Here is a 55281-nt window from a genome sequence, read left to right on the forward strand (position 1 = left end):
CTAGCGTTATCGCTTAGCAAGCATTTAATCTTTGGTTCATAAGGCGCGTGCTTAAATCGCCGCCCTTATGTTATGGCCTTTTTATCGGCCCGGGTGTGTGCTCAACACCCTTAATAGGACAGTGAAACAATGAAAACGTGGATAAGTTCAGCCTTTTTATCATTCATTATTTTGTGCAGTACCGCCTGTTTGGCTCGCCCTTATGACCCACAGAAGGTCGAGCAAGTGCTCAATACTGCTCATGCTTTATACAAAGATACCAATGCAGGAGCCAATGCCGATTATATTCCGGCTTTGGCCAAAGTGGACTCCAGTTTATTTGCCATTGCTATCGTCACCGCTGATGGTCAAGTATTCACTCAAGGGGATATTGACGCCAAATTTTCAATTCAGTCCATTTCTAAGGTATTTACGCTCGCCTTAGCCATGGAGCAGCAAGGCAGCGCAGCAATAGTCGATAAAATCGGCGTCAACGCCACAGGATTGCCATTTAATTCTGTTGCTGCCATCGAGCTGAACCAAGACCGCTCAGTCAATCCACTGGTCAATGCCGGGGCCATGGCCACAGTGAGTCTGCTAGAGGGTGATAAGACACAGCAAAAATGGCAGTCGATTGCTACTTGGTATGATCAATTTGCTGGCCGAGAGCTGGCGGTGATGAACGAGGTATATAAATCGGAGTCGGCAACCAATGGCCACAACCTCGCTATCGCTGAACTGCTTAAGTCTTATGACCGCTTCTACGGTGATGTGGATATGAATTTAGATATCTATACACGTCAATGCTCAGTGGGAGTGACGACCAAAGATCTCGCGATGATGGCTTCCGTACTCGCGAATGGTGGCACGCACCCAGTCACTGGCGAAGCGCTAATGACAGCAGAAAATGTTCAACGTGTGCTGGCGGTGATGGCTACCGCAGGGCTTTATGAAACCAGTGGCGACTGGGCGTTTCAAGTAGGCTTACCGGCCAAAAGTGGTGTCGGTGGTGGCATTATCGCGGTGATGCCAGGCAAGTTTGCTATTGCTGCTTTTTCACCAAAACTTGATGAGGCTGGCAACAGTGTTCGCGCTCAGCGGGCGATAGATTATATCGCCGATAAGGCCAACGCCAATGTATTTAGTCATCTTGATTAATTGTCCCTATCCGCATTGACTTCGTTATCAACGATGCAACGAAAAACGCACCTTTTTCAAGGTGCGTTTTGATATCCAACTTGTGGAAAATGACTGAGCGAGCTCAATCACTCATTAGATTGCAGCATTACGGTAACGCTTAACAAATTCTTTAACCGGCTGGCCGTTACAACGAAGGTTAGATAGACGCTTGTTCTGTAGGCTTAGTGTGCTTAAACCTTTTTGCGCAGCTTCCAAACATAGTTGTGTCTCTCGCTGATTATTTTTAGCATAAAGGCTCACTGCGGTGTCGCTATTTGCGTTTTCAACCGTCACATTTTTAGCGATATCACGAATATCTTGACCGTTGCAGTACAAGCTAGAAGACACGCGGCTTACACGAATACCATGTTTTGCGCCTAGCTCTTTTGCTGCCGCTAAACCTTGGTTCGCAGCTGCTACGCAGACCTGAGACTCAATACTGTCGTTTTTAGCAAAATAAACACGCTCTGTGCTGGCAAAAGCTGAAGTAGCGAATAAACAAGGGATAACAAGGGCAGTAAGTTTGGTCATGTAAGACTCCACAAAAATGAACGGGTGATCAAAATTTGAACTGAATTTTATATCTACAAAATACGATGTCAACTGCATTAGCTATGCAATTAAAAATATTTTAAAGAATTAACAATTCATATACGTAATCACATTTATCATGTAACAAATGCTTAATAGCTGTACTTTTTGCTCACAATTCAATCATCTTAAAAATGTCGACTCGTTCAGTAAGGCTGCATTTTTAATCGAAACAAAAGCGTAGCCATTTTTACTTGTCGACGGGCTTGGTATACTGCCAACAACGCCGTTATTTAGTGCAAAAGGATCTCCGGACATGAAACTTATCTCATTTAATATCAATGGCATTCGCGCAAGGTTACACCAACTGCAGGCGCTATTGGAAAAACACAACCCTGATGTCGTTGGCCTTCAGGAGATTAAAGTACATGACGACTTATTCCCTGTCGCCGATGTTGAAGCCATGGGCTACCACGTGTATTTTCACGGGCAGAAAGGTCATTACGGCGTGGCAATGCTAACCAAAAACCCCGCTAAGCAGGTGAAAAAAGGCTTCTCTACCGATACCGATGATCATCAAAAACGGATGATTGCCGTTACTGTGGAAGATAGCCATGGTGATGATGTTACGGTGCTAAATGGCTATTTCCCGCAAGGCGATAACATCAATCATGAAACCAAGTTCCCTTATAAACGACAGTTTTATGCTGATTTGATGACTGAATTGGATAGCCATTACCACGCTGACAGTAAATTAGCCGTTATGGGGGATATCAACATTTCCCCAACCGACCTAGACATCGGTATTGGTGAAGCGAATAAAAAGCGTTGGCTAAAAACCGGAAAATGCTCATTTCAACCACAAGAACGCGAGTGGCTGGATACACTGCTGGCCTGGGGCTTGGTCGATACCTATCGCCAATGCTACCCAGATACGGACGACCAATTTTCTTGGTTTGACTATCGTTCGAAAGGCTTCGATGATAACCGAGGACTGCGAATTGATGTAATTTTGGCGACCAAGGCATTGGCGAGCACCCTGAGTGACAGCGGCATTGATTATGAGTTAAGAGGCATTGAAAAGCCTTCTGATCACGCCCCAATTTGGAGCACTTTTTAAACGCAGCCATGAGCTATATCATACTTGCAATTATCCTTGCCCTGAGCATCGATAAAGCCAGTTTAACCGGGTTGATAGCGCATCCTGCTCGGCAAAAAGGCTTATTTGCCTGCGCCTTAGTACTGGCACTACTTTGGCGTATCAAGGCAGGTATATTCCCGGGCCTAGATATCCATATTCTTGGCGTCACTGCGGTCACTCTGATCTTAGGCTGGCGCCTAGCGACACTGGCCAGTGTATTAGCAACGATCTTATTGCTGGCGTTTTCCGTGGTCAGTATTGAAAGTGCAGCAACCTTCATCATACTGACGGCGCTGATCCCTATTTATTTTAGCTATTTATTATTTATTGTGGTGTATCACGTCCTTCCCCGGCATCTGTTCATCTATATTTTTGTTTGTAGCTTTTTGTGTGCAGCATTGGCTAATTGCCTGAAAATTTTTGTCGGTGCCGGCTATTTTTGGTTTATCGGTAGTTATGATTGGGTAACGCTCACTGAAAACTACCTATTTTTAAGCGCCCTGATCTGGTTTCCCGAAGCGATGCTAAATGGCATGGCCATGACGTTGATGGTGATTTATCGGCCACACTGGGTGCGCACCTTTTATGATAAGGAATACCTCTCTCAATGAGTGCTTACTGTTGTCCTCTTTGCCAGCAACCGCTGCAACGTCAAAACCAAGCATTGGTGTGCGCCAAGGGCCATCAATTTGACTATGCCAAAGAGGGATACGTCAACTTGCTCCCGGTACAGTTTAAAAAATCCAAACAACCTGGAGATAATCAGGACATGGTGCAGGCACGAAGACGATTTTTAAATGCGGGCCACTACCAATTTATGCGCGATGCGCTGGCACGAGAAGTCTCGGCGTGTTATTCGGGAACAGGTTATGTTGTCGATATGGGCTGCGGTGAAGGCTACTATAGCGCAGCGATGGCAGCACAATTCCAAGACCCAGAGCTTGTTCATGGCATTGACATTGCAAAACCTGCCGTGCGTTATGGAGCCAAGCGCTACCCTGGTTGTCAGTTTGCCGTGGCGTCAACCAAACAAATGCCCATGGCCAGTGGCTGCGCCAGTGTGGTGAGCAGCGTATTTGCCCCTATTTTCGCCGATGAAAGCGCACGCTTGTTACAGGACAACGGCCACCTTATTGTTGTTTCGCCAGGGCCAAGACACTTAGCGCAGTTAAAAGCGCTCATATATCAACAAGTGCGCGAGCACACTGCTCCTGACACACCGCCCGGATTCAATCGGCAACGGCAACAGTTGTTACAACAGCAGATTTCATTAGCTGGAGAAGATGCCAAGGATTTAGCCCTGATGACACCCTTTGCATGGAAGTTCAGTGAAATTCAAATGGCAGATTTGGCAAGCGCCGATGAGGTGACTATCGACGCCGAGTTTTTCATTACGGTGTATCAGAAAATATCCTGACGAAAGGCTTTGTCCATTTTTTCAAACATATCACGGAGCAACTTAGCCAACTCCATATAGCAAGGTTTAGTTTTTGCTGGTGCTCCTTGATATCCTTGTGCAGCCATCTTCTCGTGAAGTTCACGATACCACAGTGCCATACTTGGTGGCAGCGGTGTCTCAGCACGTTTTCCAAGCCATAATAAACCTTGCACCGGTAAAGACAAGATCAGTAAGGCGCATGCAAGAGCGGGCCCCAAAAACTGTTGCCCCAACACCTGAAGCTGAATCACTAAACTTGTCAGTGCCACCGCAGGCATGATTTTGATAGCGAAGGCCGTGGCATTCACCACCCTGTTTTCTATAAACAGCGGCGCTAGCTCACGCCGTAGCGGCCACACTTTAGTGTACTGGTGACCTTGCTGTATTTGCGAAATAAGACTTTTTTGCATTTGCGCCTCTAACAACTAACGCTATGTCTGAAATTAAGGTAAAATATATATCACCTATCAATTATACCTTAGTCTAGTTTTGCACTAGGTTCACCTAAGGATTATAGCTAATCTTTTGGCGCCCGACTAAGTTCATTGATGGGTTCACGTTCCTACATTCAACCACAGGTCTATTTAATGTCTGTACAACACGTCCTCGTACTCAATTGTGGCAGCTCAAGTTTGAAGTTCGCTGTTATGGATGCCAACTCTGGCGATGAACTACTCACTGGATTAGCAGAACGTCTGCACAGTGACGACGCCACCTTAAAGTATAAATTTGCTGGCGACAAGCATACTAACGCCTTACCTAAGGGCGCCGATCACCAAACAGCGATCGATACCCTGGTCACGCTTATTGGTAATTTCTCTTTGAGCCAACATTTAATCGCCGTAGGTCATCGTGTGGTGCATGGCGGCGAACAATTCACTGGCTCGCAGATTATCACTCCCCATATTATTGATGCCATTACTCAAACGGCACAATTGGCGCCATTGCATAACCCGGCAAACCTAACGGGCATTCGGGCTGCACAGGCGGCATTTCCTGAGCTCGTTCAGGTTGCCGTATTTGATACCGCCTTCCATCAAACGATGCCTAAGCATGCTTATTTGTATGCCTTGCCTTACTCATTATATGAGCGCCATGGTGTGCGACGTTACGGCTTTCATGGTACCAGTCATGCGTATGTGAGTTTAATGGCTATTAAAGAGCTTGGATTAGATGCAGATAATAGCCGCATCATTAGTGCCCACCTCGGCAATGGCTGCTCGGTGTGTGCGATAAAAAATGGCCGCAGTGTTGACACTAGCATGGGGCTCACTCCTTTAGAGGGCGTGGTGATGGGCACTCGCAGTGGTGATATCGACCCGGGACTGTTTGACTTTCTGACTAACCAACTAGGTTATGCCAGTGCAGAAGTCAGCGACATACTCAACAAGCAAAGTGGCTTGTTGGGGATCAGCGAATTATCCAATGACTGTCGCACCATAGAAGAGGCGCATGTCGCTGGCAATGCCAAGGCTACCCTGGCCCTGGATATTTTCTGTTACCGACTGGCTAAGCAGATTGCTGCTTATTTAGTACCGCTTGCTGGTCTCGATGCACTTATCTTTACCGGTGGCATTGGCGAAAATTCAGACATTATTCGTGCTAAAGTGCTCGCCCATTTAAGCTTTTTAGATATCCATGTTGATCCAGAGAGTAACCTTGCGGCCCGCTTTGGCAACCTAGGCGTTATTACCACGGCAACCAGCCGTGCTCAGGCGGTGGTGATCCCCACCAATGAGGAGTGGATGATTTGCCAAGATGCCGCTCGCCTAGCAAAAGGAGTGTCATAATGTCACGTCGTATTATGCTAATTCCCGTCTCCACGGGTGTCGGCCTTACCTCTGTATCCGTGGGCTTAGTGAGGGCCTTGGAACAAAAAGCCATCAAAGTAAACTTCTTTAAGCCCATTGCCCAACCCCGTCGTGGCGAGTGTGGACCTGAGAAATCGACTGCGATCGTGAAAATCGGCTCTAGCATCAATCCACCGGAGCCATTTTCTTTGACCTACGCTGAAAATATGATTGGCGATGGCAAAGGAAATACATTGCTTGAAGAGATCGTTGAGCGTTTTGAAAGTGCAATTCATGATGATGAAATTGCCATCATTGAGGGCATGGTACCAACCAGAAACCAACCTTATGCGGGGCGTGTGAACCGAGAAATAGCCCAGACTCTTGGCGCTGATATTGTGTTTGTAGTGACTCCCAGTAATGACTCTTTAGAGGAGTTAGAAGACAAAATTGAGATAGCCGCTGGCAATTACGGTGGCATCAGTCACCCGCGTGTGCTTGGTTGTATCTTTAACAAAGTGAATGCGCCGCTTGATGAGCAAGGCCGAGCACGGGCCGACTTGGTTGAGCAATTCAACCCGGAGCAACTAGAAAATGAGCTGCACCGTTTAGCCTCGATGCCGCTATTTCGCCGGCAACCCTTTCGCTTGCTCGGTAGTATCCCGTGGGATTTCGAGCTGGTCGCTCCAAGAGCCATCGATTTAGCACAGTATCTTGATGCTAAAGTGATTCATCAAGGCGATTTATTACATCGGCGCTTACGTCGCGTAACCTTTTGTGCGCGCACCGTGTCTAACTTACTTAACCATATCTCTCCCGGAGTGTTACTGGTTACACCGGGGGACCGTTCAGATGTGTTAGTTGCAGGTTGCTTATCGGCGATGAACGGCACCAAGATAGGAGCCATTTTGCTCACCGGTGATATTGAACCTGAACCTCGTATTATGGCGCTGTGCCAACAGGCTATGGAACAAACCGGCCTGCCTATTTTGGCTACCGAGCACGATACGTGGCGCACGTCATTATTGCTGCATAACTTTAACCTTGAAGTGCCCTGCGATGATGAGCAGCGCGTTGATAAAGTTAAGGCGCATCAAGCCACCTATATCGATAGTCAGTGGCTCGATAGCTTGGCGCAAAGTTCGCAGAAAACACGTAAACTCTCGCCGCCAGCATTCCGTTACTTGCTTACCGGTAAGGCTCGTAGAGCCAACAAAACCGTCGTCCTGCCAGAGGGCGAAGAGCCACGCACCATCAAGGCTGCGGCTATTTGTGGTGAGCGCGGCATTGCCCGGACTGTGCTATTGGGCGACCCTCAAGAGATCGCGCGTATCGCTGAGCAACAGGGCGTGGAACTCAATGACTATGTTCAACTTGTTGACCCTGACAGCATCCGCGCTAACTACGTTGCACCTATGGTTGAGCTTCGTAAGAACAAGGGTCTTACCCATGTTGTCGCCGAGGAATTGCTGCAAGATAACGTTGTGCTGGGTACCATGATGTTAGCCGAAGGCGAAGTCGATGGGCTAGTGTCTGGGGCTGTCAATACCACGGCCAACACCATTCGCCCACCGCTGCAGTTGATCAAAACGGCGCCAGGCTCATCTCTGGTATCATCGGTCTTTTTCATGTTGCTGCCAGATCAAGTGCTGGTTTATGGCGATTGTGCTATTAACCCAGACCCAACGGCGGAGCAATTGGCAGATATTGCTATCCAGTCGGCAGATTCAGCGGCCGCTTTTGGCATTGAACCTAGGGTGGCGATGATCAGCTACAGCACCGGTAGCTCGGGCGCGGGCGCCGACGTCGAAAAAGTACGGACCGCCACTGAATTAGCGCAACAAAAACGTCCCGATCTTATCATTGATGGGCCCCTGCAATATGACGCCGCGATCATGGAAAATGTAGCGCGCAAAAAGGCCCCAAATAGCCCAGTAGCCGGACAGGCAACGGTGTTTATATTTCCTGACTTGAATACCGGCAATACCACCTATAAAGCTGTACAACGAAGCGCCGAGTTAGTGAGTATAGGCCCGATGCTTCAAGGCATGCGTAAACCGGTGAATGACTTAAGCCGTGGTGCCTTAGTGGATGACATCGTCTACACCATCGCACTGACAGCAATTCAAGCACAACAAGCGGCTGAGCAACTGAGCGACGCCTGAACAATAATCAGGCAGCATAAATAAGTGCTGCCTTTTCATAAAGTTACAGACTATTAACCACGCTACCCCCAAACTTATCCACAGCTTTTGTTAGCAACTTATTTTGTCACCATGGCCCTTACCTCACCCCACTCTTAATACCCATTTATGTTGGATTTGCTTATAATCTAACTAAGCAAAAGCAAAGTCCCTAGACCCGTCGAGTTATTTTCGGTATAAGTTAACTTTAACCTCAAAGGGGATCGTTATGGCTAAACAAACGCTACAATTGCTTGCGAACGACTTTACGATTCATAGCTTTGAGAGCACCAGCGAGATCCCCAAAGCCATTACCCAAAGCGAGTTTTATTTCGTTGCCAAAACAGCCGAAGAGCTTTCCGTTGTATGCAACAGCGATATTGAGCTTGATAGTTTAGAGCAAGAACCAGGCTGGGTGGCCTTTGAAGTACTCGGTCCCCTTGGCTTTTCGCTTACAGGTATATTGTCTAATATTTCTGGCGTGTTGGCACAAGCGAACATTTCCATTTTTGCTGTATCTACCTTTGATACAGACTATATTTTGGTTAAACGCGTACAGGCAAAAAATGCCATGTCGACACTTAAAAAAGAAGGTTACACCGTTCGTTCATGAGCCAAGTTAGTCAATTTTGCTTGCCAGCTGAGTTACCCCCTTCACCCACCCTAACACTGTGTGCTCCTGTGAGCGGCCAGGTGCACCCTATAAATTGCCTGCCCAGTGCACTTATGGCACATGGGTTACTTGGCGCTGGGGTGTGTATCGAGATGCATTCACATAAGTTGGTAGCCCCTTGCGACGGTCAGCTACTCAGCGTTGATATGGGTGCCAAACAATGGCGCTTTAAAAGCAATAACGGCGTGCATATATTAGTGCATTTACACAGCGATGAGCCCACGCTAACGAACAAGGCAAAACTATCGGCGCTTAACTGCACCCCTGTACGCAAAGGGATGCAACTCGCTTACTTTGACCTACGCCAGTTTAAATCGGCAGCTCGGGTCGCTATGATAGTGACCCACACACGTTTTAGCGCAGAGGTATTATTTAGCCACAAGCAGGCACATTGCGCTGAGCCTTTGTTATTCATTTATCACAAGAAGTAGATTTCATGAGCATCATTCTTTACGGCATTAGTAATTGCGACACCATTAAAAAAGCGAAAAAGCACTTAGATAATTTGGGCGTCGATTATTCATTTCACGATTATCGCAAACACGGTCTCGACAGTGACCTGGTGGCACAACTCGAAGCCCTGTTTGGTTGGCAAACCATGGTCAATAAACGAGGCACCACCTATCGCCAACTCAGTGACGAGCAAAAACAGCAGCTTGATAAAGACAGCGCCATGGCATTAATGGTTGAACATCCAGCGTTAATCAAACGCCCTATTCTACGCACTGACGATCAGGCATTAATTGGCTATAAAGCGGCCGATTACGACAACATGTTCGCTAAGAGCTAATTATGAGTGATGTCATAAACCTAGCTAAAGAGCTGATGCGCCGGCGCTCGGTGACCCCTGATGACGCCGGTTGCCAGCATGTGATCAGTGAACGTTTAGCCAAGGTGGGCTTTAACAATGAGCCGATGTTTTTTGTTGATACCCTAAACACCTGGTCACGACGTAATAATCAGCCGCCCAATGTCTGCTTTGCCGGGCACACCGATGTGGTACCTACCGGCGATGAGAGCCAATGGCAATTCCCACCCTTTGCCGCCACAGAGCACGATGGTTATTTACACGGGCGCGGTGCCGCTGATATGAAAGGGTCATTGGCGGCGATGGTGGTAGCAACCGAGCGTTTCGTAAAAAAACACCCTAATCATAAAGGTTCAATCTCATTTCTTATCACCTCTGATGAGGAAGGACCCTTTATTAATGGCACCACTCGGGTTATAGACACACTGCAAGCACGTAATGAGCACATAGACATGTGTATTGTCGGAGAGCCTTCATCCACAGATAAGTTAGCTGATGTCGTTAAAAATGGCCGCCGTGGCTCATTAACTGCGTTTTTAACCGTGAAAGGTAAACAAGGGCACGTAGCTTACCCCCATTTAGCCGATAACCCCGTCCATCGCGCCACTGGTTTTCTAGACGCTTTGTGCGCTGAAAAGTGGGATGAGGGAAACGCATACTTCCCTGCCACCAGCATGCAAATCTCCAATATAAATGCAGGAACCGGAGCGGGAAATATAATTCCAGGGGATTTAGAGGTGCAATTTAACTTTCGCTACAGCACCGAAGTAACGGCACCACAACTACAGCAACGCGTTGTGCAATTGTTACAACAACACCAGCTCCCCTATGAGCTCAGTTGGGTGCACAATGGTGAACCCTTTATCACTGAGCCGGGTGAGCTGATTGACGCTGTCCAACAGGCAATTCATAGCCAATTGGGTTATCAAGCCGAGTTGCAAACCAGCGGCGGTACCTCTGATGGCCGCTTTATCGCCCCCACAGGGGCAAAAGTCGTCGAGCTTGGGCCGCGTAATGCGACTATTCACCAAGTGAACGAATGCGTCAGTTGTGCTGATTTAGACAACCTTGCGCTCATTTATGAGGGAATTTTGGAACGTTTACTCACATGAATCTAGCGATGTGTGCCACAGGGCGAAGTGACGAGCACTTAGTCAGTTATCAACAGCAATCTGTCCACCATGAGGCGCTACACGATTTGAAGCGGTTGCAGCGCGGGGCTGCAAAGGACGGTATTGATTTACGCGTAGCCTCGGCGTTTCGTTCGTTCTCACGCCAAGCTGCGATTTGGAATGCAAAATTTAATGGCCACCGCAGTGTATTAGATATCAATGAGCAGGTAGTCGAGTTGTCGCACCTCAATACTTTGCAACGATGCCAAGCTATTATGTTATTTTCAGCTCTCCCCGGTGCCAGTCGGCATCATTTTGGTACTGACTTTGATGTCTGGGACAATAGCGCTGTCAGCGACGACTATGCGCTGGCATTAACGCAGCAAGAATATGCACCCACAGGGCCTTTTGCACAGTTATCTCAATGGTTGGATGAGCACATGGCCGAGTACGGCTTTTACCGACCTTACGATTGTTATCGCGGAGGCGTAGCGCCAGAGCCGTGGCACATTAGCCATATAACCAGCGCCAGTATCTTGCTGCCATGGCAAAATCCGAGCACCATCGCCGATGCCCTGCGCGACAGTGACGTGGCTGGCAATGAGACAATCATGGCGCACCTCGATACCCTGTGTACGCAGTTTGTTACTAATGTTGGCCCTGTTTTTGCCGCGCGATAATAAACACGCCGATTGCAGCCACTAATACGGCGGCACTGATCATGGCAGTGCCGTCAATGCGCTCACCGAGCAAGACAGCCCCACCTACCATAGCCAGCGGCGGTACGCTGAGTTGCATCACCGCCGCTTGACTGGCTTTAATGCGCTGGATAACCCGATACCACAAGGCATACCCGAGCGCTGACGTTATAGCGCCCGAGACGAAAGCAAGCACAAGCCCTTTGGGGTGAGCAAATAAGGTTTGTTGTGATACCAATACTCCAACCATAATTAGCACTGAAAGCATTGCCGCTCGTTGAAAATTATCTGCACTTGCCAAAGTCGCGTCTTTGCGGCCTTGCCCGAGTATACTGTAGCTGCCCCACGCGACACCGGCGACTATCATAATTCCGCTATACCCTAAATGCACATCCGTGCCCTGTGGGCTCAGCAAAATGAAAAAGGCTGTCATCGCCACCAGTAGCATCACCCATTGCAAAACGCTGAAGCGCTCTTTGTGTAACAGGGCCCAAGAGATCATGCAAAACTGCACTGCACTGAACAGTAGCAAGGCGCCTAGGCCAGCATCTAAGCTAATGTATGCAATCGAAAAAGCAAACATGTAAACGGTCAAGCTTATTGCCCCGAGCCAACTGCCCCCTGCTGCCCGCACCGACTTCTTTTGGCTTTGCCGACCCGTAGAGCACATCACTAGGAGTGTTAACATTAAAGCGCCGCTAACGGTGCGAATGGCGGCAAAGCTCAACGGATCAATATGCACCATGGCCAAAGCCTCACGATTGAGTAAGGAATTAGCAGCAAATGCGAGCATGCTCAGCAGCGCATACAACCAAGGAGCATACCGAGAGAGTGAGGGCATAGTGGTTTCCATGTGTGCTTAATTATTTAGTAGCAGACAGGCAAAAACGGTAAAATTTTTCACGGCTTAGGGCATTAAAAACCCAATGGTGCTTCACACCAACGATAGGCTGGCGTGATAACCCTCACTAGCTTTGCCGATACCGACTGAAAAAGCGCCCGATGCGCTCCATCGCTGGTCGTAACTCATCTTTGTGCGGCAGGAACACAATGCGGAAGTGATCCGGCTCAGGCCAGTTAAAACCGCGCCCATGCACCAACAGAATTTTCTCTTGCGTAAGCAAATCTAACACCATGGTCTCATCATTGGTGATATTAAAGCGTTTTGTATCGACCTTAGCAAAGCCATACAACGCGCCTTTGGGTTTGACACAACTAATGCCGTCAATATCGTTCAACCCTTGCCAAGCGATAGTACGCTGCTCGTACAAACGACCACCCGGCTCGATTAACGCATCAATGGATTGCACGCCCCCTAACGCTTGTTGAATTGCGTTTTGTGCTGGCACATTGGCACATAAGCGCATCGAAGCAAGCATCTCTAGGCCTTTAATTAAGTCTGCCATCCTTTTGGTGGGCCCGCTTAGTACCATCCACCCCATACGTAAACCCGCTGCGCGATAAGTTTTCGCCAAGCCATTAAAGGTGATCACCGGGACATCGTCACACAACGCTGCAATAGAGCTATGTGGCGTATTATCAAATAGGATTTTCTCGTAAATCTCATCACTCAATAGTAATAAGTTGTGCTCGCGAGCGAGTGCGATAAGTTCATGCAAGAGTGCATTGCTATACACAGCCCCGGTGGGATTATTGGGGTTAATTAATACCAGTGCCTTGGTCTTATGGGTGATTTTACTACGAATATCGTCGATATCAGGAAACCAATCGGCCTGCTCATCACAGCGATAATGGACAGCTTTGCCTCCTGAGAGCGTCACACAGGCACTCCACAAGGGATAGTCAGGGGCAGGAATAAGGATTTCATCGTCATTATTAACCAGCGCTTGAGTCACCATTTGGATGAGCTCGCTGACCCCGTTACCAATAAAGATATTATCAACACTAAGGTTGTGTAGGCCGCGTTGTTGATAATGCTGATATACGGCTACACGCGCCGAGTATAAACCCTTTGAATCGCAATAACCTTGTGCTGAGCTCAGGTTACGGATGATGTCTCGAAGCATGTCCTCTGGCATGTCAAAGCCAAACGCGGCAGGGTTTCCGATATTGAGCTTAAGGACTTTTTGCCCTTCATCTTCCATGGCCTTTGCGGCTTGTAAAACCGGACCACGAATATCGTAACACACACCCTGTAACTTCTGGCTTTTGAGTATCTCGGACATACTTCCCCCTTAATCGAAATGCTCAGTTAGATTATCGGGCCCAAAGGGAAATTACCAGTAGCGACAGGGGGTTATTAATGAATTAATTTCAACTCTGTTGCTGCCACTGCTTCATTTGCACGACGCTACTGGCGATGACCTCATCCAAACTATCAATATCCTGCTGTAGTGACTGGCGCTCACCTTGAGATAACCCCTGCTCAATACGTCGCGCAGTATCTGCTAAGGTGATAGCACCGAATTGCGCCGCATTCGACTTTAAGCTGTGAATGTTACGTATCGCTTCACTATCTTGGCTATCTAAGCTTTGCAAAAAAGCACCATGTAAGCGGGTAAATTCACTAAAGCAAAAGGTCAACGTCGCATCAAATTGATCGGCCAATAAACTTTTCATGGCAACCAGCGCATTCTCATCTATTTTTATTTCCATGATACTAATTCCTAAGGTTATTTCTTAAAGCATAAGCTGAGATTAGCAAATGGACAACTTGGAGCAAGCACTTAAAGCAATTACAATAGCGGTGTTTGCAATTTAATGGGGCATCTATGGCTCGGAATCTGTGCGCTCAGTGTCACTACCCAAGCTCTCACTGCGTGTGTAAATATGTTATTGCGGTTGAAAATACCATCACTGTGTGGATTTTACGCCATCCCCACGAGCTTAGCCAAGCTAAGAGCACCACGCCGCTTCTTCAGCTCGCTTTAAAGCGAATGAATGTCTGTACCGGTGAAAACCCTGAAGATTTTTTGGCTGTGCAAAGTATCCTTGATCAGGGCGTTGCGGTTGTCTACCCCAGTGAGCAAGCAAACGCCATTGAGCAACTTAGCGAGCAGCGCGGTGCCATCAAGCATATTATTCTACTCGATGGCACCTGGAGTAAAGTACATCGGTTGTGGCAGCTGAACCCTTGGCTGCATGCCCTGCCTAGTTTGACTTTCGCGCAACCACCGGCAAGCGAGTACCGGATCCGTAAAGCAAACCGTGACGATAGCCTGTCGACGTTGGAAGCGACGAATTATTGTTTGGCTCAGCTTGAGGGCCTATCAACACAGCCCCTAAAGCAACTATTGGCTGGGTTCGTTCAGGAGCAGCTCAAAAACATGCCTGCGCATGTTCGTCAGCGGTACTCATCATGAGTCAGTTAATGGCAAAAAAGTACCGCCGAGGGCCTGATTATCGCTTTGGCGTTGATGTCGATTTTGCTGAAGTGCGTGCCACGTTTGGCTTTCGAGCCATATCTCTTGGCCGCTGGGTGAGCGCTGAGGAATGTCAGCGCGCCGCTAATCTAGTGTACGATGCGCTTGCGGACCTAACCCAGATTTTAGCCATCCCTCCCGAAGCGATTGGCCTGCGGCAAACCTTAACGCTGGCATTCGGTCAAGGCGGCCAGCTCGGTGTCCAAGCCCATTATCAAAGTACCACCCGGACCTTGGCATTGGCGAAAAACGCAGGCTGTGGTGCATTGGCTCATGAATGGTGGCATGCATTTGATCATTACATTAGTCGCTTCTTGTTCACTTCGCAGGTCAGCCGGCTCGCCTTTGCCAGCAAACTATGGCTGACGCGCGAAGATATCCATACACACCCCATGAACCAAGCGTTAAACTCTTTGTTCCGGCATTTATTTCTTGATGCCAGCGCGCATCATAGCTCCGATTACATGAAGCGCGCCATTGACCTTGATAATTCTGCTGGACGCCTTTACTATGCGATGCCTGAAGAGCTTAGCGCACGCGCTTTTGAGCATTATATTCAAAGCCATACGCTGCAAAACCAGTATTTGGTCAATGGTACTAAACAAGGTGAGTTGGCAAAGCTTGGCGGCTACCCTACTGACGATGAAGCGCGCCTGCTAGCGCCCTATTTCAGCCGTTACTTTGCGATTTTGGGTCAAGCCCTAAGCCGAAGTCATGATGCTGACTAAGCCATTGCATGTACTGAGCAACCGGCATAGGTTTAGCAAAATAATACCCTTGACCGATGTCACAACCATAGCTACGCATGTACTGCGCATCGCTCAGTGACTCAATCCCTTCTGCGACCACCATCGCTTGAAGACTTTGCGCAAGGTCGCAGGTGGCTTGGCATATTGACTGATCTTTTGGAGAGTCAGCAATATTGTGCACAAACTGCTTATCGATTTTGAGTTCGTTAAAGCCTAAGTAACTTAAATATGACAATGATGAGTAGCCGGTGCCAAAGTCATCAATGGCTAATTTCACACCAATGCGTCGGAATTCATCAAACACCGTTTTAGCGTTACGTTGACCGCCTATTGTCGCCGACTCTGTCAGCTCCAACATAATGCTCGATGGTGCGACCCGTTGCTCTTGTAGTGAGGTGAGAATATGCGTCGGCAAACTCTTATTGCTTAAGTCTCGACCAGAGATATTAATCGACATAACATGCTTGGGGGCGAACTCATGGAGTTTAGCCTGCAATGCAATACATTCGCTTAGCACCCATTCGGTTATTTCCATAATTTGCCCTGCCGACTCTGCAATGGGTATAAACTGGTCGGGGGTGATTAAGCCATTGCTAGGGTGTTGCCAACGCAGTAACACCTCGGCACCATAGACACTCTGATCTTGCAGACATATTTGCGGCTGCAAATAAATACGAAATTGGTTATCGCTGATGGCGGTCTTTAAATCTGAGGCTAAGCTTAAGCGCCGCTGCGAGCGAATACTGTCTTCCAAAGAGTACAGGTGCCACAACTGCCCGGGTAACCGGTCACGATATAAAGCTTGCATTGCGTAACGCACCAACTGCTCATGAGATTGGGCATGAAGTGGATAATTCGCAACACCAAAATCAACCTGGTCTATCAAGTGGGTATCATCAATCTCGACGCCCTCATTAAATACCGAATTGATCACGCATACCGCTTGCTCAATAGTGCTGAGCTCCAGTGTGCCACAAATCCCCAAAGCAAAAATATCGTCACTAAAGCGACACACCACAGCAGAATTCTGATGCCCCAGCGCCAATAGCGGTAATCCATCAAGTTGGTGTTCAACATGGTGGATCACCGATTTAATGTAACGATCCGCATGGCTAATACCGAAATTAGCGCGCGACTGCACCAAACCCCGAGGCTTAAACATAACCAGCGTGATGGCCTCGTGACGAGCGCTCTTCAAGGTTTTATTAAGCAATTGCTTATTTGCCAGACCGGTTCCAGAATCTGTATACACTATCTGGCGATGGGCCATCATTTGCCCACGCTCTCGCAGCGTCATCGCAAAGCCTATCAGCAAACAGTTCAATACTAAGGCAAAGGCAAACGCGGCGTACAAATAAATGCCCACTTCATAAGGTCGCAGATAAAATAACGCTAACGCCAGGACCACTGTGGCCAAAGGTAGCCAACTAAACGCCAATAACCTGCCCCAGCGCTGCATCGGACTGTATTTGACACTAGCAATAATGGCTAACACTAGGGTTGCGGCAAACAACACCTCCATGATTACTCCTTGGTGAGCCAACGTCATAAAGGGACTCACACTGGCGGCAATACAGCCAACCCACAACGCGGCTATAAACACTTTATGCAGGGTTTTCGCACGCTCATCTAGCCTGAGTAATCGCGATAAGAAAAGTAATAAAGAGATGCATATAATCACACCGTTAAGCGCCGTGTAGTGAACCAAAAAGCTGTGCACACTCTGGGGAGTTAAAAATCTAGTAATGCCAACTTGGGCCAGTAGAAATATGCTGCTACTGGCGATGTACAAGGCAAAAAATCCATAGTAACCAGCGCGATAGGCAAGCCACACAGCGACGCAGTAGATCACGAAGCCAAGCATCAACCCTGAAAAGGACGACCACCCAAGCCAATGCTGCTGTTGCTCTTTATTAAATGCGAGTTCTGTTTGATGCTCGAGGGCAAAAAGCGCATGACGCTGCGCCCGCACGTGCACATACACAATACGGTCTTGTGCACCACTAATGGCCATTGAGGCGCCAACATCACGCCCCGGTGGCCAAGCCAATGACCCTGCGGCACTGTGGCTCAGCAACCGGCCATTATCAAAAAGATAAAAGTCGATATTAAAAATGGCGGGGTTTTGCGCGCGCAAGTAACAGCTTGAACTGGGACAGCTATCAGCAGGCAGAGCAATCTTGAACCAATAATCCCCTCCCGCATTAAGCAGCATTGCTTCGCCCATCGCTACCATGCGACTTCCTACAAAGGGCTGTTGAGTTACCTGAGCTAATGACAGGGGCTGCTCGCTTTGCATCATCTCGACGCTGACATGCTGTTGGTCATCAGCCAGCGCACCACTATGCTCTGGAGCCAAAAATCCCAGCATAACGATAACCATGACCCACAAATGTGCGCTCAGTTTATGCTGCTTTACCATTAAGCCCCCGTGCAACTTCTTCCTTGTACAGTATGGAAGAGGTGCACGATTTTTCCATGAAATTTAAATACTTTGTATTACAGCATAGGGTTATTGCTGACCATCATCACCAATACGACTGGCGATGGCACCGTCTTGTCCTTTGTATTTTGCATCTTCACGGGCATTATATGGCTTCTCAGCGGGGCTGGTGAGTGTTTCAAAGCTCATGGCACCAATTTTCATATTCGGGCGCAGCGCCAGCGGCAGCTTGCCTGAATTATAAAACTCAAGAACAATATTGCCCGACCATCCCGGATCAATACGGTGAGCAGTCACATGAACCATTAAGCCCAAACGTGCGAGCGATGACCGTCCATCGAGCCAGCCAACAATATCAGCCGGTAAGGTCACTGATTCGTAAGTGATTGCCAAGGCGAGTTCCCCTGGGTGAAGGAAGAAGGCTTCTCCTTCACCAAGCACGATTTCATCACTCATAATAGATTCCATAGCCGCGTTTAGCTGCGCTTTGGGGCCACTGAGATCAACATACGGGGCGGCATGATCTTGAAATACTCTAAATTTATTACCCAATCGCAAATCAACGCTGACGCCAGAGATGGCTTGCTCACCTGGCGTCGGGGTAATTTGAATTCGCTGCTCGGCCAAGTACTGTTTTATATGGGTATCTGATAAACGCATGGTTAGTCGTCCGTAAAAATAATCTCAACGCGCTGCTTAGCGCCCTGTTGGTAATAAAGCTCACTGGCACTGATGCGCGCCGCATGAGCAAAGTAGTGGCCTAACTCAGGATATTCATCACCTAAGTCCGCGCCTTGTTCCGAGCATTGACGAATGCCCATCTCAAGCGGCAGCTGCGCTAATATAGGCACGCCATAACGTTGTGCCAGCTGTTGCGCTCCATCGGCGCCAAAAATGTGGCTGGTTTCGCCACAGTGCGGGCATTGGAACTGACTCATGTTTTCTATCAAACCGAGAATGGGGACGTTCACTTTTTCAAACATTTTCACGCCCTTATGGGCATCGGCAAGGGCTAGGTCTTGTGGTGTTGTGACGATAATGGCAGCGCTGGCCGGTACTTTTTGTGACATAGTCAATTGAATGTCGCCAGTACCTGGAGGCATGTCAACCAACAAGTAGTCAAGCTCGCCCCAGTCTGTTTCCATGAGCAGTTGCGACAGAGCTTGTGAGGCCATCGGCCCGCGCCAGACGGTGGCATCATCGGGGTCTACCAAAAAGCCGATAGACTGCGCTTTGATGCCATGAACTTCAAATGGCAGCAAAGTATTTTCATCCTTAGCCTGAGGTTTTTCACCTTGCAAGCCCAACAACAGCGGGATAGAAGGGCCGTATATATCGGCATCGAGAATACCCACTTTCGCTCCCTCTCGGCGAAGCGCCAACGCCATATTGACAGCACAGGTCGACTTGCCAACCCCACCTTTGCCAGAGGCCACGAGAATAATGTGCTTAATGGCTTTAAGGCGCGGCGATTCTTGCAGTGTTACGTCGATGTCAACACGCACATCACGTTGTAGTTGCTCGGCGATATACTGACGCAACGCTGCTGCCTCTTGAGCACATGCAAAAGGAGCATTGATGTGGCAATGCGTCTCGCTACTGTCACCACTAATAGCTTCTGGGGGAACCCCAACTGGAAATGCGGCGCTACGATACGACGCTAAACACTGTTGATATTGAGACGGCCATTTTGCTGGCTTGTGACTACCGAAAAGTGCGGATTTCACTTTTGAACCAAATCCTAACATGATAACTGCATAAATAATTAACGAAGCGTAATGAAAAGTGCCGCCAAATTATGTAACATTCGGGGCATTAACACCAGTCTATTCACCCCACTGATGCTCGGGAGGCGCTTATGATCATTATAAGCCCCGATATTAGCGGGAGTAACCCTATCTGAGATGGAATGAGCACTTTATGGCAAAGAGAAAAATTCTCATAACAAGCGCCCTGCCTTACGCCAATGGCCCAACACATTTAGGCCATTTGTTAGAGTATATTCAAACTGATATCTGGGCCCGTTTTCAAAAATCCCAAGGCCATGACGCCTACTATGTGTGTGCTGATGACGCGCACGGCACGCCCATTATGCTCAATGCCCAAAAACAAGGCATTACCCCTGAGGAAATGGTCGCCCAAGTCAGTGTTGAGCGCCAGCGTGACTTTGCTGACTTTAACATCGAGTTTGACAACTACCACAGCACGCACTCAGATGAAAATAAAGCGCTGAGTGAGTTGATTTATACCCGTCTTGATAATGCGGGCTATATTAAAAAGCGGACCATCTCACAACTGTTCGATCCCGAAAAAGGTATTTTTCTTCCAGATCGTTTTGTTACCGGTACTTGCCCTAGCTGTGATGCCGAAGATCAAAACGGTGATAGCTGTGATGTCTGTGGGGCGACCTACGCACCCACCGAACTTAAGTCACCACGCTCGGTGATGTCCGGCGCCACTCCTGTGCTAAAAGACTCTGAACACTACTTTTTTGATTTACCCGAATTTGAGGGCATGCTCAAACAATGGCTGCACTCCGGCTCAATTCAACAAGAGATGGCCAATAAGCTGGATGAATGGTTTGCCGATGGTCTACAGCAATGGGATATTAGTCGTGATGCGCCTTACTTTGGTTTTGAAATCCCCGGTGCACCTGGCAAGTATTTCTATGTTTGGTTGGATGCGCCCATAGGCTACATGGCTAGCTTTAAAAATCTTTGTGATAAAAGCGACTTAGATTTCGACGCTTTCTGGAAAGAAGGCGCCGACGCCGAACTCTATCACTTTATCGGTAAGGACATCATTTATTTCCACAGCCTATTTTGGCCAGCTATGCTTGAGGGCGCAGGGTTCAGAAAACCAAGCAATATCTTTGCTCATGGCTTTGTCACCGTCAATGGCGCAAAAATGTCTAAGTCAAAAGGTACTTTTATTAAAGCGCGTACTTATCTAGAGCACTTAGACCCAGAGTATCTGCGTTACTACTTCGCCGCCAAGCTCGGCAGTGGCATCACTGACTTAGATTTAAATCTCGAAGATTTTGCCCAGCGAGTTAATTCTGATTTGGTAGGTAAGGTGGTTAACATAGCGAGCCGCTGCGCCGGGTTTATCACCAAAAAGTTCGACGGTACACTCTCTAGTGATAACGTTGAAGCTGAGCTTATCGCTGAGTTTGCCGCTGCACGCCAAAGCATCGCTGATCACTACGAAGCCAGAGAATATGGCCGCGCTGTGCGCTTGATCATGGCGCTGGCGGATAAAGCCAACCAATACATCGACGCGCAAGCTCCGTGGGTCTTAATCAAAGACGAAAATACCGCGAAGCAAGCTCATGATGTGTGCAGTGTGGGGATCAACTTATTCCGCATACTGATGACGTACTTAAGCCCTATCCTACCTGGTATGGCCGCAAAAGTGAGCAGCTTCCTCAACGATGACTTAGCATGGGATAAGGTAGACACCGTTTTGGTTGATCATAAGATCAATAAGTTCAAAGCCTTAATGCAACGTGTCGATATGGACAAAGTGAATGCCATGCTTGAGCAGTCAAAAGAAAGCCTCGCACCAGCTGCTGCCACACCAGCGCCAGATGCCAATAATGGTGAGATTGATAAAGACCCTATTGCCGATGAAATCGAATTTGATGATTTTGCTAAAGTGGATTTACGCATCGCGAAAATTGCCAACGCAGAGCATGTTGAAGGTGCTGACAAATTACTCAAGCTAACCCTTGATTTAGGGGGCCCACAGCGTCAGGTTTTTGCTGGTATAAAATCAGCGTACGCACCCGAGCAACTTATTGGCAAGCACACGGTCATGGTCGCAAACCTTAAGCCAAGGAAAATGCGCTTTGGCCTATCTGAGGGCATGGTGTTGGCTGCTGGACCAGGCAAAGAGGATATATATATTCTTGAGCCCCATGATGGCGCCAAACCCGGTATGCGGGTTATGTAATACCGCCAAAAGGCCAGCATATGCTGGCCTTTTCAATTTAGGTCTGTTTTAGCGCTCGCCTAACGATTCATGAGTAAGCACCACTTTGCCTAAATTAGCATTATCTTGTAGAACTTGATGCGCTGACATAGCCTCTTCCCAAGGGAAGATAGAATCAATGACTGGCGCGATGTGGCCACTGTTTAATGCATCGCCAAACGTACGCTTAAGGTTATCAACCAGTTTCGCCTTATAATCGGGTGTACGATTACGCAGCGTCGACCCTATCAGCTGAGCTCGCTTTTGCAATAGCTTGGCACCATCAAATTGCTCACTATAGCGCCCCCCCAACAGCGCTAAAACGACAATACGACCATCCATATTAAGCACCGACAAGTCGTCATTCAAATACCCACCGGCAACAGGATCAATAATGAGATCGGCGCTGAGCCCTTCGGCCTTCATCACCTCACGCCAATTGTGTTGACGATAATTAATCGCTTTATCTGCGCCATGAGCTAAACAAAATTGTTTCTTTTCATCACTGCCGACGGTCACCACCACCTGCGCTTGCAAATATTTTGCAAGGCTAATAGCCGCAGTGCCCACACCGCTCGCACCAGCATGTACTAAAACCGTGTGCTCTGCGCCAAACTCTGGGTACTGTGCAATGGCATCAAAAGCGGTTAAAAACACCTCACAAAATGCCGCGCCTTGAGCATTGGAGAATGTCGCCGGTTTGACCATACAATGACGTACATCGACTGCTACAAATTCACCGTATCCCCCACCCGCGCAAAGCGCCATCACATGCTGCCCTAACCATTGCGACGCTACGCCCTCACCCAATGCAACCACTTCTCCGCACACCTCGAGTCCGAGGATCTCACTATCACCTGGCGGTGGTGGATATTTTCCTTGACGCTGTAAAAGATCGGCGCGATTCACTCCCGCTGCGTTTACTTTTATTAACACTTGTCCGCGAGCCGCTGCTACAGTGGGCGTTTGCGCTATAACTAGCTGTTTATTTTCGTTTAAGTCAATTGTTAGCATTGTGTAATACCGTTTGATCGTAGTATGATGTAAACGTAATTTTAAAGGGACAAACCTACAACTAAAATAGTAATTACGAGCAGCCAAGGATCTTTTAGCTCCGATATTTTTATTAGAAGCACTTTTTCTTGGCCGTTTTAATGCTATCCTAAATGTCTGTTGGGAGGATAGGTTGATGACACAATATAGTGAAATAAAAGCAGTGTGCGATGAATTGCACCAAGCCGGTACACCAATCACGTTAGCAACATTGCTCGAGCGTGTGGATGGAGATCGCGCTACCGTACTCGAACATTACCGTCAGTGGCGTAGCGAGGATCGCTCGGCCCGGCCACAAGATAGTCAACAGCCTACCAAAGTGACCGACTTAGATATCGAGTTTTCTGAACAGTTTATCCATGCCTTCAAGGCGCAAACGCAGGCCTTTGCCGATGCGCAAGTCGAGCCCGTGCAAGCACAGCTTGACGAGATGCGTGAAGCTGAGCAATTAGCCATTCAAAGCCTTGAAGATCTACAACAGAATTACGATCAACTTGCTGAGCAAAATGAACAACTCCAACAGCAGGTCGATGCTCGCCAGAGCCAGCTCGATGAACAGGCTGCGCAGTTGGCTGAACAAACACAGAATATTGAACAGCTACACCAACAGGCGCAAGACACTGAACAAGAACATCAGCAGAAACTTGCAGGCTTGCAACAGCGTATCGAGAATTTTGACAACGACTATGCGGCTTTGGCGCAAGAGCGTGATGAAATTCAACGCCAACATGATGAGTTAAACCATCAGCACCAACAGCTCGAGGAGCTTAAAGCTCAGCTTGACGCCAGCGTTGCCCAATTACAGGCGCAACTCGAAGAGCAACAGCCACTTGTTGATAAGCTGAAAAATGAAAACAACCTGCTGAAAGAACAAAGTGCAGTAGCCGCCAAGCACCAAGCTAGCCAACGCGAAGATATTCGTCAGTTGCGTGAGCAAAACAAAGAGCAAGGCGAACAACTCGGCACCATTCAAAGCGAAGCTGAGCAGGCCAAGCAGGATAATGAGAAGTTACACGAGCAAGTACGGTTCTTAAAAACCAACTCCGCTTCTACCATCGAGCGCCTTACTGCAAGTAACGAGCAGTATCAGCACAAGATCAAAGAGCTTGAAGAGCAACTGGTGGCTAAGGACAGCGAGTCTGCAGACACCGTAGCTGAGAATAAACGCTTGAAAGAACAAATCACCTTTCTTAAGCAAAACTCAAGCTCTACGCTCGAGCGCCTATCTAAAAGTGCAACCTTGGCACAAAGCCGCCTAGGCGAGTTAGAGCTGAGCTTAGCCGAAACTCACGCTGAACTTGAACGCTTGCGTTCTGAGGAAGACGGTGAAAGCGCAAAAAAGAACTCGGATGATGATATGGACTCCATCCAGTCAGCATAGGATAAAAGGCGCTATTACAGCGCCTTTTTAGTGCTCACTGAGCAACTCGTTGCCATACTTCATACTCTACCAGTTCACCTTCTTGATAAAGCGTGTGATGCCATAACTGCTCTTTGATCTCATAGTCAAAAACCAATTCTTTGCCTAACAAAGAGGGAATGTTGCCATAATCAACATGCTCTATGAATGCATCTTCTGTAATCTCATACCGCCCACCAGCGGCATAATGAAATTCGCCATTTTTTTGCGTGATGTAATTAAAGTGGCCGCCACTTAGGACTTTTACTGAAGTCACATCAGGAGCCTCAGCATAGAACACCTGTCCCTCACTGTAATACTCCCCTTTTACAAATTGCCAGCTCCCCTCTAGCGGGTGGGCCTCGGTGACATGAGCCACAAATACACACGTAATTCCAACAATATATTTCAACATAAACCTTCCTTTTTCTTACAGGATACGGCGCTTTAAGGGTCGGTAAAAGTGAAAATTGCTCACTATCACTGCTGGAAATAGCCGTTATTTTCTAGTGAGTTAGCTATATACAGTTGGCTAAGCTAGAGTAAATAACAGCAGTAATAAGGGGTGCGACCTGGGCATGAACCTAAGACAAATTGATTTAAACTTGTTGGTCTATTTGAACGTGTTGATAGAGGAATGTAGTGTGTCTGCGGCTGCAAACCGCCTCGCTCTTACCCAAAGTGCGATGAGTAACGCGCTCAAGCGGTTGCGTGACTTATTTGCTGATCCACTCCTTGTGCGCAGCGGCAGCACCATGCTTTGCACGCAAAAAGCATTGGCACTCAAACCCGAGCTCGAACAATTCATCGCTCTCGCACAAGGGATCACGTCACAACATCAGCCTTTTGATGCCAAGACAAGTAGCCACACATTTCGAGTAATGGCCAATGAATTTCTTGTCAGTTCGATGTTGGTTCCCCTGATCAAAGAGCTCTGTTGTCATTATACAGACATCCACATAGACTTAGTTAATCCCAGTGATGTCACTCTCAGTGAACTAGAGCAAGGTCAGGTAGACATCGCCATAGACCGTTTCATGCGCCTACCGTCTTCATTCCATCAAAAAACCTTGTGGCGCGACAATTACTGTTGCCTGAGCGATCAGTCACACCCAATACAACAGGATACCTGTTTGGAGAACTACTTATCAGCACCACATATTTGGCTTAACCGCAGTGGCTTTGGGCCTGAACCCTTGGTCAAAAATCGTGAGCCACAAAAGCTTGGCTGGGTTGATCAGGCGCTCATGCAACTGGGTGAGCGTCGAAATATCCGTGTGTACGCACGTCAACATAGTTTAATACCGAGCCTGTGCGAACATTCTCAGCTTATTGCTACGCTACCGAAAAGCTTAGCTGAACATCTGGTCGCGACGAGCAGCCAAAAACTCGCTATATGCCCGGTGCCCTTTCCCATCGTGCCCATCAGTGTATCCATGCTTTGGAGCCCGCTTGTCCATCATAACAATGCCCATATTTGGCTCCGGCAACAACTGCTGCAGTTTGCACATTGATTTCATCAATACTAATAATGGATACCACCCATTTCATAAATAGCACTTTCACCCATACAGTTATAGTGACGCTGACAAAATGAGCCATAACGGAGGCAACTATGCAACAACGACACTACACCCACTATGACTGCATCCACATTAATGCTGATCTTGATACTTTTATTCGTGCTCAGTTAGATGTTTGCGGCAATGCCATCCATATTGAAGAATTTTACCAAGCACTGGCACAACTAAACGACGAGTTTGGCGGCCATTGTCGTGCCTGTGGCGATAATACTTTAACATTGGATGCGCTGCGCGAGCACTATCCTAACGCTGCCCAAGTCGACTCACGTGCTGCAGATATTCTCGATGAAGACAATTGTCCGGTTCCCGTAAGCATTTTATTTGTCATGCTTGATGAGTTAGGGCTGGCACCGAAATTAGGCAATACCGATGCGGTTCGCTTACGGGCACGACAGTTACTGCGCGGCGCGATTGCGGCTTAGATATTGCTCAATCGCCGTGATCACCGCGTCTGTGGACACCTGTGGCAGTTTATGAGTACGGGTGTCGAGTTGAAACAACTGCGGGTAGTGGCTGATAACATGCTTAAGCGCGTGAAATAACCGCGTACTTGCTTGCTCCAGGCCTAAGTGTTGTAGCAATAACACACCCGCCCATAGCGTTGCACAAGGGTTGGCAACACCCTGGCCTGCGATTCGTCGAAATGGACCATGACTGGGCTCAAAGATAGCCATCTCGTTATTACAATTAATGCTGGGAATAATGCCTACGCCCCCGACCAGCGCCGCTCCTAAATCAGCAATCAAATCCCCTGCGAGATTATTACACACCAACACGTCAAACTCTGATGCGTACTGCGGTAAACGTTGCATTACCCGATCGAGCATCATGAACTCGACTTCAATACTTTGGCCTGTGTTGCTGCGTAGCTGGTAATACTGCTTGCAGGTACTTAACGTAACCTCATGGTGCTGCTGCAGGTAGGCCAGCGCCCAACGTTGGAATTGCCCTTCAGTAAGCTGCCAAGCATTACTTTTATGTACAATAGTGAGCTTTGTGCGATGATGCGCCAAGGCATAGCTGAGTGCTTGCGCGACCAGTCGCTCGGTCGCGGCTTGCGAGCAGTTTTTGATCGCTAAGGCGCAGTTATCAGCAAAGCGGAGCTTGTAATACCCTAGCTCCTGCTCCAACACCTCGATTAAACGCGACGCATCACTGCTTTGGGCAGCCAGTTCAATACTTGCAAAGCTATCCTCACTGCACTCACGAAAGACTACCATATCAATAGCGCCACTGTTTTTCAGAGGGCTTGGCAAACCATCGAGTGCTTTAATCACACGCATATTGCAAAATAAATCGAGCTCTTCACGTAAAGCAATGTTCAAGGAGCGAAACCCACCGCCAATGGCACTGCTCATCGGCCCTTTTAAGGCTACTTTGAGCGCTCTTAGCTGCGTGATTGTGGCCTCAGGAAACCACTCGCCATCGCCTTCTCGAGCCGCTTGCTCACCGAGCAATAAAGCATGCCAGTCAATGCCATACTGACCATGGTAGGTAAGCGCAACCACCTGATCAATCACGGCGCGTACATACGGCATTACCTCCGGGCCGATACCATCGCCATCAATATAGCCCACCTCGAAATTATGCATCATAATGATTGTAATAAAGTTCAGCTTACAGAGATCTTGTTATAACAATCAGCAGTACAATTCGCTAATCAACCGTGACTTTGTTTAGCATTCATAGGATCAATATGCGCATTTATGTTGCCATCATAGTCTTGGCCTTTCTAACTCCCGGCACTAGTGCAGACACGCACTGGCAATTGAACTTCGAAAGCTATGCAAGTGATGAGCGCCAACAACAGCTACAAGCGTGGGTAAATACCGCAGTAGACAATACCCACAAACAGCTTGGAGCCCTTAATTATAAGCATGTTGACGTGAGCATCAGCCAACCTGTGTTTACCACTGAAGCTGTGCCTTGGGGAGAGATAAAACGCGGGCCACCGGTGCAAGTGGTGCTCGAAATTGGACGTTTTGCCGATATAAAGCGTATACGCAAAGACTGGACTATTTATCATGAGTTGGCGCATTTATACATGCCCTATCTCCCCGCCGAAGACAGGTGGTTAAGCGAAGGGTTTGCCACTTTGATGCAAAACTACACCATGCTCCATGCAGGAATATACAATCGCGGGCAATTCGAACACCGCCTACAAGCCGGATTAGCACGCGGTAAAGCTGACACACGTATCCAGCAAGGGCCGCTTAGTGAAGTCAGTGCTACCATGTGGCAACGCCAAGCCTATCAACGTGTTTATTGGTCTGGCGTGGCTTATTTTATTGAAGTAGAGAGTGAACTCGCACGCCAAAAGCTGAGGCTAAGCGATGTCATTGCACGTTATAATCACTGCTGCTTTCGCCCACGCAGCAGTGCCAAAGAATTTATCAGTGCCCTTGATGGCATCGCAAAGACACCTGTGTTCTCAAATTTGTATAGCCGCTATCGACTGCGCCGTGACTTTCCTACTATCAAACAGGCCCAAATAGCGCGCTTAACCATCAGCGCAGTCAACTTGGGCGCCGCCACTGGGCAATAAGGGCGTTGCCGTAATCACATGCCTGAGCGCTGAAGCTCGATGCAAGTGGATTCATAAAGCCATGCTCATAGGCACTGCGATGGCAATGGATACGCGGGTGTGACAGTGTCGCCATCAGCTGTTTAACGTCAAATGCGCTTTCATGACGAGCAAAAATAATGTCCGTGTTACAGCTTGGCACTAAATCGACATGATGCCTTATTTGCGTTGGGTAAAATAACAGGGCACGAGAGACATTTCGACTTTGACTTATCGCGCGCCATGCGGCACTTGCCCCCGCACTAAAACCAATGACATCAACCTGCCTAAAACGCTCAAGGGTCTGCATAACACGCCGCAAATACTCATCGTGGCCACCTTTTGCAATGAACTGCTGATAGGCTTGATGTTGCTGTGTAGCTGGCAACGCTGTGTCATTGGCACATAGTAATGTCGCATCGAGGCTCTTGGCGAGCGCTTGCGTCGCCTGCGTTTTAGAAAAAATATCGGAGAGTAACAGTAATTTAGCCATCATCGCCCCCCTGCTAGGCAAACAACGATTATAAAGCAAGCTTGATAAAGTTTATATTTATTTATGTTCTTGATTCTGAAACATAAACAAAGCTGCTACACTCAATGAACAAGGTATTAATAAATGCAGTAAGCTTTATGTTGCGTCGGTATCCTCTTATATTGCTCTTAGGCTTCGTGCACTCGCTCGCAGCATATGCAAATGAGCGTCAAACGATACGCTGGCTGGTGTTTGACTTTGCCCCCTATTACATTATGAGTGACACACATCAAGGTGAAGGGCGAGATGAGCAAACCATCGCCCTGTTGCAGCAACAACTGCCTAATTACCGGTTCGACTATGTGCATATCCCAGGCAGTCGTGCTATCCATGAGCTCAGCAACCCACAAAATACCTACTGCATCTTATCCTTGTACAAAACCCAGCGTCGCCTAGACAAGCTGCTGTTTACTAATAACGCTTCAACTGTGGGACTTTCTCCTGCATTGGTGATGCGTAAGGAGCTTGCTAATACGTTAGGATTGGTAGAAGGTGAGCCGGTATCGCTGAGCCAATTGCTCGCTGAGCAAGGCCTGCGGTTAGGGTTACCGATGAACCGCTCTTATGGCAAAGAGCTTGACCACATCATCAACCACAGTCCACGCGGCAGCCTAGTCACTCGTCCAGGCAAAGACGTACTCGCCAGCCTGACTTATATGTTGATCAAAGAACGGCTCGATATGCTCGTTGGTTACCCGAGCGAGCATTACTACTTGGCATCAAAAATGGGAGTGAAAGAGCAAATGGCTATTTTCCCTATCGCCGAAGTCGCGCCCATTAGTCACGGCTACGTGGGGTGCAGCAATACCGCCTTGGGATCCGAACATATTGATATTATCGACAGCGCGTTAGAAAAAATAACAACAACCGATAGCTTCCAGCAAGTAATGATGCACTGGCTGCCACCACAATTGAAGCCACGCTTACAACAACAGTTGCAAACGCGGCTAAAAGCACAGTAAGTCGAAAAATATTACTTACGTACACCTTCTATCGATAGCTCGATGTCAACATGAGTCGATGCTGGTCCAAGGTTATAATCAATATTGTAGTCTTTAAGCGCTAGCTGGGTATGCCCTAAAAAGCCGACACGGTAGCCACCCCATGGATCATCACCTTCACCAATTTTTTCTATATCGAAGCTAATGGTTTTGGTTACACCATTAAGGGTAAATTCGCCCGTTACTTTACCATTAGTATCATCGCTAAAGCTGATATCGGTGCTTTTGAAGGTCGCTTTAGGGTGCTCACCAACATTTAAGAAATCGTCACCACGCAAGTGCTTATCACGCTCAGCATGGTTAGAATCAATACTGCTGGTGTCTATCACGACATTGATCTTTGACTCGTTAGGTTTATCAGCGTCATAGCTGAAATCGCCTGAGAAAGTATTAAAGCGGCCATATAACCAACTATAACCTAAGTGCTGAATTTTAAAGTTAACAAAGGCATGCGCCCCTTTGGTATCGATCACATAATCAGCAGCAAGTGCGGCTGAACTGGATGTGAGTAAAGCGGCACCAAGTGCAAGTTTAGTAAGTGATTTATTCATGATTATCTCCTTTTGTCGCTTTGAGCATACGCGTCAAAGTACGATCTCGATTAATAAAGTGATGTTTTAATGCCGCTAAGGCGTGTAACGCAGCAAAAATAATTAAGCTCCAAGCCACATACTCATGGATCAATCCAGCGATATCCTCTTGGTTATCAATGAATTCGCCCATTGAAGGGACAGTGAATAATGAGAACACCTCGATACCGCGCCCATCTGCAGTTGAGATTAAATACCCGGTCATCAGTAATACAGCTAACAACACATAGAGTAGCCCATGGGCGATGTGTGCTAGGCGGTTTTGCCATACCAAGGTCGGATCAGCGGCGTGCGGAGTCACCTGGGTAATGCGCCACACTAAGCGCAGCGCAAACACCAGTGCTAGCGTAATACCGATGCTTTTATGCAAATCCAATGAGCCTTTGTACCAGCTGTCGTAGTAACTCAAATCAACCATGTACAAGCCCAATCCAAACAGCCCAAACACAGCTATAGCCACTAACCAGTGCAGAAATATAGCTATCCATCCATAGCCATATTGAGTATTTTTTAACATCGCTCATTCTCCTTAATAACTGCTAATAGCTTAAATCAGCCGTTGAGAAAAAAACATGGCGCTGGCGCAATGCTAAGTGTGCGTAAATGCACAAAACTTTATTCACCATCGCTGAAAGTGCGCTTAAATAGCCAATCCTCCACTTCTTCGCCATTGATATAATAGCCGTTATAGCCTTGGCAGTGCTGAGTGAAACCCTGCTTTAATAAAAGCGCTCGTGACGCCTCATTGCCGGCAGTAACTGTGGCTGTATATTCGCGCAGACTAAACTGACTGTGCCCATGCTCAAGCAACGCATGCAGAGACTCACTCCCCAACCCTTGCCCTTGGTATTGTGGTAGGAGCATAAATCCCAACTCTGCTAGGTGCTCACTGTGACGATAAAACCCCGTGACCCCGATAAGCTCACCGCTTCGCTTTGCAATGGCCCACGTATACCAACAAGGCTGCATACTCGTAGGGTTTAAACGTTGTTGAAATCGTTCTTGCACCTCATCAATATCCCCTATATCCGCCACATAGCGCATCACCTCGGGGTGTTGATGTAAGGCATAAAACACTGGCCAATGTGCTGCTCGCAATGGCTGATGTTGTAATCGAGGCGAGTGAAAATCCATTAATGACATGCTCTAGTGCTCCAAAAAAGCCGAGCGCTAGGCTCGGCTTCGATACGTGTATAACGCGATAAATTATTAAAGCTTTTTAATACCCATGTTGTAGAGAGTAAAGCCATAAATATCAGCGTATTGCTCAATGGTTTTACTGGTTGGTGTGCCAGCACCATGCCCGGCATTGGTTTCAATGCGGATCATCACTGGATTCTCACCTTGGTGCTTATCTTGAAGCTCTGCTGCGAACTTGTATGAGTGCGCTGGAACCACACGATCATCGTGATCGCCTGTGGTAATTAAAGTTGCAGGATAGTGCACACCTGGTTTTACATTATGAACCGGTGAGTACCCTTTTAGGTAATTAAACATTTCTTTGCTATCTTGCGCCGTACCATAGTCGTACGCCCATCCCGCACCTGCGGTGAAAGTATGGTAGCGCAGCATATCAAGAACACCGACCGCTGGCAGTGCTACTTTGAATAAATCAGGGCGCTGGGTCATTACCGCCCCCACTAACAAGCCACCATTTGAACCGCCACGTACAGCAAGGCGCTCACTGGAGGTGTAGTCGTTATCGATGAGGAACTCTGCGGCAGCAATAAAGTCATCAAACACATTTTGTTTTTCTAACTGGGTGCCCGCTTTATGCCATTTTTTACCGTATTCGCCGCCACCGCGTAAATTAGCTACCGCGTATACTCCGCCCTGCTCAAGCCATGCAGCCGTTGTGGCGCTAAAGCGCGGCGTCAAGCTAATATTAAAGCCACCATACCCGTATAAAATAGTAGGCGCCTCACCGTTGAGCTTAGTGCCTTTTTTATAGGTGATGATCATGGGTACTTTCGTGCCGTCTTTAGAGGTGTAGAATACCTGTTTAGACTCGTACTGTGAGGGGTCAAATTTAGCACCTGACTCTCTATAAACCTGAGATTCTCCGCTTTGTACGTCAAAGCTAAAAATAGTGCCCGGAGTCTTATAGTTAGTGAAGGTGTAATACAAGGTCTGTTGCTCTTGTTTACCGCCAAAGCCAGAGGCCGTGCCGACACCCGGTAACGCGATTTCTCGCACTAGCTTACCGCTTTTATCAAACTGTTTAACTTGTGAAATGGCATCGACCATATAGCGAGCAAAGAAATAACCGCCGCCCTTTGATAGGTTGAGTACATTGTCTGTTTCAGGGATCAAATCTTGCCAGTTTTCAGGAGCTGGGTCCTTCGCATCCACCGTAACCACACGCTTGTTTGGCGCATCTTTGTTGGTCACTAAAAACAGTGTGTCACCTTCGTTGTCAATGACACTGGTGTCATAGGTAATATCATCAATCACCGTAACCAGTTCACTGTTTTCATCTGTCAAATCTTTAATAAAGAGCTTATTACCTGATGTAGATACAGCTGCGGAAATAACCAAGAAACGCTCGTCCGAAGTCACCGCTGCGCCAACATAGCGATGCTTTTGCGCCTCGGTACCACCGAAGATCAGTTGATCGTCTTTTTGCGCCGTACCTAGCTTGTGGTAATACAGTTTATGCTGGTCTGTTTTTGCTGACAGTTCACTGCCCTCTGGCTTGTCATAGCTTGAATAATAAAAGCCGTCGTTGCCTAACCAAGAAATACCGCTGAACTTAACATCCACTAAGGTTTCACCCAGCTGCTTTTTGCTCTCGGTATCAAGCACAATCACTTTACGCCAATCACTGCCGCCCTCTGAGATTTGATACGCTGCTAAAGAGCCATCCTCACTAAAGCTAATGCCAGCAAGCGACGTCGTACCATCTTCACTAAAGGTGTTAGGGTCTAAGAAAATTTCTGCCTCACCCTCTCCTTTTTGACGATAAAGTACATATTGGTTTTGCAAGCCGTCATTTTTGTAAAAGTAGGTGTAGTCACCTTCTTTAAAGGGGGCGCTGACTTTTTCGTAATCCATTAGCGTCTTAAGACGCTCTTTTAGCTCGTCTCGGTAAGGAATTTGCTCGAGGTAGTCAAAAGTGACTTGGTTCTGTGCCTCAACCCATTTAGCGGTCTCTTCGCTCATATCGTCTTCTAACCAACGATAGGGGTCAGCAACTTGCTCGCCAAAATAACTGTCGACAACGTCGCCTTTGCGAGTATCCGGGTAGTTTATCTGGGCGACCTGTTTTTCAGGCTGTTCTAGTTGTTCATTTTGCTGTTGTGAAGCTGGCTTTTCGCTGCATCCCGTTAGGGCAATGCATACCGCAACTGCGAGAGATTTTTTAAGCATAATTTTTTCGTATTTTGTTGTTAGAATCGAAGTTAAATTAGCGCTCTAGCTGTCTATTGTCCAGCGAAGCGAGACAGTTTCGCGTTTAAAAGCCCTATAAAAAAGAAAACCAACCTGGGTATTCAGGTTGGCTATCTGGCTGGTTGTATGCCTGTTAACTTATTATTAACTCAAAACTGGCTTTTTTGCTCAACTTTTTCGTTATATAGCGACATTTAATTATATCGTTGAGTAATTTTGAATAATCATCCTGTACGTCGGCCTTGCGCTCTGCTGACTCGATCAAGCTAACTTTCAGGAGTTGATTTACCAGTGAACTTGTCACGCATATCAAGCATTTTGGTAACCCCTGCTCCCAGTTTCATCAACGTTGAGAGTTTTTCAGGGCTTAACCGTTGCAGTTCACCGGCCCACTGGGTGATCATTTCCAACAAATCATGAATTTCCAGCATACGCTGCTGGGCGTATTGCTCTGCCTGGTTATTAGGTTCATCAAGAAGGTTATCGCGCAACAGGCTTAAGGTTGGGTCAATTTCGCGCTTTTGGCGCTGCTCAAATACGCGATTAGCCATTTGCCAAATCGTCCCTGCTGGTTGATAGTACTCTTTACGATCCCCTGGCTTATGTTTGGTGGCGATCAACTGCCACGAATTGAGCTCTTTAATTCCCATACTGACGTTACCACGGGAAATATGGAGCGTCTGCGAAAGTTCATTCGCACTGAGTGGCTGTTCACTGAGTAACAATAGCGCGTACATTTGCCCTATTGTGCGATTAAACCCCCAGCGGCTTCCCATCTCTCCGCAATGCATGACGAATGCTTGCATCTTTTCAGTCAATTCCATGCGCGCTGCCTTATTTTCTGTATTTTCTGAAATTATCAGCATTTATGGGGTGTAGCGCAAGTGTGAATGTTAACCCTGAGTAAACCACAAAGAAATCGTATTAATTTTAGACAAAATAGTCGTTTTTCCTCTTTACATCACTAGTAAATTGATTAAAATCTCGCCTCTTCAAAAAGGAGTGTGAATGTTTAACTACAACGGTACAAATGGTTCGTATCAGCTCAGCTTACAAGAACAAATCGTCACGGCGTCTTTTGTCGGCGCGATTAATGGCCGCATGCTCGAATCATTCGCATCGCAATTGCAATCAATCATCAACGACAGCGCGTTGACCCATTGGGGTTACATTAGCAACTCTCAGCGTTTAAGCGCCGCAACCCCAGATGCGCAGCAAAAGATGATTGCACTGGCTAAGCACATGCGTGCTCATGGGTGTCAAGCTTCGGCCTTTGTCATTGACTCAGCGATTGCCATTAGCCAACTAGACAAGGTACGTCAATCGTTGCATTTAGAAGGCAACACCCGCGATATCATCTTCAGCTGTTATGATGAAGCTCTGCGATATGTAAAACAGCAGCTTAATCCCTTGGTGCTTGGCAGTTAACATGAATGTGCAAGTCAGCTCGCCAGAGTTGACTTTCACGTACACCTCTCTAAGCTGCGCTCATCACCATAGAGTTTAAGGAAGGGTTATGAGCGAGCAACACACATATCCAATTGGTATCGCCGGGCAACCATGGTCGAGCGAACACCGTCAACAATGGCAAGCACAGCAAACTGTGCAACGCAGCTACGCCGATGAAGTGGTAACGAAAGTTAAGGCACTAGCCGACAACTGGGATATCATTGAGTATGGGCAACTGCCCTATGAGCAAAGTTACCCCTTGTTCGCACTAAAGCATAAGCAGTGGCAAAAAGGCCGCCCTATCGCCTTAGTGACCGGTGGCGTGCACGGCTATGAAAGTAGTGGTATTCACGGCGCTCTCGCCTTTGCCAAGCAGGTTGAGCACACGCAAAGCGCTAACTTCAATATTCTCGTTGTGCCCTGCATCAGCCCTTGGGGTTACGAGACGATCAATCGCTGGAACCCCGATGCCAATGATCCGAACCGCTCATTCTTTGAAGGCTCTCCTGTGCCTGAAGCGCAGTTGTTGTTAGACTTTATCGCTCCTTTTAGTAGCGACATTCTGCTGCATATTGATTTGCACGAAACCACTGACAGCGATAATTCCGAGTTCCGTCCAGCACTTGCAGCACGCGAAGGAGTCGTAAACCATAATTGGAATATCCCCGATGGCTTTTACCTTGTCGCCGACAGCGAGCGTCCGCAAGCGTCATTTCAGCGCGCCATTATCGATGCCGTGGCCAAGGTCACGCATATCGCCCCTGCCGATGAGAATAATCAGCTTATTGGCGCTGATTTGGTGCAACCTGGTGTCATTGAATACGCTGGACGTAAATTAGGTTTGTGCATGGGCTTAACGCCAGCGCCTTACGTCACGACTACGGAGGTGTACCCAGATAGCCCGCAGGCAACTGAGCAAAACTGCATCGATGCCCAAGTGGCGGCGGCCAATAGCGCCATTGCCTTTGTTGCCGCATTGTAATTTGGCACTTGGCGTAAAAAAGGGTCACATCCAGTGGCCCTTTTTTGTCTCTTTACCTTTATAAGCGTGGCAGCTCACACTGCTTATTTGTAAAAGCGTGTTTCTTTGCGCTGCTGCGTACTCGGATCGCTCGCTTGCTCAACAACAAACGTCAAAGTGCTCACTTTTTTGGCCAGTTCGTAGCCATCAATACTGACTGTCACGGGGATCTCTTTTTGCTCTCCCGGAGCTAAAGAAAGGCCGCCATGCACCGCCAGCTTCGCCCCTTCTAAGCCAGCAATACTGATTTGATACGCTTGCTGCTGTTGGGTTTTATTGACCACCGAGATACGGTAGGGATTCTCAACCCAGCCTCGATAATCTGTACGCGACAACTCGCCCCTATCACGACTAACGTACACCTCCAATGGTGTGCGACTGCTCAACCACCACGCCATAACCACAAATACCAGCACCGTCATCGCTGCATAGCCCAATAGCTTTAGCCGCAGTATAGAGGTTTTACCTCCCTCCTGTTGGCGCTCACTGGTGTAACTGATAAGACCGCGAGGATAGTTAAATTTATCCATGGTTTGGTCGCAGGCATCAATACATAAACCACAGTTAATACACTCATATTGAAGACCATTGCGAATATCGATGCCAGCTGGGCACACCTCGACACACAGCTTACAATCAACACAATCCCCCAGTGCGAGCTCTTCACGTGCAGCTTTACGCTTGCGTGGTCCTCGGGTTTCACCGCGTTCACTGTCGTAACTGACGATCAGGGTGTCTTTATCGAACATCACTGATTGGAACCGCGAATAAGGGCACATATAAATACACATTTTCTCGCGCAGCCAACCGGCATTACCGTAGGTGCACAAAGCAAATAAAAACACCCAAAAGCTGGTTAACCCACCCCAAGCAAAGGCTAGCATCTGTGAATAAAGCTCCTTGGCGGGAATAAAGTAGCTCATAAAGGTGGTTGCGGTGAAAAATGCAATGCCAAGCCAAGCTGCATGCTTGGCTGCCTTTTTCATCACTTTGCTAAAGCCCCAAGGCTGTTTGTCGAGCTTTATACGCTGATTACGGGTCCCCTCGATGCGGTGCTCGACCCAGGTAAACAGTAACATCCACACCGTTTGTGGACACATATAGCCGCACCATACGCGCCCCAGCCAATTAGTCACAAAAAACAAGGCGAAGGCACCTGCCATAAATACCCAAGCTAGGATCATAAAATCTTGGGGAAAGAACGTAATAGAGAATATCCGGAATTGTTGTTGCGCCACATCCAGCAACACCGCCTGCTGGCCTTGGTAAGAAATCCAAGGAAGGGCAATAAAGGCAATCATTAATGCCCAACTCATAACCCTACGAATGCGTTGGTAACGGCCTTTTTGTTCACGAACATAAATAGGCCCAGACTGCTTATAGGGCTTAATGATGAGATCTTCTTCTTTAATATCGAACTTCATAATACTTGCTTGTCATTGCTTGAGAACAAGCGGGTATTCGCAAGTATTGTGCCATAACAATAAGTATTAAAGCCTATAAATTTCAGTGAGTTAAAAAATAATTTGGACGCGAAATAACGATATATCGATACCTTTGTCGATATATCGACACCCTGCCTATATTTTACTCGCGGTTGACGCCCAATTTTTGCATTTTTGAGCGTAGTGTACTCGGTGCCAAACCGAGCCGTTGCGCGGCTCCACCTTTACCATTGATGCGCCCGCCGCACATAGATAAAACATATTCGATATAGCGCTTTTGCTCACTATCAAGAGTTCTTATCTCTGTGCCTTCTTCGCGCGCCGCCTCCGATAATTGCATGTCATCGATATGCACAATAGGGCCTTGCGTGAGAATAGCGGCTCGTTCGAGAATGTTCTGCAGCTCACGCACATTGCCCGGCCAATGGTAGGACTTAAGACGATTAAGACTGCGCGCACTGATACCAGTGAATTGCTTGGCCAGCTTCTGTGATAGCTTACTGAGTAACTGCGCCACTAGTAGCTCTAAATCCTCAATGCGCTCGCGCAGCGCTGGCACCCGTAGCGGAAAGACATTGAGGCGGTAATACAAGTCCATGCGGAAGCTGCCTTGTTCAACCATGGCCCATAAATCACGGTTGGTGGCGGCGATAAGGCGAATATCTACTTTCAGGGTTTGCTGTCCCCCGACCCGCTCGAACTCTTGTTCTTGTAATACTCGCAGCAGCTTGCTTTGCGCCTCTAGCGGCAGCTCTGCGACCTCATCTAAGAATAACGTGCCTTTGTGCGCCAATTCAAAGCGCCCTTTGCGCCGCTGTTGAGCGCCGGTAAACGCGCCTTTCTCATGACCAAATAACTCGGACTCAATTAAGCTCGCACTAAAAGCCGCACAGTTCACCTTAACCAAGGGTGCATTGCAACGCTGGGAGCGATTGTGTAGCTGTCGCGCAATCAACTCTTTACCAGTGCCATTTTCACCGAGGATCAGTACCGTACTGTCAGTTTTAGCCACCAGCTCAATCTGTTGCATCATTTGTTGAAAAATGACCGATTGACCCACTAAATCACTGTCTTGCCACTGCGCATTGATCTCTTCTAGCAAGTAGCGATTTTCTGCCTGCAACTGTTCGCTAAGCTCATTCACTCGTGAGAGTGCTTCGCGTAACGCCTGCTCAGTACTGCGCTGCTGTGATACGTCACGAAATATCGCCACAGCACCAATCAGCTGTTGATCTTTATAAATAGGTGTGGAGGTATATTCCACTGGGAATTGACTGCCATCTTTACGCCAAAACACCTCGTTGCTGATCGTCCGTGGTTGGCCGTCGACAACAGTGCGATAGATTGGACACTCACAGGCTGGGTAGTCACTGCCATCAGCATGGCTATGGTGGTGAAAACGGTGGATCTGCTGACCGAGGAGCTCACTGGCTTGCCAGCCGGTCATACGCTCTGCTGCGGGATTGATAAAGACCGCGTTACCATCGCGATCAAAGCCATAAATACCCTCTCCTGCAGCATCAAGCAGCAGTCTAGGATCATGAAGAAAGTGTTTGAGTGATTGGTCCATTACTCATTCCAAGCGAGGTAACGACATATCGTTACTATACTCGCTTGGCAAAGAGATAAATAGAGGCGGCTGACTACAATCCGCTGGTTAGGGTAATTTCACCGGGTTTGACAGCCAGAGCAAGGTCAAAGCGCGATAACAAAGCTTGCTTCGGATCTTGGCTATTGAGGGTATAGACCGGGTATTGACGTAGTGCTTGCGTGACGATGTCTTGCACCTGTTGCGACAGCGGTGCTAGCTTGCCTCGGTACCCCATGGCATCAACGTCGGCATTAATAATAGTGAAGTCTTGCAGATAAACCGCGTCGTCATCATTGTTGAACACTGGCTTTGCGGCAATACTCAAGCGTACACGCACAGGAACTTTTAATGCCAAAGCTTGGACAAATACAGTGTTATCAACACTGAGTTGCACACTGTCGGGGTGTTGCTTAGGGCCAATATCAACGCCGACATCGTTCACTTGCATGCGCATAGGCATGCCCATAAGCTCGACCTCACCTTGCAAACGCTCACTATTAGATTGCAAGTTCTGCTCCAATTGCGTTGCACTGAGCGAATAAACCGACACAGGGGCGTGCGACGCACACCCCGCTAAGCTAAGTAACCAAACGGCGACGATTAAAAACTTTTTCATTGACTCTCCACGGCTTCGAGCACGCTAACAATACGATTAAGCTGTTGTTGTTCCCCTAGGCATAGGTATTGCTCATTAACCCCAACGGCGTTGAGCCAGGCAATAAGCAAATCATCCAGGCTATAAGCCACACCTTGGTGCTTTTCATCAAGCATGGTCACTTGCTCTTGCATACGCAAACTGGCGTCACTGGATGGACTGTCAATATTAGCTGTCACTTCTAGGCGAACAAGTAATTGTTCAGCGGCTAATGCTAGCTTGCTGTCGCTTAACCAACGCTTATCAAGCGCCTGTCCTTGCGACAGTGCACTGCGTAGCTGTCGATAGTGCGCATGGCGCTGTGCCGCCTGAAGTATATGTAGCGACTGTTGGACCTGTGCCAGTAGTTGCTTTTTCATATCCTGCAACGGCCGCTCTACGTTGAGCGCCGATACAGTATGCACCACTTCTTGGTAATCCCCAGCTTCCTTACATGCATTCAGTTGTTGTTGCAGTTGCGCTAACTGTGTTTGTTGCTCATTGAGCAAATCATTATGTACCTGCTGGCGCTGTTCTTTGGCCTCATCACGCTGAGCAAAAACGGCATCATTTATACGTCGAAACGCTAACCATAGTTTACGTTCTTTACTCTTACCCGCGAAGCCCACTTGCTGCCATTGTTGTTGCAAGTCCTTCAATGTATGGGTGGCGGCAAATACATCTTGCTGCTGCGCCTGATGAGCCTGCTCAAGCAGAGCCTCTTTGGCACTGGCATTATGCTGGTAATAATCTTGTACGCGCTCAGCAATCGCCGTTTGTGCTTCGTTGAAAGCTTTGTTGAGCTTATGATAAAGCTTGCTCTCTAACCGTTTAGCGCCGCGCCACTGCTTTAGTAGCTGATTAAATTGGGCTTCTAAAGACACAATATCATGATCCGCTTCCTGTGCTTGAGCATCGAGGGTTTGCATCTGTGCAATCAACGCCTCGCGCTCAGCCACCGCCTGTTCCTTTTGTGCCTGCTGCTCAGCAAAATAGTCGCGACAGGGCGCAAACGCGGTTTCGATTTGTTGTTCAAACTCTTGCTTGGCTTGCGCCTCTACGTGCGGGCCCAATAGTTGCCAGCTTTTACGTAACTTTTTCACTGCGGCTAAACGCTCATTGGCATCTTCACAAGGTGATTGCGCCAGCTCGAGCGCGGCCTCGAGCAACTGCGTTTGCTGTGATTGACCAGCATACTGATGCCAATCTTCAGCCTCGCTCAAGGTTGTCTTCAAGCTTTCATATTCTCGGCTAACTTGTTGGCGGTAATGCTCGGTGAGCTCTTGATACAGCGTCTCTAACCCATTAAACACGCCGAAAGCAACGCGGTAGCGACCTTGATTAATTAAACGACGCAAGTCTTTTGTCTTTTTGCGCGCTTGGTTAAGGGTTTGCTGCTGCGAATCTAACAGTGGCTGCATCTGCGCAAACCATGCCTTTTTGGCTTGCTGGTATGATTGGCGCCATACGCCAGCAAGCTCTTTAGGTAAGGCCGACAAACTCTGTTGAATCTCTTTCGCAAGCTCAGTCTCACGCGTAAGCGCTGCATCAAGCTGAGCTGAGGTTTCAGCAACAGCCATAGCTTGATATTCCTTTAGTCGCTCCCGCAACTGCTCCACATCTTGCTCATAGGCACTAAGTTGTTCAACTTGCTTAAATAAACGCTTGAGCTCTTGGCGCTGACTAGTCAGCTCAGCTCCAGGCTGCAAATCGGGGCTTTGCAGCATATCTTCAGCTTGCGCTACTTTGGCATGTAGCCAATCGGTTTGAATTTGCTCATTTCCATCGAAACGTAGCGCCATGGCATTGCTGATCTCTTCCGCTAGCGCGCTTAAATTGGCCAATGCCAACACACTGCGTTGCTGCGCTTGTTGTTGCGCCTGTTGACGCTCATATTGTTCGCCAAGAATAGCGATATGACGCTCAAGCTTGTTTTTCAAAACGGCAAATTTCTCATCGTTTTGCGTTCGCAATTCTTCATCAAGCCAATGCGTCTCTAGCTGAGCGAACTGATGGCTGAACTGAGTGTATTGAGTCGTGACCAGTTGGTAGTCGTTTTTATCGCGCAAAGCGTTCAGCTGCGCCAACAAGAGTTTACTCTGCTGCGTTACCTGTTGTGGCATGTGTGCTGCTAATTGCTGCTCTTCAATGGCCTGTGCCAACCGTGTTTTCGCTTCGCCTTGAGCATGCTTGACTAGCTTATCTGCTAACTGCGCATTAATCACTAACTGGCACAACTGCAGCTGCAAGGCTTCGTCTGCACCTCTGAACACCTGTTCGGTAAGCTGCGGTTTATTAAGGCGATGAATTAATTTAACTTTCGTTGCTGTGGTTTTCTCTGCTAATGCTAGTTGCTCTAACGTTTTCTCATTGGCGAAACGCTCTAAGTATCGCTCTTTATCTGCGCTCGACAAAGCCTGAGGTGAATGCATTAGCACTTCTGCCACTTTTTGATTGGCCAAGCGCTTGATACCCGGCTCGGCGTCACTTTGGCAAGCCTGCCACCACAAATCGATGTCATTGAGTTTTTTTAGTGCTGCCGAGCGCACTTTACTGCTCGGGTCTTGGCTGGCTAATTGCTGCAATATAGCATGGTGTTGTTGATTATCGAGCTGAGACAATGCCCCTAGGCGCGTGCTCTCATTAGGGTGCTTCCACTTTGGTTTGAATAACTGCTTAAAGATCATTTTCACTAAACCTGGCTATCTCATTGTCTGCTTTGAACTGCTTCTTAAGTTCTTGTTTGGATTTTTGTACTAGCTCACCATTTTCACCAACGGTGAACTGCTCGTCGCTTTTAAGTACTTTGGCTTGATACAACATGACCAACTGCACTGTTTGTTGTTTTTGTTCGTCACTTAGGGGTGTCCCATCCGGCCATTTACCAGTGGCGGCACCATACTGCAGGCGCTCAAAGGTTTGCGGAGTAATTGCTTGGACTAACTGCTCAATATTCATAACTTCTTTCTTTTCAAAAATACCAAACGAACGCGATTAATTAGATACCAGATAAACCCGAGAACGATGGCGCCGTAACAGGCATTTTGCTGCCATGAGCCAGGCTCAGGCTGCTGCCAATACAACACTAAGAAGCCACCAAGGAAAAAGATCAAAGCAATGAAAGATTGATTCATCAACCCCTGTTGCTTTTGCAGTTTAGTTCGCGCGGCTAAACGGCGCTGGTCTTGCTCGTTCATTTGTTCTAGAGCGATATTGCAATGGGGACAGGACTGGTGTTTGTCGGAAATCGACTTTTGGCACTGCGGACATGAAATGATGGCCATGCTTACTCCTATTTGCAACTACGCGCCCATAAAAAAAGGCGCCTTCTGGCGCCTCATTGTACTGGTTTTAATTGCTCTTGTCTTTTTCCAATTTCTGCCAGTAGTCTTTTACTGAGTCTTTCATTTCTTTACGCAGTAACATGATGCCAAACAAGTTCGGCAAGGTCATCACCACGATGGCTACGGCGGCGAGCTTCCATACCAACGTGGTGTCGGCAAATGATGCCCAAAAGAAACCGGCCACATAAAATACGCGATACGGCATCACCGAGCGCGAACCCAATAAATAGGTCATCGCCCTATCCCCGTAGTAAGACCACGCTATCGCCGTGGAGAAGGCAAACAGTAATAAGCCTATAGACACGATATACTTACCATTGTCGCCCAAGAAGCCACGCGTAAAGGCTTTAGTGGTCAGCTCGGCGGAGTGCACCAGGGATTTACCCATCACACTGATACTGTCATCGACTATCTGGCCATCTTTCACTTCCACTTCACCGGTGTAGACGTGACGCTCAGTAATGCCAAAACGCAGGTCTTCAGCCACTGAACGTGAGTGCAAAATGGTGAAATCTTTATTTATAGCTTTGCCGTTAATTACGTTGATAGTGCCGTTGTAAGGCGCAACCTCACTGCCGTTACCGTTAAGGTAGTTGTAGAGATCGGCGCGGTCTTCATCACTTTGGTCTGAGTAGTTTCCTTGCAGCACGGTCATTGAACTGCGCTCAAAGTGTGTATCAAATTTCTCGTTCCACACCCCTGATGACAAGATCACTAAACCGGTTAACGTACAAATGATAATAGTGTCGATAAACGGCTCTAAAATTGACACCATGCCTTCGGATACAGGCTCATCGGCTTTGGCTGACGCGTGAGCGATAGGTGCCGAGCCCTGACCGGCTTCATTTGAAAACAGACCTCGGTTAACACCTCGGTTAAAGGCATAAGCAAAGCTGGCACCCAAGAAACCACCTGCGGCGGCTGAGCCTGTGAAGGCCTCGGTAAATACCGAAGCAAACGAAGGGCCTATATTCTCAATGTTATAGAAAATGACCAGGAGCGCACCAATTACATAGACAGCGGCCATTAGCGGTACGATTTTCGAGGTGATCGCGGCGATGCGTTTGATGCCGCCAAGGATCACTAAGGCTAATAAGATAGATAGAACGGCCCCTGTGGCCATAGGTTCAAAACCAAAAGTGGCTTCCATACCCTGGGCAATATTATTAATTTGCGGCAGACTACCGGTACCAAAGGAGCTAATAACGGTGGCAATGGCAAATAAAATAGCTAACCACTTCATGTTTAGGCGTTTGTCCATGTAATACATGGGACCCCCTGCCATGGTGCCATCTTCGGTTTTCTCGCGATATTTGTGCGATAGCGTTACTTCCACAAACTTTGTGGTCATGCCGAAAAATGCCGTCATCCACATCCAAAACAGTGCTGCGGGGCCACCGATGGAGATGGCCAAAGCAACACCACCGATGTTACCAGTGCCTACTGTTCCGGACAGCGCAGTAGAAAGAGCTTGGAAGTGCGTGGTATCACCCTGGTGCGATTTTTTATCATATTTACCAGAGACGATGCGCACGGCATGTTTAAAGTAGCGAACCTGAGGGAATTTTAGATAAATCGTAAAAAATAAACCCACACCAAGCAATACATAGGGGAACCAAACGGAACCACCAAGCATGGAGTCGAGGGTATCAAAGAAGTTTCCTAGGGCATCCACGGGTATATTTCCTCTTTTATTATTATGTCTAACTGCGAACTATGACAGCATCTCACAAGGTTGCGAATATGTTAAAGCATTTGTTATTAAAATGAAGCATAAAAAAGGCGCTTAAACGCGCCTTTTTGTTATCTTAGCTTATCAACCACAGCGATAATGGCGGCTAACGTGTCTTGCCCAAACTGATAGGACCGTCTGTCTGACCAGCCGTAGTCTATATCTGGCAAGTTAGCGTTGTCTTTAAATGGCATCTCTACGGTGTAAGCCAAGGCTTTAAACTCCTCACCAACGGCGCAAGAGGCCACTGTTAGGTTAGCCTCACCGGGGGCATCCTTGTCATAGCCGAATTCGTCTTGGAATTCTGGTGTAATAGTCAAAAGCGCATCTTTAAAGGTGTTTTCTAAATCTTCGAGGCGAGCGTCATAACTTGGGATCCCCTCGCCGCCAGCAACAAAGTTATAAGGCAGTGCTTCGTCACCGTGGATATCGAGATACATATCCAATCCAACTTCGCGCATTTTGTTTAGTACTAGGTAAACTTCTGGGCTCTGGTCCATGCTCGGGGTGGCCCATTCACGATTCAAGTTAACACCAGCAGCATTGGTGCGCAGATGACCACGCACACTGCCATCAGGGTTCATATTAGGAACGATGTAGAATACTGCTTTCGATAGTAACTTCGCCGCATGAGGGTCCTCGTCGTCGAGTAATTTATGCAATAACCCCTCAACAAACCACTCGGCCATGGTTTCACCTGGATGTTGACGAGCGGTGATCCAAATCGCCTTTTTATCAGCGCTTGGCTCGCCAATACGCAGCACCGTCATATCGCGACCATCCAAGGTAGTACCGAGGTTTTCAGCATCACAGATAGCATGACTTTGCGCCCAATAAATCAAATCAAGATGACGCTCATAACTGTAAGGGGCAAAATAAGCAAAGAACACCTGAGAACACTCTGGTTCAAAGTCGATAATCAAAGTGCCGTTGTCATAACGCGTAGGCACGCGGAACCATGTTTGTCGATCATAGGACGCAACGGCTTGGTAATCATCCCAGCCCTCTGGGTATGCCGACTCTTTTAAATTATTAATATGCAAGCAGTGTTCAACGAAAGGTGTGGTTTCTAGACGAAAGTGAAACCATTGAAAAAACGCGGACTGATTGTCTTTATTAATCTCAAGTTGGATATCCAGTGGCGATTCACAGGCGATAACCTTGATATTACCACTATCGAAATTACTGGTGATGTTCATACTTTATCCTTTCAGACATGAGAAGTAGTGATGCTCGCAGACTAGCACAGCCCCTGCAGAGCAACAATTAACAACAAAAAAGCCGGTGCGCTAAAAAGCGACCGGCTGTGAACTAACTTGGTTTTTATTAGCGTGGCAAGCTTGGGTGGGCAATTTCAGCCATGTCTTGCATACAACGCACAACCTGACAGCTGTAACCAAACTCATTATCATACCAAACGTAAAGCACAACGCGCTCACCATCAACGATAGTTGCTTGGGAGTCCACCACACCGGCGTAACGGCTACCAACGAGGTCGGTAGAGACGATTTCTGTTGAAGCGGTGTAATCGATTTGATCGCGTAGCTCTGAGTGTAATGCGGTCTCGCGTAAGAAGGCATTCAGCTCTTCAACACTGGTCCCCTTTTCCAAGTTAAGGTTAAGGATAGCCATTGATACATTCGGTGTCGGCACTCGAATAGCATTACCGGTTAGCTTACCTTCAAGTTCAGGCAAGGCTTTGGATACAGCTTTCGCCGCACCAGTAGAGGTAATAACCATATTGAGCGCAGCTGCGCGACCACGGCGCTCAGCTTTGTGGTAATTATCAATTAAGTTTTGGTCGTTAGTGTATGAGTGTACGGTCTCAACGTGACCATTTTTAATACCAAACTTATCATTTAAAGCTTTTAGCGTCGGCGTGATGGCGTTAGTGGTACAGCTTGCAGCACACACAATTTTATCTTCAGGTTTAATATCTTGGTTGTTAACACCGTAAACAATGTTCTTGATATCGCCTTTTGCCGGTGCTGTTAGTAATACTTTCGAAGCGCCTTTTGATTCTAGGTGTTGGCCCAGGCCTGCTTCATCTTTCCAAATACCAGTGTTATCAACAACTAACGCATCCTCAATACCATATGCAGTGTAATCAACTTCACTTGGCGAGTTGGCATAAATCACTTGGATGTAGCTGCCGTTAGCTTTAATGGCATTACGCTCATTATCAACGGTGATAGAGCCATTGAATGGACCATGAATTGAATCACGACGCAATAGGCTAGCACGTTTTTCAAGATCCCCATCTTTACCACCACGTACCACAATGGCGCGTAAACGTAAGTCGGCATACGGGCCTGACTTTTCGATTAACAAGCGCGCTAACAAGCGACCAATACGGCCAAAACCATATAAAACCACATCACGCGGTGCTTTTGGCTCACCTGGATTAGTGATTTCTGCAAGCTCGTCTTTTAAAAATTCTTCTAACGAGCGACCTTTGGCCGCATCTTTATATAGGAAGCTGTAAGCCAATTTACCAATATCGATACGGCCAGAGCTAAGTTCCATGTTGCTGATCGCTTCTAACACCGGGTAGCTTTCGCGCAGACGTAGTTTAGAGTCTTCAAATTGCGCCACGGTTTTGTGCGCTTTGATAATATCGATGGTGCTGGCGTTGACCAGAGGGCGGCCATAAACGGCAATTTCGATACCACGGTTGCGATACAGTTTACCAATGATGGGTTGCATACTTTCAGCGTAGTCTTGGCGTTCTTGCCAGCTGTTCAAGTACTCTTGCTCGTGAGATGAGGTCATTGTTTCTGCCTTTGAAATTTGTTTTGAACGGATATAGCCCGAGGAGGGAATGTGTCATCACAAAGTGAGAGCGTGATCAAGGACAATATACCTCCTAGCAGGCGGGCATATTCTAATGCAAAGCGCGAGCAATAACCACCTCTACATTACTCTTGGGTACAAGGTGTCTCCCTATAACGCTTTGAGCTACAATAAAATCAATGACTAAAGCAGTTTTACACCCATTGACGAAAAGTAACGTCAATTTCAGCGCATAACATGATGGTGTGAGCGCACTAATACAAAGAAAAGGAATAACCATGCGACTTATTATCGGCTTGGCCTTAGTTACAACGTTGAGCGGCTGTGACTCAAGCCTGACAGTGCGGGAAGTCTGTGAGCAAACTCCGGCCATGTGTAATGACTTAAACACAGACAGTCACTGCCGACATGAACGCGCAGAAGTGATCATAAGTCGCTTTCATGAGTATGAAAAGCCGACTTTGGAGCGAAAATACCAATTACTAAAAGACTTTGAACGCTACAGCCAATGTGTCAATCTCGCTTCAAAAATTGAACACATAAAGCTAAAAGAAAAGACCGCCTCGCGTTATAAGGGCTATCACACGGCACAAAAAGAAATTAATCGCTTACTTTATGAAACCCGTAGTAGCAATCATCCAGGACTGCTGTATTTTCACTGGTCGCGTAACAACGATAATAGTGCACTGCAAAAACTGCTGTCGATGCAAGAAGACACAAAAGTAAAAAACAGCCGAGATGCACAGTTTTATCTGGCCAGTTACTACATGAAAGTGGATACGCAAAAAACGTTGGATCACTTATACCGTAGTCTTGAGCTTAATGGTGCTGATCAACAGCCTCACCCTGAAGTGCTTACTTCACTGGTCAATATTTTCTATCAGCAAGAACAGTATAATTTAGCGTATACCTTTGCGGTGGTGGCCAAGCAGGCCGGCGTGGAAAACATTGACTTTGCGCCTTTACGCGCAAGAGCCTTAGATGACGGGCATGACTTAGAGCGCCTAGATACCTTAGCACAAACTACCTACGAGCAAATCATGAGCGGACAATTCCGCTCGCCCCGCTCATAAGTAAACTCCATAAAAGTAAAAAGCAGCCTTCAGGCTGCTTTTTTATTACTTTAATTTGCTAGTGCCCACTTCAACACGGGTTTTTAGCTTTTGTCCGGGTCTAAAAGTGACCACTCGGCGCGCCGAGATAGGAATATCTTCTCCGGTTTTGGGGTTACGACCTGGTCGCTCTTTCTTATCACGAAGATCGAAGTTGCCAAAGCCGGAAAGCTTAATTTGCTCCCCATTTTCTAAAGCTGAGCGGATTTCTTCAAAAAACGCTTCAACTAGTTCTTTGGCATCCTTTTTATTGATCCCCAACTTCTCAAATAGGTGTTCAGCTATGTCGGCTTTGGTAAGCGCCATATCTAGTCCCTCAACGATGCGTTAAACTCTTTGGCCAATGCGGCCACGACGTTGTCGACAACTAAGTTGATATCTTTCTCTTCGAGCGTTCTATCAACCGCCTGCAGTGTCAGAGCAATTGCCAAACTCTTATAATTTGGCTCGATACCTTTGCCCTTATACACATCGAATAAGTTTAGGTCAACCAATTGATTTCCGCCAACTTTTTCTATAGTGGCTAAAACATCACCAGCATGAACCTTATCTTCCACCAAAATCGCGATGTCTCGGCGGTTCGATGGGAACTTGGATATTCCTACAGCTTCTGGAAGAACACGGGTAGCCACTGCGGCTACTTCAATTTCAAAGACATAGGCTGCACCGTTAATACCAAGCTGCTTTTGCAACTGTGGATGCACAGCACCAACAAAACCGACCTGCTGCCCATCAACAAAGATAGCGGCACTTTGGCCCGGGTGCAAACCATCACATTGCTGTGCTTTGAAACTAAAGCGTGCACTGTCATTGCATAGCGCCAGTAACGCTTCCACGTCCCCTTTCACATCATAGAAGTCGACCGCGCGGCTTGGTACATTCCAATGCTCGCCATAACTTGTGCCCGAGACAATGCCACCAAACACAGCCTGCTGACGCACGCCATTTTCAGCTTGTTCATCAGCAATGAACTTCAGTCCATGCTCAAACAAGCGCACGCGTGATTGCTGACGATTTTGGTTGTACACCAACGCATTCAGTAACCCCGGCATCAACGACAGACGCATGACCGACATGTCCGCCGAAATAGGGTGCGGTAAATGCAATGCTTGCTCATCGCCATGGATGGCAGCCTGGACCTTAGGATCAACAAAGCTATAAGTAATGGCTTCTTGATAACCGCGCGTCACTAAGGTATCGCGCAAACGCTTAACCGGCACTGACGCTTCGTTGTGAGCTGTCATGTTAAGTTTCGCCATTGGCGCAACATTAGGAATATTGTTATAGCCATAGACCCGAGCGACTTCTTCGATTAAGTCTTCCTCGATGCGAATATCAAAGCGATAACTGGGCACATCGGCCTGCCAAGTACCGTTTGTGAATTGGACGTCTAGGCCCAAACGACGCTGGATATTGGTCACGGTTTCATCATCGATATGATAGCCAATCACACGGTCTAAACGTTCACGACGTAAAGTAACCGCTGTGACCTTTGGTAACTGCTCTGTAGCAACAGCCTCAACAACAGGGCCAGCTTGACCTCCGACTATATCAAGTAACAATGCCGTAGCACGTTCCATGGCGTCACGTTGTAACGCAAAATCAACTCCGCGCTCATAACGGTGCGAGGCATCGGTGTGCAGCCCATAGCTTCGTGCCTGGCCGGCAATAGCGACAGGGTTAAAGAAGGCACTTTCAAGTAAAATATCGCTGGTTTTCTCGGTGACCCCAGAGCCCTCTCCACCAAAGATACCCGCCATGGCTAAGGCTTTATTATGATCGGCGATCACTAGCGTCGATTCATTGAGTTTCGCAGTGTTGCCATCAAGCAAAACCAATTCTTCACCGGCATTGGCACTGCGTACCTTAATACCACCTTCAATGGCGGCTAAGTCAAACGCATGCATAGGATGGCCCAGCTCAATCAACACATAGTTGGTGACATCAACCACAGGGTCAATAGAGCGAATACCACTGCGGCGCAATTTCTCAACCATCCACAATGGCGTTTGCGCATCAAGATTGATGCCCTTAATTACGCGACCAAGGTAACGAGGGCAACCTTGCTCGTTAACTAGCTCAATGCTGACTTTATCATCAATGGTGGGCTCTACCGGCGCAATCGTCAGTTCATTCACGTCCAGGTTGTTTAGCACCCCCACTTCGCGAGCCAAGCCTTTAATACCCAGGCAATCGCTGCGGTTCGGCGTTAAATCAACATCGATAATATGGTCATCAAGGCTTAGGTACTCACGTAAATCGGTGCCAATGGGCGCATCGGCTGGCAATTCCATAATGCCATCGCCCTCTTCACTGATACCTAGCTCTACGAATGCGCATAACATGCCATGCGACGGTTGACCACGCAGCTTGGCCTTTTTGATTTTAAAATCGCCGGGTAATACCGCGCCGACTTTCGCCACTGCCACTTTGATACCTTGACGACAGTTAGGTGCGCCGCACACAATATCAAGTAACTCATCATCACCGACGTTTACTTTCGTCACACGTAGTTTATCGGCATCAGGGTGCTGACCACACTCGACAACTTCGCCGACAACCACACCACTAAACTGGCCTGCAGCTGGTTCTAATGCATCCACTTCCAGTCCCGCCATTGACAACTGCTCCGCAAGTGCGTCGCTATCGATGGCCGGGTTCACCCATTCACGTAACCACTTTTCACTGAATTTCATTTATCACGACCTCTTAACGGAACTGGTTTAGGAATTTCAAATCATTTTCGAAAAATGCGCGTAAGTCATTAACGCCATAGCGCAACATGGTAAGGCGCTCTACCCCCATACCAAAGGCAAAACCAGTGTATTTTTCTGGGTCGATATTAACTGAACGCAACACATTCGGGTGCACCATACCGCAACCAAGAACCTCTAACCATTTGCCGTCTTTACCTTTCACATCAACCTCTGCCGATGGCTCAGTGAATGGGAAGTAAGAAGGGCGGAAACGAATTTCCATATCTTCTTCAAAAAAGTTACGAAGAAAATCGTGCAAAATGCCCTTGAGTTCAGTGAAGCTAACGTCTGTATCCACCATCAAACCTTCAACCTGATGGAACATCGGTGTATGCGTTTGATCGTAATCGTTACGATACACTCGACCTGGCGAGATAATACGCAACGGCGGTTGCTCAGTTTCCATGGTACGTATTTGTACACCACTGGTTTGCGTGCGTAATACCAACTTGGGGTTAAAGTAGAAGGTATCGTGATCCGCGCGTGCCGGGTGATGTGCAGGAATGTTCAAGGCATCAAAGTTGTGGAAGTCATCTTCCACCTCGGGCCCTTGCTTCACCGCAAAACCCAACTCACCGAAGAAAGACTCGATGCGTTCAATGGTCCGGGTAACGGGATGAATGCCGCCGCTGGCCATATTGCGCCCAGATAAGGTGACATCAATGGTTTCTGCTGCCAGCTTTTGCTCTAATGCTTTTGCGTTCAGCGCTTCACGCTTTTCATTGATCGCTTCAGTCACTTGCTGCTTGGCTTGGTTAATCACTTGGCCGGCGCTCTTACGCTCTTCTGGCGCCATTTTACCAAGCGTTTTCAGTAACCCGGTAATTTCACCTTTCTTTCCAAGGTAGTTTACGCGCACATCTTCTAGGTGCGCGATTTCGCTGGCTGAATCAACCGCCTTTAAGGCGTCAGCCAAAATCGCTTCTAAGTTCATCGGATACCTGACTAGGGTGATAATTTAAAGTGTTTATTTAACCACTTATGATAACCAAAGGGCCGCTCTGATTCTAGCCCTGAGCGGCGCTTTCTATAGCTTTAAAGTGGCTTTTATAAACGGAATGGTGAGCTTTCGCTGCGCTGCCATAGAGGCATGATCGAGTGTGTCCAATACATCGAGTAGTGCACGCATGTCACGGCTTAAGCGCGTCAATAAAAAACGTGCACAATCATCAGAAAGTTCTAAGCCGCGCATTTTCGCTCTATTTGTTAATGCTTGAGCCTTATCATCATCGCTCATCGAGCGGATTTGTAAGGTGGTGCCCCATTTCAGACGCGATTCTAAATCCGGCAGCGTAATATTAAGCATATCCGGCAATAAATCGGCGGAAATCAGCAACAGCTTGCCCGGCTCATTAAAACGGTTAAAAAAGTTGAATAAGGCTTTTTCCCAGGCCTCATCACCGGCGACTAAGTGCAAATCGTCGATACATACCACATCGAGGGTATCGAGCCCCTCTAACACCTGAGCACCAAACTGCTGAACCTCACTTAACGACAACAGCATACTGGACAAGCCCTGCTCTTGGGCATGGATACAGGTAGCATAAAGTAAATGCGATTTACCCGAGTCCCCTAACCCACATAAATAGGTGTACTGAAATTGCTGTGTCAGGTGTTCAAAGGCCGCTTTTAAGTGATTAACCTCTAACGAGTCTTCGCCACCAAAGTAACTGGCATAGGTTTCGTCATCAGGTAAAGTAACAGGCAATGCCAGTTGCGAATGCTGCATCATCAGTTATTGCCACGCATACTCAAGATCGTCATTGCTAGTGGAGTAATAAAACTTATCTGGGTCGCGATAATCACTAAAATAGGAATCAAGCGTCAGTGCTTTGCGCAAGTCATCAATACTGCCAGTATGACTGACATTTATTTCAATGAACTTTTTAGCAACATGACTAACGTTGGCATCAGTGACCACACTCAGACTACGTAAGCGCCGCAAGGCATACTCAATATCAACAAAACTGGTGGTGTTATAAAGCTTAAGCATTTGCTGCTGTGCATCATAGCCAGAAGCCGCATCAATTGCATACTCACTGGCAAGGGCACTGGCTAGCGCGTCGACCATATCGAGAATAACCTGTTGCTTGTCGCCCTTGTGTCGGGTGGCCTCGAACTGATCTTCATTGGTGAAGCGCCAATCGAGCTCCCACGCTCCGGAGCGTTCATCTTGATAGAGTCTCGCTGACACAACGCGTTCTGCCATATAGCGCTGCGAAGCGATGTCCAGCGAGTCACTGAAATTTCCCCATACGTCGGTGACTTCGACATGTTGTCTGTCTTCAAGGTCGAGTAAAGGAGTAACAATGGGGAGCCCGCGACGAGAGGCACGATCTGACAGTAACTCCTCGACTTGCGGGTGGGTATCAGCAGTGAGCAGCTCCCGTCGCCAGCCATCTTCAATCGCCAACCAAATGACCACCAAAGGACGGCGATTGCCCCACAGTGGCAAACCGGCTTCTCTGACTAAGGTATTGACCTTGTTGCTGTCAAATTGCACGTTTAAGTATGATTGCCCTTCGTTATCGCCGTATTCAAATTTAGTCATATAGTCGGAGATATCAGATAAAGCGCCCCGCACCACCTGGTTGTTCGTTGCATCGGGCTCACCCGTGACCTTGATCACTACATTTAATAATGCGTTCTGACTTGCCGTGACCCGGCTGGCACGAGTTTTATCATCTACTGGCTGTTGATACTGATACAGCCCTTTTACTTCTATCGCCTGATTTGAGAAGGCGATAAACATTGCACATAGCAGGAATAAATTACGGATCACGTTGCTTCATACCTCAATCATAATGCCCTGATCCTAAAGCAAAGACTAAAACAAAGCAAAAGGTTCGCTAAGATTAACAACGGCTATGAAGAGAGCCTGAATATAGGCGGTTAACAATGATTAATGTATCCCTGTGTTGTGACCCTGACTGCATGCTGCAAGGCTGAGGCCTTGCCTACGGGTGTGGTGATGGGTGTTTCGCTCTGTTGTAGGTCAGGGTTTACCCTGACTTGATGTTGCAAGGCTGAAGCCTTGCCTACAGGTGTGGGGTTCTTTTCTACAGGCATAAAAAACCCGCTGCACTTCTGCAACGGGTCTCTCTAATTAGGAGCCTGGTGATGACCTACTTTCACATGGGCGAACCCACACTATCATCGGCGCAGTTCCGTTTCACTTCTGAGTTCGGCATGGGGTCAGGTGGGTCCAGAACGC

The 55281-nt window shown here is 47.7% G+C and carries 53 protein-coding genes and 1 rRNA gene; 22 read left to right on the forward strand and 32 right to left on the reverse strand.

Annotated features, from left to right (window positions below):
* Positions 1-129 precede the first annotated feature (129 nt).
* On the forward strand, positions 130-1137 hold the full coding sequence (glsA, locus tag MHM89_RS03375) for a glutaminase A (protein WP_239408065.1): 1008 nt from the start codon (positions 130-132) through the stop codon (positions 1135-1137).
* Between the two features lie 114 nt (positions 1138-1251).
* Here glsA and MHM89_RS03380 read toward each other — a convergent pair whose 3' ends face one another.
* Positions 1252-1689, reverse strand: a complete 438-nt coding sequence (locus tag MHM89_RS03380) for a hypothetical protein (RefSeq protein WP_026110933.1) — start codon at positions 1687-1689, stop codon at positions 1252-1254.
* Between the two features lie 316 nt (positions 1690-2005).
* On the opposite strand from MHM89_RS03380, the gene xthA reads away from it, so the two are divergent.
* From xthA to rlmA, 3 genes are read left to right on the forward strand one after another with little or no spacing between them, the layout of a single operon-like run.
* Positions 2006-2809 (forward strand): exodeoxyribonuclease III, encoded by an 804-nt coding sequence (gene xthA / locus MHM89_RS03385; protein ID WP_239408066.1) that lies wholly within the window; start codon positions 2006-2008, stop codon positions 2807-2809.
* Between the two features lie 8 nt (positions 2810-2817).
* The gene (locus MHM89_RS03390) at positions 2818-3441 is read left to right on the forward strand and encodes an energy-coupling factor ABC transporter permease (RefSeq protein ID WP_239408067.1); all 624 of its coding nucleotides are present in this window, start codon (positions 2818-2820) and stop codon (positions 3439-3441) included.
* A complete protein-coding gene (rlmA, locus tag MHM89_RS03395) occupies positions 3438-4247 on the forward strand; it encodes a 23S rRNA (guanine(745)-N(1))-methyltransferase (RefSeq protein WP_045978659.1) in 810 nt (269 codons plus the stop codon). Before MHM89_RS03390 ends, rlmA begins: the two co-directional genes overlap by 4 nt.
* On the opposite strand, the gene yfbV is transcribed toward rlmA, so the two are convergent.
* Positions 4232-4678 (reverse strand): terminus macrodomain insulation protein YfbV, encoded by a 447-nt coding sequence (gene yfbV / locus MHM89_RS03400; protein WP_022943645.1) that lies wholly within the window; start codon positions 4676-4678, stop codon positions 4232-4234. The two genes, rlmA and yfbV, sit on opposite strands and share 16 nt — an antisense overlap.
* 177 nt (positions 4679-4855) lie before the next feature.
* Here yfbV and MHM89_RS03405 point away from each other — a divergent pair, with 177 nt between their 5' ends.
* The 7 genes from MHM89_RS03405 to MHM89_RS03435 all read left to right on the forward strand — a co-directional run bounded on the left by MHM89_RS03405 (position 4856) and on the right by MHM89_RS03435 (position 11514).
* Positions 4856-6058, forward strand: coding sequence for an acetate kinase (locus MHM89_RS03405; protein ID WP_138547163.1), 1203 nt, complete (start codon positions 4856-4858; stop codon positions 6056-6058).
* Positions 6058-8223 carry a phosphate acetyltransferase gene (pta, locus tag MHM89_RS03410; protein WP_239408068.1) on the forward strand — a complete coding sequence of 722 codons (2166 nt, stop codon included), beginning with the start codon at positions 6058-6060 and terminating at the stop codon, positions 8221-8223. Before MHM89_RS03405 ends, pta begins: the two co-directional genes overlap by 1 nt.
* A gap of 247 nt (positions 8224-8470) precedes the next feature.
* A complete protein-coding gene (locus MHM89_RS03415; RefSeq protein ID WP_022943642.1) occupies positions 8471-8854 on the forward strand; it encodes an ACT domain-containing protein in 384 nt (127 codons plus the stop codon).
* Entirely contained in the window at positions 8851-9345 is a 495-nt protein-coding gene (locus MHM89_RS03420) for a PTS glucose transporter subunit IIA (protein ID WP_275441739.1), read from the forward strand. Before MHM89_RS03415 ends, MHM89_RS03420 begins: the two co-directional genes overlap by 4 nt.
* Before the next feature lie 5 nt (positions 9346-9350).
* Positions 9351-9704, forward strand: coding sequence for an ArsC family reductase (locus MHM89_RS03425; RefSeq protein ID WP_239408070.1), 354 nt, complete (start codon positions 9351-9353; stop codon positions 9702-9704).
* Positions 9704-10834 carry a succinyl-diaminopimelate desuccinylase gene (dapE, locus tag MHM89_RS03430; protein WP_239408100.1) on the forward strand — a complete coding sequence of 377 codons (1131 nt, stop codon included), beginning with the start codon at positions 9704-9706 and terminating at the stop codon, positions 10832-10834. Before MHM89_RS03425 ends, dapE begins: the two co-directional genes overlap by 1 nt.
* The gene (locus tag MHM89_RS03435) at positions 10831-11514 is read left to right on the forward strand and encodes a M15 family metallopeptidase (protein ID WP_239408071.1); all 684 of its coding nucleotides are present in this window, start codon (positions 10831-10833) and stop codon (positions 11512-11514) included. The genes dapE and MHM89_RS03435 overlap by 4 nt, the downstream gene beginning before the upstream one ends.
* On the opposite strand, the gene MHM89_RS03440 is transcribed toward MHM89_RS03435, so the two are convergent.
* The 3 genes from MHM89_RS03440 to MHM89_RS03450 form a co-directional block, all read right to left on the reverse strand.
* Complete coding sequence (locus MHM89_RS03440; protein WP_239408072.1) at positions 11483-12373, reverse strand: DMT family transporter; 891 nt, start codon at positions 12371-12373, stop codon at positions 11483-11485. The genes MHM89_RS03435 and MHM89_RS03440 overlap by 32 nt on opposite strands.
* 127 nt (positions 12374-12500) lie before the next feature.
* Positions 12501-13718: a pyridoxal phosphate-dependent aminotransferase gene (locus MHM89_RS03445; protein WP_045978653.1), complete on the reverse strand. Its 1218-nt coding sequence runs from the start codon at positions 13716-13718 to the stop codon at positions 12501-12503.
* An 88-nt stretch (positions 13719-13806) separates the two neighbouring features.
* Positions 13807-14148 carry an Hpt domain-containing protein gene (locus MHM89_RS03450; protein ID WP_022943635.1) on the reverse strand — a complete coding sequence of 114 codons (342 nt, stop codon included), beginning with the start codon at positions 14146-14148 and terminating at the stop codon, positions 13807-13809.
* Positions 14149-14264: 116 nt separating this feature from the next.
* On the opposite strand from MHM89_RS03450, the gene MHM89_RS03455 reads away from it, so the two are divergent.
* Together MHM89_RS03455 and MHM89_RS03460 are read left to right on the forward strand one after the other, a co-directional pair.
* Positions 14265-14855, forward strand: coding sequence for a tRNA-uridine aminocarboxypropyltransferase (locus tag MHM89_RS03455; RefSeq protein ID WP_235419124.1), 591 nt, complete (start codon positions 14265-14267; stop codon positions 14853-14855).
* A complete protein-coding gene (locus MHM89_RS03460; protein ID WP_239408073.1) occupies positions 14852-15643 on the forward strand; it encodes a CLCA_X family protein in 792 nt (263 codons plus the stop codon). The genes MHM89_RS03455 and MHM89_RS03460 overlap by 4 nt, the downstream gene beginning before the upstream one ends.
* Here the strand turns inward: MHM89_RS03460 and MHM89_RS03465 are convergent.
* The 3 genes from MHM89_RS03465 to apbC all read right to left on the reverse strand — a co-directional run bounded on the left by MHM89_RS03465 (position 15585) and on the right by apbC (position 19855).
* Positions 15585-18086, reverse strand: a complete 2502-nt coding sequence (locus tag MHM89_RS03465; protein WP_239408074.1) for an EAL domain-containing protein — start codon at positions 18084-18086, stop codon at positions 15585-15587. The genes MHM89_RS03460 and MHM89_RS03465 overlap by 59 nt on opposite strands.
* Before the next feature lie 90 nt (positions 18087-18176).
* Positions 18177-18767 carry a dCTP deaminase gene (gene dcd / locus MHM89_RS03470; protein WP_022943631.1) on the reverse strand — a complete coding sequence of 197 codons (591 nt, stop codon included), beginning with the start codon at positions 18765-18767 and terminating at the stop codon, positions 18177-18179.
* Positions 18768-18769: 2 nt separating this feature from the next.
* Entirely contained in the window at positions 18770-19855 is a 1086-nt protein-coding gene (gene apbC, locus MHM89_RS03475) for an iron-sulfur cluster carrier protein ApbC (protein WP_239408075.1), read from the reverse strand.
* Between the two features lie 172 nt (positions 19856-20027).
* On the opposite strand from apbC, the gene metG reads away from it, so the two are divergent.
* Positions 20028-22061: a methionine--tRNA ligase gene (gene metG / locus MHM89_RS03480; protein WP_138588192.1), complete on the forward strand. Its 2034-nt coding sequence runs from the start codon at positions 20028-20030 to the stop codon at positions 22059-22061.
* 48 nt (positions 22062-22109) lie between these two features.
* Here metG and MHM89_RS03485 read toward each other — a convergent pair whose 3' ends face one another.
* Positions 22110-23093, reverse strand: a complete 984-nt coding sequence (locus tag MHM89_RS03485) for an NAD(P)H-quinone oxidoreductase (protein WP_138547154.1) — start codon at positions 23091-23093, stop codon at positions 22110-22112.
* Between the two features lie 175 nt (positions 23094-23268).
* On the opposite strand from MHM89_RS03485, the gene MHM89_RS03490 reads away from it, so the two are divergent.
* Positions 23269-24513 carry a DNA-binding protein gene (locus tag MHM89_RS03490; RefSeq protein ID WP_022943627.1) on the forward strand — a complete coding sequence of 415 codons (1245 nt, stop codon included), beginning with the start codon at positions 23269-23271 and terminating at the stop codon, positions 24511-24513.
* A gap of 34 nt (positions 24514-24547) precedes the next feature.
* On the opposite strand, the gene MHM89_RS03495 is transcribed toward MHM89_RS03490, so the two are convergent.
* A complete protein-coding gene (locus tag MHM89_RS03495; RefSeq protein ID WP_171041771.1) occupies positions 24548-24946 on the reverse strand; it encodes a hypothetical protein in 399 nt (132 codons plus the stop codon).
* 163 nt (positions 24947-25109) lie between these two features.
* Here MHM89_RS03495 and MHM89_RS03500 point away from each other — a divergent pair, with 163 nt between their 5' ends.
* Positions 25110-26045: a LysR family transcriptional regulator gene (locus MHM89_RS03500; RefSeq protein WP_239408076.1), complete on the forward strand. Its 936-nt coding sequence runs from the start codon at positions 25110-25112 to the stop codon at positions 26043-26045.
* Between the two features lie 101 nt (positions 26046-26146).
* Positions 26147-26536, forward strand: coding sequence for a hypothetical protein (locus MHM89_RS03505; RefSeq protein WP_239408077.1), 390 nt, complete (start codon positions 26147-26149; stop codon positions 26534-26536).
* Here the strand turns inward: MHM89_RS03505 and MHM89_RS03510 are convergent.
* A complete protein-coding gene (locus MHM89_RS03510) occupies positions 26510-27709 on the reverse strand; it encodes an isocitrate/isopropylmalate family dehydrogenase (protein ID WP_239408078.1) in 1200 nt (399 codons plus the stop codon). The genes MHM89_RS03505 and MHM89_RS03510 overlap by 27 nt on opposite strands.
* A 101-nt stretch (positions 27710-27810) precedes the next feature.
* Between MHM89_RS03510 and MHM89_RS03515 the strand changes: the two genes are divergently transcribed.
* Positions 27811-28659, forward strand: a complete 849-nt coding sequence (locus MHM89_RS03515) for a hypothetical protein (RefSeq protein ID WP_151172897.1) — start codon at positions 27811-27813, stop codon at positions 28657-28659.
* On the opposite strand, the gene MHM89_RS03520 is transcribed toward MHM89_RS03515, so the two are convergent.
* Complete coding sequence (locus MHM89_RS03520) at positions 28631-29170, reverse strand: dienelactone hydrolase family protein (RefSeq protein ID WP_239408079.1); 540 nt, start codon at positions 29168-29170, stop codon at positions 28631-28633. The two genes, MHM89_RS03515 and MHM89_RS03520, sit on opposite strands and share 29 nt — an antisense overlap.
* Before the next feature lie 104 nt (positions 29171-29274).
* On the opposite strand from MHM89_RS03520, the gene MHM89_RS03525 reads away from it, so the two are divergent.
* Complete coding sequence (locus MHM89_RS03525) at positions 29275-30171, forward strand: TIGR02285 family protein (protein ID WP_239408080.1); 897 nt, start codon at positions 29275-29277, stop codon at positions 30169-30171.
* An 11-nt stretch (positions 30172-30182) separates the two neighbouring features.
* Here the strand turns inward: MHM89_RS03525 and MHM89_RS03530 are convergent, their stop codons facing one another.
* The 5 genes from MHM89_RS03530 to MHM89_RS03550 all read right to left on the reverse strand — a co-directional run bounded on the left by MHM89_RS03530 (position 30183) and on the right by MHM89_RS03550 (position 35014).
* Positions 30183-30761 (reverse strand): YceI family protein, encoded by a 579-nt coding sequence (locus MHM89_RS03530; RefSeq protein ID WP_045978641.1) that lies wholly within the window; start codon positions 30759-30761, stop codon positions 30183-30185.
* Positions 30754-31317 carry a cytochrome b gene (locus MHM89_RS03535; RefSeq protein ID WP_239408081.1) on the reverse strand — a complete coding sequence of 188 codons (564 nt, stop codon included), beginning with the start codon at positions 31315-31317 and terminating at the stop codon, positions 30754-30756. Before MHM89_RS03535 ends, MHM89_RS03530 begins: the two co-directional genes overlap by 8 nt.
* Positions 31318-31415: 98 nt before the next feature.
* Positions 31416-31943, reverse strand: a complete 528-nt coding sequence (locus MHM89_RS03540) for a GNAT family N-acetyltransferase (protein WP_045978639.1) — start codon at positions 31941-31943, stop codon at positions 31416-31418.
* Positions 31944-32009: 66 nt separating this feature from the next.
* Positions 32010-34169 carry a prolyl oligopeptidase family serine peptidase gene (locus MHM89_RS03545; protein WP_239383868.1) on the reverse strand — a complete coding sequence of 720 codons (2160 nt, stop codon included), beginning with the start codon at positions 34167-34169 and terminating at the stop codon, positions 32010-32012.
* A gap of 287 nt (positions 34170-34456) precedes the next feature.
* Positions 34457-35014, reverse strand: a complete 558-nt coding sequence (locus MHM89_RS03550) for a MarR family transcriptional regulator (RefSeq protein ID WP_022943615.1) — start codon at positions 35012-35014, stop codon at positions 34457-34459.
* A 184-nt stretch (positions 35015-35198) separates the two neighbouring features.
* Between MHM89_RS03550 and MHM89_RS03555 the strand changes: the two genes are divergently transcribed.
* Both MHM89_RS03555 and MHM89_RS03560 read left to right on the forward strand, forming a co-directional pair.
* Positions 35199-35618, forward strand: a complete 420-nt coding sequence (locus MHM89_RS03555) for a hypothetical protein (RefSeq protein ID WP_045978637.1) — start codon at positions 35199-35201, stop codon at positions 35616-35618.
* An 88-nt stretch (positions 35619-35706) separates the two neighbouring features.
* On the forward strand, positions 35707-36621 hold the full coding sequence (locus tag MHM89_RS03560) for a M14 family metallocarboxypeptidase (protein WP_239408082.1): 915 nt from the start codon (positions 35707-35709) through the stop codon (positions 36619-36621).
* A gap of 83 nt (positions 36622-36704) precedes the next feature.
* On the opposite strand, the gene ccoG is transcribed toward MHM89_RS03560, so the two are convergent.
* The 9 genes from ccoG to MHM89_RS03605 form a co-directional block, all read right to left on the reverse strand.
* Positions 36705-38084 (reverse strand): cytochrome c oxidase accessory protein CcoG, encoded by a 1380-nt coding sequence (gene ccoG / locus MHM89_RS03565; RefSeq protein ID WP_239408083.1) that lies wholly within the window; start codon positions 38082-38084, stop codon positions 36705-36707.
* A 163-nt stretch (positions 38085-38247) separates the two neighbouring features.
* Entirely contained in the window at positions 38248-39675 is a 1428-nt protein-coding gene (locus MHM89_RS03570) for a sigma 54-interacting transcriptional regulator (RefSeq protein ID WP_239408084.1), read from the reverse strand.
* Positions 39676-39748: 73 nt separating this feature from the next.
* Positions 39749-40312 carry a DUF1439 domain-containing protein gene (locus MHM89_RS03575; RefSeq protein WP_045978633.1) on the reverse strand — a complete coding sequence of 188 codons (564 nt, stop codon included), beginning with the start codon at positions 40310-40312 and terminating at the stop codon, positions 39749-39751.
* Complete coding sequence (locus tag MHM89_RS03580; RefSeq protein WP_239408085.1) at positions 40309-43017, reverse strand: DUF349 domain-containing protein; 2709 nt, start codon at positions 43015-43017, stop codon at positions 40309-40311. The genes MHM89_RS03575 and MHM89_RS03580 overlap by 4 nt, the downstream gene beginning before the upstream one ends.
* A complete protein-coding gene (locus MHM89_RS03585; RefSeq protein WP_022943608.1) occupies positions 43007-43288 on the reverse strand; it encodes a DUF1315 family protein in 282 nt (93 codons plus the stop codon). Before MHM89_RS03585 ends, MHM89_RS03580 begins: the two co-directional genes overlap by 11 nt.
* Positions 43285-43614, reverse strand: coding sequence for a hypothetical protein (locus MHM89_RS03590; protein WP_022943607.1), 330 nt, complete (start codon positions 43612-43614; stop codon positions 43285-43287). The genes MHM89_RS03585 and MHM89_RS03590 overlap by 4 nt, the downstream gene beginning before the upstream one ends.
* Before the next feature lie 67 nt (positions 43615-43681).
* On the reverse strand, positions 43682-45349 hold the full coding sequence (locus MHM89_RS03595; RefSeq protein WP_239408086.1) for an AGCS family amino acid carrier protein: 1668 nt from the start codon (positions 45347-45349) through the stop codon (positions 43682-43684).
* Between the two features lie 128 nt (positions 45350-45477).
* A complete protein-coding gene (locus MHM89_RS03600) occupies positions 45478-46605 on the reverse strand; it encodes a M14-type cytosolic carboxypeptidase (protein WP_138588173.1) in 1128 nt (375 codons plus the stop codon).
* 127 nt (positions 46606-46732) lie between these two features.
* Positions 46733-48178 carry a glyceraldehyde-3-phosphate dehydrogenase gene (locus MHM89_RS03605; RefSeq protein WP_022943604.1) on the reverse strand — a complete coding sequence of 482 codons (1446 nt, stop codon included), beginning with the start codon at positions 48176-48178 and terminating at the stop codon, positions 46733-46735.
* 299 nt (positions 48179-48477) lie between these two features.
* Here MHM89_RS03605 and MHM89_RS03610 point away from each other — a divergent pair, with 299 nt between their 5' ends.
* The gene (locus MHM89_RS03610; RefSeq protein ID WP_239408087.1) at positions 48478-49272 is read left to right on the forward strand and encodes a DUF2989 domain-containing protein; all 795 of its coding nucleotides are present in this window, start codon (positions 48478-48480) and stop codon (positions 49270-49272) included.
* A 45-nt stretch (positions 49273-49317) separates the two neighbouring features.
* Here the strand turns inward: MHM89_RS03610 and ihfA are convergent, their stop codons facing one another.
* From ihfA to rrf, 6 genes are all read right to left on the reverse strand, one after another.
* Entirely contained in the window at positions 49318-49617 is a 300-nt protein-coding gene (gene ihfA, locus MHM89_RS03615) for an integration host factor subunit alpha (RefSeq protein ID WP_022943602.1), read from the reverse strand.
* A 2-nt stretch (positions 49618-49619) separates the two neighbouring features.
* Entirely contained in the window at positions 49620-52007 is a 2388-nt protein-coding gene (gene pheT, locus MHM89_RS03620; RefSeq protein WP_239408088.1) for a phenylalanine--tRNA ligase subunit beta, read from the reverse strand.
* Positions 52008-52020: 13 nt separating this feature from the next.
* Entirely contained in the window at positions 52021-53001 is a 981-nt protein-coding gene (pheS, locus tag MHM89_RS03625) for a phenylalanine--tRNA ligase subunit alpha (protein WP_239408089.1), read from the reverse strand.
* A gap of 93 nt (positions 53002-53094) precedes the next feature.
* Positions 53095-53796, reverse strand: a complete 702-nt coding sequence (gene hda, locus MHM89_RS03630) for a DnaA regulatory inactivator Hda (RefSeq protein WP_026110924.1) — start codon at positions 53794-53796, stop codon at positions 53095-53097.
* 6 nt (positions 53797-53802) lie between these two features.
* Positions 53803-54849: a DUF2066 domain-containing protein gene (locus tag MHM89_RS03635; RefSeq protein WP_343224211.1), complete on the reverse strand. Its 1047-nt coding sequence runs from the start codon at positions 54847-54849 to the stop codon at positions 53803-53805.
* Positions 54850-55179: 330 nt separating this feature from the next.
* Positions 55180-55281: ribosomal RNA gene (gene rrf, locus MHM89_RS03640) — 5S ribosomal RNA — on the reverse strand; the annotation flags it as partial.

This window comes from Pseudoalteromonas sp. CNC9-20 (assembly GCF_022347875.1).
In the GTDB taxonomy this organism is placed as follows: domain Bacteria; phylum Pseudomonadota; class Gammaproteobacteria; order Enterobacterales; family Alteromonadaceae; genus Pseudoalteromonas; species Pseudoalteromonas ruthenica.

Bases quoted from the DNA above. Each gene is read 5' to 3' on its own strand.
- MHM89_RS03505 (WP_239408077.1), top strand. From the start codon at position 26,147: ATGCAACAACGACACTACACCCACTATGACTGCATCCACATTAATGCT.
- MHM89_RS03570 (WP_239408084.1), bottom strand. From the start codon at position 39,675: ATGGACCAATCACTCAAACACTTTCTTCATGATCCTAGACTGCTGCTT.
- dcd (WP_022943631.1), bottom strand. From the start codon at position 18,767: ATGCGTTTATCAGATACCCATATAAAACAGTACTTGGCCGAGCAGCGA.
- glsA (WP_239408065.1), top strand. From the start codon at position 130: ATGAAAACGTGGATAAGTTCAGCCTTTTTATCATTCATTATTTTGTGC.
- MHM89_RS03465 (WP_239408074.1), bottom strand. From the start codon at position 18,086: ATGGTAAAGCAGCATAAACTGAGCGCACATTTGTGGGTCATGGTTATC.
- MHM89_RS03535 (WP_239408081.1), bottom strand. From the start codon at position 31,317: ATGTTAAAAAATACTCAATATGGCTATGGATGGATAGCTATATTTCTG.
- MHM89_RS03605 (WP_022943604.1), bottom strand. From the start codon at position 48,178: ATGACCTCATCTCACGAGCAAGAGTACTTGAACAGCTGGCAAGAACGC.
- MHM89_RS03550 (WP_022943615.1), bottom strand. From the start codon at position 35,014: ATGGAATTGACTGAAAAGATGCAAGCATTCGTCATGCATTGCGGAGAG.
- ihfA (WP_022943602.1), bottom strand. From the start codon at position 49,617: ATGGCGCTTACCAAAGCCGACATAGCTGAACACCTATTTGAGAAGTTG.
- MHM89_RS03425 (WP_239408070.1), top strand. From the start codon at position 9,351: ATGAGCATCATTCTTTACGGCATTAGTAATTGCGACACCATTAAAAAA.
- MHM89_RS03510 (WP_239408078.1), bottom strand. From the start codon at position 27,709: ATGATGCATAATTTCGAGGTGGGCTATATTGATGGCGATGGTATCGGC.
- ccoG (WP_239408083.1), bottom strand. From the start codon at position 38,084: ATGAAGTTCGATATTAAAGAAGAAGATCTCATCATTAAGCCCTATAAG.
- MHM89_RS03540 (WP_045978639.1), bottom strand. From the start codon at position 31,943: ATGTCATTAATGGATTTTCACTCGCCTCGATTACAACATCAGCCATTG.
- MHM89_RS03405 (WP_138547163.1), top strand. From the start codon at position 4,856: ATGTCTGTACAACACGTCCTCGTACTCAATTGTGGCAGCTCAAGTTTG.
- yfbV (WP_022943645.1), bottom strand. From the start codon at position 4,678: ATGCAAAAAAGTCTTATTTCGCAAATACAGCAAGGTCACCAGTACACT.
- pheT (WP_239408088.1), bottom strand. From the start codon at position 52,007: ATGAAATTCAGTGAAAAGTGGTTACGTGAATGGGTGAACCCGGCCATC.
- MHM89_RS03415 (WP_022943642.1), top strand. From the start codon at position 8,471: ATGGCTAAACAAACGCTACAATTGCTTGCGAACGACTTTACGATTCAT.
- MHM89_RS03445 (WP_045978653.1), bottom strand. From the start codon at position 13,718: ATGTCCGAGATACTCAAAAGCCAGAAGTTACAGGGTGTGTGTTACGAT.
- MHM89_RS03440 (WP_239408072.1), bottom strand. From the start codon at position 12,373: ATGCCCTCACTCTCTCGGTATGCTCCTTGGTTGTATGCGCTGCTGAGC.
- MHM89_RS03525 (WP_239408080.1), top strand. From the start codon at position 29,275: ATGAACAAGGTATTAATAAATGCAGTAAGCTTTATGTTGCGTCGGTAT.
- pta (WP_239408068.1), top strand. From the start codon at position 6,058: ATGTCACGTCGTATTATGCTAATTCCCGTCTCCACGGGTGTCGGCCTT.
- MHM89_RS03490 (WP_022943627.1), top strand. From the start codon at position 23,269: ATGACACAATATAGTGAAATAAAAGCAGTGTGCGATGAATTGCACCAA.
- MHM89_RS03575 (WP_045978633.1), bottom strand. From the start codon at position 40,312: ATGAAAAAGTTTTTAATCGTCGCCGTTTGGTTACTTAGCTTAGCGGGG.
- MHM89_RS03460 (WP_239408073.1), top strand. From the start codon at position 14,852: ATGAGTCAGTTAATGGCAAAAAAGTACCGCCGAGGGCCTGATTATCGC.
- MHM89_RS03435 (WP_239408071.1), top strand. From the start codon at position 10,831: ATGAATCTAGCGATGTGTGCCACAGGGCGAAGTGACGAGCACTTAGTC.
- MHM89_RS03600 (WP_138588173.1), bottom strand. From the start codon at position 46,605: ATGAACATCACCAGTAATTTCGATAGTGGTAATATCAAGGTTATCGCC.
- MHM89_RS03495 (WP_171041771.1), bottom strand. From the start codon at position 24,946: ATGTTGAAATATATTGTTGGAATTACGTGTGTATTTGTGGCTCATGTC.
- MHM89_RS03515 (WP_151172897.1), top strand. From the start codon at position 27,811: ATGCGCATTTATGTTGCCATCATAGTCTTGGCCTTTCTAACTCCCGGC.
- MHM89_RS03560 (WP_239408082.1), top strand. From the start codon at position 35,707: ATGAGCGAGCAACACACATATCCAATTGGTATCGCCGGGCAACCATGG.
- MHM89_RS03455 (WP_235419124.1), top strand. From the start codon at position 14,265: ATGGCTCGGAATCTGTGCGCTCAGTGTCACTACCCAAGCTCTCACTGC.
- MHM89_RS03555 (WP_045978637.1), top strand. From the start codon at position 35,199: ATGTTTAACTACAACGGTACAAATGGTTCGTATCAGCTCAGCTTACAA.
- MHM89_RS03390 (WP_239408067.1), top strand. From the start codon at position 2,818: ATGAGCTATATCATACTTGCAATTATCCTTGCCCTGAGCATCGATAAA.
- rlmA (WP_045978659.1), top strand. From the start codon at position 3,438: ATGAGTGCTTACTGTTGTCCTCTTTGCCAGCAACCGCTGCAACGTCAA.
- MHM89_RS03520 (WP_239408079.1), bottom strand. From the start codon at position 29,170: ATGGCTAAATTACTGTTACTCTCCGATATTTTTTCTAAAACGCAGGCG.
- hda (WP_026110924.1), bottom strand. From the start codon at position 53,796: ATGCAGCATTCGCAACTGGCATTGCCTGTTACTTTACCTGATGACGAA.
- MHM89_RS03380 (WP_026110933.1), bottom strand. From the start codon at position 1,689: ATGACCAAACTTACTGCCCTTGTTATCCCTTGTTTATTCGCTACTTCA.
- MHM89_RS03590 (WP_022943607.1), bottom strand. From the start codon at position 43,614: ATGGCCATCATTTCATGTCCGCAGTGCCAAAAGTCGATTTCCGACAAA.
- MHM89_RS03530 (WP_045978641.1), bottom strand. From the start codon at position 30,761: ATGAATAAATCACTTACTAAACTTGCACTTGGTGCCGCTTTACTCACA.
- MHM89_RS03420 (WP_275441739.1), top strand. From the start codon at position 8,851: ATGAGCCAAGTTAGTCAATTTTGCTTGCCAGCTGAGTTACCCCCTTCA.
- MHM89_RS03545 (WP_239383868.1), bottom strand. From the start codon at position 34,169: ATGCTTAAAAAATCTCTCGCAGTTGCGGTATGCATTGCCCTAACGGGA.
- metG (WP_138588192.1), top strand. From the start codon at position 20,028: ATGGCAAAGAGAAAAATTCTCATAACAAGCGCCCTGCCTTACGCCAAT.
- MHM89_RS03500 (WP_239408076.1), top strand. From the start codon at position 25,110: ATGAACCTAAGACAAATTGATTTAAACTTGTTGGTCTATTTGAACGTG.
- MHM89_RS03580 (WP_239408085.1), bottom strand. From the start codon at position 43,017: ATGATCTTTAAGCAGTTATTCAAACCAAAGTGGAAGCACCCTAATGAG.
- apbC (WP_239408075.1), bottom strand. From the start codon at position 19,855: ATGTTAGGATTTGGTTCAAAAGTGAAATCCGCACTTTTCGGTAGTCAC.
- xthA (WP_239408066.1), top strand. From the start codon at position 2,006: ATGAAACTTATCTCATTTAATATCAATGGCATTCGCGCAAGGTTACAC.
- MHM89_RS03610 (WP_239408087.1), top strand. From the start codon at position 48,478: ATGCGACTTATTATCGGCTTGGCCTTAGTTACAACGTTGAGCGGCTGT.
- pheS (WP_239408089.1), bottom strand. From the start codon at position 53,001: ATGAACTTAGAAGCGATTTTGGCTGACGCCTTAAAGGCGGTTGATTCA.
- MHM89_RS03585 (WP_022943608.1), bottom strand. From the start codon at position 43,288: ATGAATATTGAGCAGTTAGTCCAAGCAATTACTCCGCAAACCTTTGAG.
- MHM89_RS03450 (WP_022943635.1), bottom strand. From the start codon at position 14,148: ATGGAAATAAAAATAGATGAGAATGCGCTGGTTGCCATGAAAAGTTTA.
- MHM89_RS03485 (WP_138547154.1), bottom strand. From the start codon at position 23,093: ATGCTAACAATTGACTTAAACGAAAATAAACAGCTAGTTATAGCGCAA.